Below are 57,671 nucleotides of genomic sequence, written 5' to 3' on the forward strand. Positions count from 1 at the left end.
CTACTGACTTCTCATTCCCCAACTGCCTGATAATTACGAAAAATAATAATTCCTCATTTCAAATGGGTCTGCCCGACAATGCTTTCGCCATTCTCGATGGCAGACCCAAAATGATAACGAAGATGCCTATACGTCTGCTCTCTATCCAAGCCTTGGGTCTTAAATGCGGCAGTGTGCTATGGGATATCGGTTTCTGCACGGGCAGTATTTCCATCGAGGCAAAGCGCATGTACCCTTCCATAGATGTGGTGGCATTCGAGATACGCGAGGAAGGACGGAAATTGATGGAGGAGAACACCCGCAGGTTCCGCACTCCGGGCATAACGGCGGTAATCGGTGACTTTATGCAGCAAGACGTTACAACTTTACCTCAACCTACAAGTGTCTTTATAGGTGGTCATGGAGGAAAGATAGTGCAGATGGTGGCAAGGGTGGCACAGTTGCTCCCCAAAGGAGGAACTGTGGTGATGAACAGTGTGAGTGAAAAGAGTAGAACGCTATTCATAGGAGCCTGCCAAATGTTCGGGCTGTCGCTCGTGTCGTGCAACAGCATTCAACTTAATGATTATAATAAAATAGATATACTAAAATGCGTAAAGCAATAGTGACAATATCAGACGATGGACAAGCGTTGGCGACAATAGTGTCAAGAGAACTCCATGCCGACATCATTCCGCTTGGACAGGTAGCCGCCCAATGGTACGACTATGACGCTTTCGTGTTCATATCGGCTATGGGCATTTGTGTCAGGACAATAGCACCGTTATTAAAAGACAAACATTCCGACCCAGCTGTGGTGTGCATGGACACGGCAGGGAAGAATGTCATAGCTGTGGTGTCGGGACATGTAGGTGGAGCGAACCAACTCGCCGCTGATGTCGCAAGAGCAGTGGGGGCAATGCCTGTTATTACCACGAGGAGCGATATTGATGGCCTGTGGCAACTTGACTTATTAGGGAAGAGATTTGGATGGGAATTGGAACGCGAGGATATCAATGCTGAAATAGCCATGTTTGTAAATCGCCGTCCCACCGCTTTGTTGCTACAGGTGAATGACGAGGGAACAAGATGGCTCGAAGCCAATCTGCCTGAGCATGTTACTGTGTTCTATCGGGAGGATTGCATTGACAGTAATCTCTTTGACCTGCTTGTCGTAGTGGGATATAAATCGGTTTTTGTCAAAGGTATAAAAGCCACTCTACATTATATTCCGAAATGCCTATATGTGGGAATCGGTTTGGCGCACGATGCCGACATGGAATGTATTGACGAAATACGACACTGCCTTAACGACAAAGGGATTAATATGAAGGCAATAAAAAGCATTGCCACTATCGACGTGAAGAAAGGCGAGAAAGTGGTGGGCGAACTGATGAGGTGCGGATATGAAGTGAAATTCTATTCATCGGGAGAACTTAGTGAGATTATTGTTCCCAACCCGAGTGTTACTGTGGAGAAGCATGTCGGGACGTCCAGTGTGAGCGAGGCGGCCGCCATGCTGAGTGCCGACAACAATCAACTGTTGTTGGAAAAGCACAAAGGCACACAGTGGACACTTGCCGTGGCATTGGATTCAGCCTTCGACCGCTCTAAAGGACATGTAGAGATAGTGGGAGCCGGTCCCGGAGATCCCGAACTCGTGTCCATTCGAGGCAGGAAGTATCTTGAAAGGGCAGACCTGATATTATATGCAGGCAGTCTTGTACCCCGTCAGTTGACAGAATGTGCCAAACAGGGCGCAACAGTGCGCAACAGTGCATCGATGGCGTTGGAAGAGCAATGCAACTTGATGAAGACGTTCACCGACCGTGGCCTGCTCGTCGTGAGATTGCATACTGGCGACCCTTGTATCTATGGTGCCATACAGGAGCAGATAGACTTTTTCGAATCTCATGACATCAGTTATCATATCACTCCAGGTATCTCGTCATTCCTTGCCGCAGCCGCCGAGTTAAGGTCGCAGTTTACTATCCCCGGACGTTGCCAAACCATCATTCTCACCCGTGGCGAGGGACGCACCCCAATGCCTGAGCGTGAGAAATTGCACATGCTTGCCCGCAGCCGCAGTACGATGTGTATTTTCCTCAGTGCCTCTATCGTTGACGATGTGCAAGATCAGTTGTTGCAGGAATATCCAGAAGACACCCCAGTGGCAGTATGCTATCATCTCACATGGAAAGACCAGAAGATATGGCGCGGGAAACTGTCGTCTCTCGCAAACATTGTCAGAGAGAATCATCTCACACTTACCACAATGATTGTTGTTGGAGAAGCGGTGAGAGGGAACTCGGAAATGAGAAATGGGGAATCAAGTATGAGGAATGTATCAAAATTGTATGACAGGCATTTCACTCATCTTTTCAGAAAAGGCGAAGAATGATACTAATATTCGGAGGAACTACAGAGGGCAGGAAGGCGATTAAGGAAATTGAAGAAGCCGGGAAGCCATTCTACTACTCGACCAAAACCGGGGAGCAGCAGGTGGAGCTGTGTCATGGCATATCTGTCTGCGGAGCCATGACACGAGAGAAGATGATAGACTTCTGCAACGATAATGACATAAGGTTGTTGGTGGATGCCGCCCATCCTTTTGCTTCACATCTTCATCATACGGTGGCTGATGTGGCTGAATGTCTTAATTTACCGGCAATTCGCTTTGAGAGAATTTTTCCTCCGAGAGACTTGGATATCACATGGTGTGACTCATACGAAGAAGTGGTGGATAAAGTAAAGCCCGGTGAAACTGTGATTGCCACAACAGGAGTACAAAGCATATCTCACCTCAAAACATTAGAGGAAAAAGGGTGCGATGTGTATTATCATATATTAAAGCGACAGTCAAGCATAAGCAAGGCTCATGCAGAAGGCATTACCGACGACCGTATTGTTTTCTATGGTGAGGATTCCATTCATACAATAGGAAAGGGAACACTGATTCTGAAAGAAAGTGGTCTTTCCGGCGGCTATCAGGAAAAAGTTGATGAGGCAAGGAAGAATGGCATGAGAATAATTGCCATAAGGCGTCCTGTGACTCCCAAAGGGTTTCATATCGTTGATGGCGAACATGGTCTGCGCAGAATTATCGAGCGTTTACTGCCCGAATATTATCCACTCAAAAGTGGACTGACAACAGGAACGTGTGCCACTGCAGCGACAATCGCTGCCTACTCATCCCTTAGCGGACAGCAACCGCCCTCAGTACCTGTCGTGCTTCCTAATGGTGAGACTATCATGGTGGATGTATATTATGGCGATGGTTATTCCTATGTAATAAAAGAAAGCGGAGATGACCCGGATGTGACCAATGGGGCTGAGATAAGGGCGTGGGTGGAGCCAAATGAAGGTTCGCTTGTCATTGTCGGTGGCGATGGAGTAGGGCGGTTTACTCTTCCCGGTTTCGACTATCCCCCAGGCGAGGCGGCTATCAATCGTGTGCCTCGCGAGATGATTCATCGTAATCTTGGTAATGTCCACGTCAAGGTGACAATATCCGTTGTTGACGGAGAACGACTGGCACAAAGGACATTCAATCCCCGTCTTGGAATAAAGGGTGGAATATCCATAGTGGGTGTGTCGGGCATAATAAAGCCATTCTCTGAGGATGCTTTTGTAGAGAGCATAAGAAAATGCATGACGGTGGCTGCCGCTTCGGGATGTGGGGAGGTTGTAATCAACAGTGGTGCAAAGAGTGAGCGTATGGTTCGCTCGCGTTTTTCCACCCTTCCGCCGCAGTGCTTTGTGGAATATGGCAACTACATTGGAGCCACCATCACCATTGCAAGGGAACTGTCTATTCCTCATGTCCACCTTGTCATGATGATAGGTAAGGCAGTGAAACTTGCCGCTGGACATCTCGATACACATAGTCGCCGCAGCACGATGGACCGTGACTTTATCGTCTCGATGCTCGAAGAGTCGGGATGTGACAAAACGGTTTTGGCAAAGGCCCGTAACATCACTTTGGCACGGGAACTATGGGACATCATTCCTCAAGACAATATCGGGAGATTTGTGGAAGTATTGACAGATTATTGCCATAAGGCATGCAACCATATAATGACAAAAGAACAACTTGAAATAATTATTTTGAAAGATGAATAAAATATTGAATTTCATTGTGATGATGGCAGTAATACTAATTGCCGCATCATGTACGGGCAAGGGAAGCAGGAAAGAGTTGAACAAGAGTGCTGCTGACTCCATCGTTGAGGTGAAACCACAATATGCCAAAGGCTTTACGGTGAGGATGCTTGACAACGGAATCCGTCTTGTCGATGTCAAAGACCCGCAGAAATCAAAGGGTATGACATATCGCTTTGCATTAGTGAACACAGAAATTGATGCGGCAGATATTCCCGATGGATATACAAGGATTGATGTGCCAGTCAAGCGCACTATCCTCATGACCATGCTTCAGCTCTCCAACTTCACCATCCTGAATGCTCATGATGTGGTAAAAGGAATCACAGGCACGAAAAATCTGTTTGACAAAGACATTTTGCAGCGAGTGAAAAAGGGAGAAATAGTGAAGATTGGCATGGAAGGCAACTTTGACCCGGAACTGGTAATGGCGGCTGCACCCGATATAATCTTCATATCACCGTTCAAGCGTGGAGGATATGATGCCATCAAGGAGACGGGAGTTACTCTCGTGCCGCATCTTGGTTATAAGGAACTTGACCCTCTTGGACAGGCTGAGTGGATAAAGTTTGTAGCAATGTTCATAGGCAAGGAAAAGGAGGCTAACAAGATATTCAGCGATATTGCCGACAGATATAATTCACTGAAAACTAAGGTTGAGGCTGTTGGCGGTGAGCGTCCTTCCATATTCAGTGGTGAGATGCATGGTGGCAACTGGCATGCTGTGGGAGGAAAGAACTATCTTGCGCAGGTATTCCGTGACGCCGGTGCCGACTATGTCATCGACGATGATAACACAGGAGGTCTACCCATCGACTTTGAGACAATGTATGCCAAGGCTGCCAAAGCAGACTATTGGCGCATACTCAACAGTTATCCAGGTGAGTTCTCCTACGAGGCATTGCAGAAGTCAGAGTCTCGCAATGTCTTGTTCAAGGCTTTCAGGGACAGGAAGGTGATATACTGCAATATGAAAACCACACCGTATTATGAAATATCTCCCGTGATGCCCGACAAGGTGTTGGCGGATTTTATTGCTATCTTCCATCCGGAGGTCATGCCAAAGGGATATACCCCCACATTCTATAAAATATTGTAAGGAGAAAAGAGAAGATAAGAAAGATATATGTTAAAGCCAGGGTTAAGTTTTCTGACGATGCTCTCGCTCGTCGTCTTGTCCGCCGTGCTCTTTGTGGCAAATCTGTTCATAGGTACTGTGTCCATTCCTCTTGATGCCATTGTGGGGATAGTGCTCGATTTGCCCATTGAAGGATATACAGAAGACGAGATGACAATATGGAGCAATATAATATGGAACTCGCGCATGCCGCAGACCATAACCGCTTTGTTGGCAGGAGCAGGTCTGTCGGTGAGTGGATTGCAGATGCAGACGGTATTCCGCAATCCTCTTGCCGGACCATCAGTCTTGGGTGTCAGCAACGGGGCATCGCTCGGTGTGGCATTTGTCGTATTGCTCTCGTCATCGCTTGGAGGTGTGGCACTCAGCCGTTTGGGATATGTGGGAGATGTGGCGATTACGGTTGCTGCCATTGTTGGTGCTCTATCCATCTTGGCATTGATAGTCTTTGTGGCTCAGTATGTACGTGGCAATGTCACTCTTCTTCTCATAGGTGTGATGACGGGATATCTTGCTACGGCGATAATAGGAGTGCTAAAATTCTTCAGTGCCGAAGAAGATGTCAAGGCATACGTTGTATGGGGATTAGGATGTTTCACCCGTACCTCTGGTACCCAACTCGTAGTCTTCTCCTTATTGATGTCCATCATCCTTCCAATGGGAATGTTGCTGATAAAAACTATGAATATATTGATGTTAGGAGATAATTATGCCCGAAATCTCGGATTGAACATCAGGCGTTCGCGCATAATGGTGATTCTCTCGTCAGGATTGCTTGCCGCAGTTGTAACGGCATATTGCGGTCCTATAATGTTTGTGGGGCTTGCTGTTCCACATCTTGCCCGTGCTGTTTTCCGCACCTCCGACCATCGTTGGCTTATGCCGGCAACATTAATAAGCGGTATATCGCTCACCCTTCTCTGTTGCATTTTATCACGTCTTCCTGGTTTCGAGGGGGCCTTGCCCGTTAACAGTGTCACAGCGTTGGTAGGTGCACCAATAATTGCCGCTGTACTCCTGAAACGAAAATAAATAGGGAGAAGCCGTTTCATACGTCCAAGCTCGCTGTTTTCAAACGTAACTCTAAAAAAATCATAATTCGTAAGCGTCTGACAAAACTAAATCATCTTTTGAATCAGCATCTGCGTATTCGCATAGAAAGGAATATCCGTCTTGCCGAGGATGGATGGTGGCAAAGTGGCCATTTCCGAGAGATTGTCCATAGGCACCAATACGTTCTTCGCACCGTTCTCTGACAACATTGAGACTCTGTCGTTGAAGTTCATGGCGCGTTCTATTGCGCCGCCTATGCTGATATTCCCAATTACACCAAGGGCAGTTTTCAGGTTTCTTCCGAATACCGACGACACAATAGCTGCGAATGTAGCCCCACCAATGCCTTTATGCACTCCAATGCCAAGCATTGTGGTTATCTGTACCGTAATATCTATATTCGCAAGTGAATGATGCTGCGACAATATAGTCTTTTCGTTTGCACGTATATAGTTATAGGTATTCCTTATGTCTTCCTTTGCTTCTGTCGATGAGCTGCCGGAGATGGTTAGTTTTCCATTGCCAGGAATGGATATAACCTCTATTTTCACTAACGACACCTTATCCCCATTGCTTGTCGCTGTATAACATGTGCCTGGTGCAAGAGGTGCATCTTCTATCAGGTTTGTGCCACGCTCTTCCGGTACTGCCACAAAGAATTCCTCCTGTGTCTCCTTGTCAATGTATGAAAAGTTAGTGTCCCAAAACTCCATACCGCCTATTCTCTTGAGTTGCTCTTTCACCCTTCTGCGCATCTCAATTGCCCATACAAGATAGTTGCGCACGTCTTCCTTGGTAAACGCTCCGTCCGGGTGCATCAGTTTGATAAGTCCCGACACCGTCTTGCGCACCGGTTTCGTGTCTCGCTGTTTCATCTGTGCGCCAAGCGTAAAGTATTTGTCTATGGCATCAGTATAGGTTGTTTTGCGTTGTGTATGCAGGAACTCACTGAAGAAGTCTGTACTGAAACCAAAGTGGTTGGTGAAGTTGGAAGGGGCAAACTTCATAACCTCCCATCCAGGCAGGAAAAATCCGATACGATCCAGAAAAGCGGTATCGTTGCAAATCTTGTCTGAGAAAGGTGAGAACAGATGGGATGTCTGTAGCACCGTTTCAACAGGCTGATTGATATTGCCATTCAGGATGATGGAAGCGTTGGCTGCCTTTTCGCCCGACCTGCCGCCTCTTGAGAAAGAGCCACTCTCCATATAGTCCTTCATCAGTGGCACCACCTCACGGTCTTTGAACAGTTCGTCGGTTGACTCGTCGAAGCATATCGCGTCCCATTTCCCGACGGCTCCAATCTGTCCGTTGGCATTGTTGACAAACAGCGACGCTGCCGTTCCCTGTCCGCCACTGACGAGCATAGAGTAAGGAGAAAGCTCCTTGAAAACAAATGATTTTCCTGACGATCGTGGACCCAGTTCCGCCATGTTGAAGTTGGCTTCCACCAAAGGAATGAACCTTGAGAGCAGCAACATTTTCATTCGTTCTGTCATTCCTTCCGATTCAGGTTCGTATCCGCCACTGCGTAACAACACGTTTAGCCATTCCTCATTTGAGAACATGGCGCGTGCTCTTGCCACTTTGTCTTCCTCAAAGTTTGACAACTGTATCGGTCGTACCTTGCTTACCACAAAAGGATATATCTTCTTGCCGATTACTATGGTATTGTCATAGTCAATGTCTATGATAGCCCAGATGCCGCCCAGCATCATCTTCTCGTGCTGGCTGATAATCTCTTCCGAGATATTGGCATCATGGATGGCAAGATTTGACATTTCCGCCCAGTACTTGTCTTTCGACGGGTCAAGTCTCACGGAAATCTTGTCGATAATCTTATATGTGCCTCTTTCACGAATCTTCGCCTGCACAAGTGTAGCCTCGTCGGGATTGACATAGTGATCATGCAACACGCGCTTCACGCTTTCAATACCCTCCTGTATTTTCTCTTCGTCATCCGTGCTGCAAGAGTTGGCAAGCAGATATTCCAGCACAAACACAGGAACATTTGCTCCTCCCTTCACACTGCGCACTACATCCTTGCGCACTACATATCCTTTGAACAGGTCAAGAAGTTTTAAGTCAAGTTCTATCATGTCTTCAATACTTTTTTTGTTTAGAACAGGTCATCAATATCCCTTGATGACGATTTTCTTATCTCACAACTGTCAATCTGTGCAGCTGTTTCCTTGTCAGTGATAACCACTTTGTCTATTCCGTCGCTCCATTCATATTCCTGGCTAAACGTATCACCAGGTTTCATGGTATGTAGCGCATTACCATCTGCCAATTTGTTGCCTGCAAAAAGCATCACCTTTATTTTCCTTTTCTGTGTAAACAGGCTCTCGTCACATCTATCAGCTTTCAACTTTACGGTGAAGTAATTCCCAGTGATATTCCTTAGTTCACTCTTGTTGGAGATTGCAATGCCAAACGTAAAGTCATCGTTCTTTTTGGTGAGTTCATATACCGGGATGATACACTCCTGTGGGGTAAAGCCTCCATGGGCATAACCGTATGCTCCACGTGTGACAAATGGTTTGTCGGTGCGGGCATAATACTGATAATTACTGTCAAAGTATCTGCCTTCATTTTCAATGAGCTTTGTTGAAGGTAATGGATTGTCTGTCAGCACAAACCGCTCTTCTATCCTCAATATCTGACCATTAGGTCGTGGTTCCTTGTCTGCCTCGTCAAGAATGCCTGTTATTACAAAGCCATGGTCGGTTGTAAGCACCACCTTTTCATAGCCAAGACGGAAGAGCGTCTTTGTCTTTTCTCGCAGTTCTGTCTCATAATTGTCAATGTCCTTAAGGCCGCCCATCTGCTTCTTTTCACCCACTTCGTCAATATCTCCATAGGTGAGTACCAACTTCTTGGCCGTTGTGCCTTCGCCAAACATGCCCAGAGGTAGAATCTCCACGTCTGGACATACCTTCTTTAGGTTGGCAAACCTTGCCTGTGTATTTGTTGTAGGTTCCTCACATCCAAACAACGCACTCATTCCGTTCTCTGTGACAGAGGGGAGAACCGCCAAAGCCACATTCCTGCTTATCATCATATCCTTGTCAGTCAAGCCCTTTGCTACGCACTCGGCGATTTCCAAGCGCAGCCCGTCACATACGATAACTGCCGTGCGTTTGTCGCCTTCGAGAGCATTGGCAACAATGCCCGCCTGTGTCGGTGTGTATTTCCCGTTCAAGGAATACCATTTTGTCAGCAGTTCCTTGTTCAGTTGGGTATAGTGTTCTTGCAGTGGGCGTAGGGTAGGCTCGTCGTTCAGCCAAGCTACGTATATCTTCCTCATGGCAGTGTCAAGCATCGAGAAGTTCTGTCTGTAGAACTCTGCCATTTTGGTGTAATCGTCAATGTCGTTCATGTCCTTCATCTCAAAGGTGCAGAGTGTCAGCACACTACTGAGCCATTGCGGTTTGAACACCTTTGCTTTCCGGCTTGCAGAACGTTTTTGTATATACTTGACAATGTCTGTTGTGTCTTGCCCTGACTTTATGGCATTGCTCAACTGTTTCATCAACTTGCGGTCAAGAAAGTCAAACGGATGGTCGGGATGCACCTCCAGTGTATCGATGTCAACATTCAAAGTATAGCTTTCAACACATTTTCTTAGCACGTCAACTTTTTCCGCGCTGTCGGCCCATTGGTAATACACATCGAGCAGCAAGCCTTCTATCGTGTTGTCAACTATACGTTGGAACATGACATTTACCACCTCGTGCGCCAAAACGTCTGCAGGTTGTTCGGTTGGAGTCTTACCTATTATATTATATACCTCGTCACGGAACACATTCCATAGTGTGTCGTCCATCTCCTTTCTTTTGTCATTGGGAGCATACAAGAAAGGCAACAAGCTTTCTTTCATGTTCAGCGGCTCGGTAATGCCCTCTGCCACCGAAATCCACCATTTCAGGTCTTTCCCCTCGCTCAGTTTTCCCGCCAACAACAGTTTCTCGCGTGCTATAGTAGTGTTCTTGCCAGTGGCGTCAAAAAGTTTCTGCCTGATGTACGCCTCCATGTCATCCAATGCCAACAGTCCTGCCGTCTGCACATATTCCTGAAGGAAAGTGAGTTTCTCCGCCTTTTTCTTGGCGTAGAATACCACCTTCTGATTCCTGTACTTCGACTCAGCAAGATATTTTGCCTCTATCTCGCCCCATTCGTCCTTGACGGCTATCAGCATATACTCTTGCGGCAAGTAGTTGAGCAAGTAGTAGCCTTCGCCTCGTGCATCAGTCACCACTATGTAGCGATGCTCTCCGAGCACCCTTTGTATGTCATCAATGAACCACTTCTGTATCATGTTCTGTCCTCTTTATATATAAAAGAATTGCGATTTTCTTTTCATGTTATGTCACTCATGACAAAAAATCACGATTTTCTTTAAACGTCCATTCTTTCATAACAAAAAATCACGATTTTCTTTACACGTTCATTCTTTCATAACAAGAAATCACGAATTTCTTTTCATGTTGTCTTTCTTATAGTAAGGAATTGCCAATTTCTTTATGCGTGATAATCGTTTCTCCAGTTTGCTGACCATACTCTCCTCTTGTCATAAAAAGATTGACCAATTCTGTATTGATGAAATAATTTTCTTTACCCATCTTAACTTTTTCAAGTAATCCCATATTTGTAAGGTCTTCCAGATATTTTGATGCTGTAGGTCTTGAAACAGATAAGTCATTCATCAAGAATTCGATTTTTGTATAGGGGTGAAAGAACAGGTTATTGAGGAGGTCGTGCTTATATTTCTTTCCAAATGCAGGTCTTATTATTGTTTTGAATGAAATCATAAGATTAGATATTCCCTTTACCATATCAATGGTAAAAATCGCTGTTTCCTCTATGCCTTTGAGAATAAACAGAATCCATTCTTCCCATTCCTTAAAATTGTCATTTTGCTTATCACGTATAGCTTGTAGAAGTCTGTAATAATCTGCTTTGTGATGAGTGATGAATCGACTCAGATAGAGAATGGGCATATCCAATACATCTGTTTGTATCAGATATAAGATATTCATAATTCTTCCAGTTCTTCCATTCCCGTCTCCAAATGGATGGATGCTTTCGAATTGATGATGGATTATTGCCATTTTCACTAAAGGGTCATAGTCGCACAATTTTTCATCATTGACAAATTGTTCCAGATTGTTCATAGTCCTATTTATCGTGTCAATATCCTGGGGTGGAGTATAAACAATACGTCCGTCAACACTGCTTTTTAAAGACGTTCCAGGAACGGTTCTGAACCCCTCGTTGTTTTTAACAAGAACACGCTGTATGTCTTTTATTGTATTTATTGTAAGCAGATTGTTCTCTTTTATTAAGTTGAACCCATGAGATATTGCCTCCCTATATCTCAGCACCTCTTTTGCTGCTGCGCTGACAAGGATTGACTGATTGTCCAACCCTGCTTGATAGAGATCATCTTGTGTTGTCACGATATTCTCTATAGCTGAACTATCCTTGGCTTCTTGCAAAGTTAGGCAACTAATAAGTATTCTTTCATTAGGAATGGTTTTTGCCACACCTTTCAATTCTGCCAACTTCTTGTTAGAACGGTTGACTTGTTTTAAAACCTCCTTGGTCTCCAAATCATATCCAAGAGGTAAGTGGGGTATTTTATATTGTTCCATGATTCAAATAATGATTATATTTTTACCAATCTGCATTCAGATATTTCTTCAGCTGTCCGGCGTTGAGCACCTCGTAGCTGAGCATCTTGCGCTTCTGTAGTGGGGCGATGTTCTTGCCCACACCGTCGTCGAGCTTGGGATCGTAGCCGGAGGCGAGCAGGTCGTCCACCTTCTGGCAGAACTCCTTCAGTTCGGCAAGCTGGGCTTTCAGCTCTTGTGCCTCCATGCGGCCCTCGGTGGTGGAGGTGTCAAGAGAGTTAAGGCGGTCGCTGATGGAGGTCTCGCGGTTGGCGGCATAGATGGAGCGCACACGGTAGAGCGTGTCGCGGTTCCATTTGTAGATGCTCACGTACAGCTCCATGGCGTGGTGGCTGCCCGTAGAGAGATGCCAGATGAATGGGGTCTTGGGCAGATACATGAAGAGGTTCAGATGGTCGCTGAGTTGCTGGAAGAAGCGTTCCTGCAGGTACTTCTCCAAGGGGCAGCCCAACAGTTGGCACACTTGGTTGAACTGTGCCGGCGAATAGCCCCGTTCCATCATCTCACGCTCAATGCGGATGGCAAGGCGTTCCTCGCCGAGCTTGTCGCCGAGGGGTATTACTCCGTCATCGTCTTTTGCCAACACGGTTCGGATGACGTCCGTAAGCAGTTCGAATGCCAAGGTCTGTGTGCGTTGCGGGGGCAGTATGTTGGCATTCTTGAATTGCCACCACACCTCCACGGGGTTCATCTTGTGCTTGATGCAGAACTCCTCCCACTCGTTGTTGTTCTGATAGAGTGTCTCGAAGTCGGTGATGCGAGGCTGCTCGTCGTTCTCTTCCAAGTTGTCGAGATGTGCCAATACCTCGTCGCTGACGGGGAACTCCTCGTTTCCCGTCAGCCATTCCCTATAGGCAGCTTTGGCACTACTGCTCACGGGCAAGTCGCCCACGGGCACTCCTTCCTTCTCCAACACCATCTGCTTGTCGTGCTCGCTCAACTCATACACCTCAAACACGGTTTTGTTGATGACAGACTCGTTTAAGAGGATTTGAGTCAAGAGAGCGTTCTCGTAGGTGTAGTAGTTGGAGATGCAGGTGGGAGCATCTGCTTCAATAGATATGGGAGAAGCCTTATATAGTGGCTCTATTATAGAGTATTGGCAAAGATGCTTCTTGATGTTGACACAATTATTAACTAAATGTTCAATGTAAATCTCGGTTGAAGCGGATGGAATAGCAAAAGGTATTCGTTTTATATCTCCTTGTGTAACATTAACAGTTGGGTTTAAACATTCAAGTAGATAGGATGAAAGTTTAGAGTTTAGAAAACCAAGATAATAATTGATATTGTTAAACTTATCACTGGGATATATTCCTGGCCCTGCACCGCTAATAACTTGATTTGAAGGAAGATATCTAAAAGAACATCCCCGACTTCCACTGCTACAATACGTTACGCCTTCTTGTAGATAGAAAGATTCACTTGGAAGACGGTTTCCGTGACATTTTAGATATTCATACATGTCAGGATTATTATACGCTAAAACGATCCAATTATTGCCATACCATTTATTGAATGGACCACCCTTAGGATAGAAGACATAATCCTTTTTGTCCCCAATAATATACGAAATATTATCTTTTCCTACTTCCCAAAAAAAACGAAGTGTTCTTTCATTATTACCCGTTGCACCGCCTTGTCTAATAAAAATGATATCATCTAAAGCATCACTTCCAAACTTCTTCCTAAACTCATCGCTAATCCAATAGATAAAAGGATATGACTTGATGCCCTTCAGCTTGGACTGAGGGAGGGTATAGACACGGTTGTTGGGACGGTTATTCAGATAATCGTCGTATGCTTCAGCGAGCGAGCCTTTTTTGTATTTCTCTTGCTGGTTGGCAGTAATGTTGAAATAGATGCCATCTGTTTTTTCCTGCCTGTTCATATCAAGTGTATAGAACGTAGCGTCAAGCAGAATGCCAGGACCAAATAGATTGACTCTGTCAAGCCCATAATCAACCATCACATTGATATGTGTCTCTTCAATCATAAACTTGCGGACATCCTCAAAGGTCTTGATAAACATAAACGTATGAGGATGTATCATTCCCACCTTTCCCTCCATTCCCGCCAACTCGCAGCACCGTTTGATAAAGCAGGCATAGAGGTTGGAGTTGAATTTATAAGGCTTTTTGTAGTTAGCCTCCACGAAAGCCTTCAGTTCCTTGCCGAAGTCGGCACTGTCGGTATAAGGTGGATTGGCAACCACCACGTCGTATTTTTGGCTGATGATGTCGAGGAAGGTCTTTGCCTCCGACGACTTTAAGAGAGAGAAGGAGTTTGCTTTGCCCCATTCGTCCACGAGGTTGTGAATGACGGTCTTCAGCTCGTTGCGTCCACTGAACAGCGAATTCATCTCTTCGGCAGAGAACAGCATGTGGTTGTCGTCATCAGGGGCAAGTTCGTCCAACTGCTCTTCCACCCTTACCAGCGATCCAAACTTATGCGCCGATGAGAGGTCGCTCCATATCTTGTTTGCCGCAGCATCATAACGTTGCAGCCACGAGGTGTCATAGCCGAACGATACTTTCACCTCGTCGTATGTCGGCAGCGAGAAATGCGTGCTCACCACATGGGTATAGCTTGGCCAGTGGCTGCGATGTCCGCCCAGCACGCGAGCCTTGATGAAGAGGGCAATCTGCGTTATCTGTGCCGCACGCTCGTCGAGGTCCATACCGTAGAGGTTGTATTCCACTATCATCTTCGGAATGTCGCGTCGGCTGTAGTCGCGCCCGTAGTTGTCCATCTGGTCTTGGTAGAGGTCGTAGAGCAGCGAGAAGGCATAGATGAGGAAGTTGCCCGAACCACAGGCAGGGTCGAGTACCCGCATCTCACGTACATCCTTGGGGTGGCGCACCTGATGGTCAGGAGCATTGGCAATCTGGTATTTCTCTTTGATGCTGCTGTCGGGGTACATTTCAAGATACGCCTTGCCGAGCGTGTTGTCCACAAGAAACTTCACCACCCAAGCCGGAGTATAAACCTGGCTCTGCAGCGACACCTTGTCATACTCTGTCTTGTCGCCGCTCTGCTTCAGTGCCGCCTTCTCCACGGCGTTGAAGTTTTCGTAGAGCCAACCAAGTATGTCGTCGCCCTTCCATACGTCCTCGCCACAGTCAGCGTCCTCTTCCACCGCATTGAACTTCTCGATAATCTCATTCAGTTCGTCGGCAGTGGGCAGCAGGGCGTAGGGATAGTCGCTGCGGTAGAGCGGAATGTGTTCGCCGAGGCGGTCGAACTGGTCGTTGAGGAAATGCTTCAGTCCCTCGCGCTCCGCCCCACGTTCCTCGGGGTGCTCCTCAAGCCATGCGTTGTGCTCAAACGATCGTCCCGCATTCTCCTTGCGCCGGGTGATAATCTCCGGAAACAGTTCCTTCGCCTCCATCACCTTGATGGCGGCAATGCGGTTGAAGAGCGTGAATACACACTCGTTGATGGTGGCCTGACGAGCCACAGCATAGTTTCCGCCAGTCTCCTTGAGGTGGCTCTGCATAATCTCCTCCAGCTTCACCCGCTTCTCCTTCTGTTCCTCTTGTAGCGCCGAGGCATCCACAGGCGCGTCAGCCCTCAGTCCCATCCGTGAAAAGCGGTTGTCAAATGCCTGTTGTATCAGGCGACGTATGTCAAGAACGTGGTTTATCAGTTTCATATATTATTTGTTTATATCTTATTAATGTAATGAAGGTTTTCTTTGTTTTGCATATTCGGAATAATAGTAAAACCAATCGTAAGCGAGCAGTAATTTTCAATAAGTATCAGCATTGGCCTTTTCACCAAACCCACTATACCTTCTTACATCCTCTTTCAGAGTACTAAAATTAGAGGTGTTGTATGCGGCCTTAAACCATTCAATACGCTCTTTCATTGGCATTGATAAAGCATTGGATATGTCCTTGTTGATTTTACTTAGATGATACCACACAGAGCGAATTTCTTTTAATGTGTCAGAATTTAATTCGTCTGTTATCATCTTTAGAGAACCGTCGTCACACGATATAGTCATTATGCCATTAGGATCATATTTCACATCAGTGTTAGCTTGTTCCATTATCATAATTGGCATAATCTTATCGTCTTTCCGTTTATTATTGCAGCAACAACCATCAGATCCAAAAACACCTTTGCCATCACATGACAAAACGAGATTTGACAAACCTGTAGTGTGAGGCATACGGTATTCATTGTCAATTTCATCGACAGAAGTAAATGTTTTTTGCGCGAACAGGTCTGCCATAATAATATGGTCTCTAATAGCAGAAGCAAAAGATGAATAATATACATACTGACTCTGTCCTTCCACTCCAGACAAAGACTTGGGTATAATATGTTCCACGCTGGTTTGATTGCCAAGTTTTCTCATACAATAGCAGCAACGGCTTGCTCCATAATCAGACTGCTCTTCAAAAAGTAATGGCAACCATTGTCTTTTAAATCTCTTAAATGACTTATAGGAACGCTTCCCGTCGGCGGGTGAAGGGTCTGGAGAAGTTATATTTCTGCTATAAATAGACTTCAAATATAATATGTTCTTTTCCAGTGCTTCTTTATGATGCCCGAATTTATCAATGTACCTCATACGCCTTCGCCTTTTCTTGTAGTTCCATTACATATTTATGCTCAATTCCTAAAGACTGAATCAAATTGTTGATAATTGAATCAGCTTCTTTAGTTAGCCCCAAAGAAAGATAGGTCAGATATTCATCACCCTTCTTTTTCATTTCTTTGCTACGCGATGGGCTACCCATAAAATCACGAAGTGCGGCGTTGTAGTCTAACCCGAATATTACGGGGAGTATCTTTGCTTCCGATTGGTCTTCTTGCATGAATATAATCTGGTTGGCACTGATGAGTTCTCTCGTTTCTACATCGCTTATTTTTTTCGTCGTGTCAAGGTTGGCAATAACAGCAGCAGAGTGGGTAGTAAGTATAAACTGTACCAAAGGGAATACGTTTTGTAGGCATCCCACAACCTCTTGTTCAAGAGAAGGATGAAGATGCAAGTCGATTTCGTCGATCATGACGATTCCCTGTGACTCTTTGTTGCCATTGAGGATATATTCGCGATATGCCAAGTCGAGCACGATGGAATATAGGCGGCAATAACCTGCCGGGAGGTTTTTGAGGAGACACTCCTTGCCATTGTCGAATATAAGGTTAAGGGCATATCCGTCTTTTAAGGCGACTGGAGAAAAGTTGCTGATGACATATCCTTCATCTTGCAAGTTTGGAAGTTTTTCAGAAAAAGTCTTCAGGCGGTTGGTGACAAATAGTACCTCCTCTTCCAAATCAGAATATCTTTCGTTCAATTGACGCAACGCCTCTTTTACCTCATGATATTGAGGCTCGTTGTCACGGAGTTTGTCTCCAGTCGCTACAAGCTCCATTTGCTTCACCTTATATTGTATATATACTGAAAGTTTGTTGCATAGGCGCAGTTCCCATATTGAAGTACACGCAGATGACAAGTCCCATTGGTAATAACCGAAGTTGCGTGGCATAGTAGGTTTGGAAACTGTCTCTATGGCGTATTTCGTTTCCTTTATGTTCTTGTGAGGAAACGAATCGGAAATATATGCCAACAATGGCAAATCTGCATTTCGGGCATTCCATTGATGAGTGAAAGTGCGAAATGCTTCTTTGTATTTTGAAGAATACAGGGCTGCATTGGCTGTTGAACGCTTGTAGATTTCCCATTCAAGGCTTGTGCCGTTATAAGAAGCCTTAGCCTTGATACCTGCATCTGGGGCGATAGTTCGTGTTTCCTCATCCATTCGGAAGTCATGCTCATCAAATGAATTGATGGAAAGAGACGGATTTCCTGCTGACAAGAAGTCATCTCCCAGTTCCTTGTTGCTGGCAAAGATGAAACTGAGTGCAATTTTCAGAGCGTCTATCAACGTTGACTTACCTGCACCATTGCGCCCGATAACTATCGTAGTGCCTGGTGTGAATTCAAGATGATAGTGCTTGAAACACCTAAAGTTGGATATTGTAAGAGTCTGTATCTTCATATCTTCTATTGTTTTTTACTCGTCAAACTTCAAAATGTCTTTCTCGTCATAGCTGTTGACCATCGCCAACTGCTGTTTCAGCCATTGCTTGTACTGCGCCACTGACAGCTGTCCGGTGGGCAGCTGACTGCGTAGCTTGCGTACAGTGGGTTGTGGCTGAGGTTGTGGCTGCGGCTGCGGTCCGGGACTTGGACTTGGCGTGGGAGGCTGCGGCGGCGTTGAAGCCGTAGTCTTTACTTCGGTGTCAAACACGTCAGCTTCGGTCTGTAACTGCGGCAGCATCTTGATGGCGTTGTCGATGTCGCGAAGCTGCAGATGGCAGCGGCAGCAGCGGATGTCGTAGTGCTTCAACTCTATCTTTGTCACTGCGTAGCGGCGACACGTCTTCTGCTTGTCATCGAGCTTGGTAATGAGGGAAGCATTCCACTCCTTGGGATATTCTTCCGCCTTCTTGCGCACCTGCTCCAACTTGCCGTCGAGTTCACAATACCCTTGGGTCATGCTTTCGGCATATTGCTGCATGTATTGGTAGTAGAGGTCGCGCACCTGCTGGACCACTTGCTGCATCTGCTGATAGTTATGCACAGGGTCGCTCTCCAACATCTTTGAGTAACGCTCGTTCAACGTGTCAAAAGCCTGCATCGGAATACCTACAAACTCCATCTCGTCCTTTACGTCAAGGAGATAGCTTTTCTGTCCTTCTATTGTCTTCAGGTTTTCATTGATGAAACGAATGTCCTTCTCAATCTTGTCTATAGCATTGACGAACTCCTCATTGTCATTGTCGTTGAGGAAGGTGCGTGCCGTGGTGAAATAGTTGGTGTCGGTCACTGTCTTGGCATATTGTAACAGCAGATCCTTGGCGGCTATGCTGCGGCGGAAGAGCCGTTCGCGCTCGTCGTCGTTGCAGATGTTATTGTTCACCTTCTGTATCTCAGTCACAGCAAGAAGACGTATGGCATCCACCAGCTCAAAGTCGTTCATGTTGTAGCTGAGGTTGCTACCCGTGAGTTGCTTGAAGTTGCAGTCCTTCAGGGTGTCAACGATGTCGCGCTTTTCGTTATAGCCGAGGCTCTTGGTTACAGCCTTAAACGAGGCCCGCTGGAAGTTGCGAGCTGTCATGAAAGGCTCTTTCGCTCCGTCCTGCTGCCAGGAATGATACTCCTGGTTGTTGTATTTGATGATTATCTTGCTGGCACGGAAGAGTGCTGCAAGTGTGGAGAATATTGTTCCGAACGTGTAGCCTGTGGGAGCCGCACCAAGGTCGCGCTCCAGATCGGCACCGCTGTTATAGGTTGCCGTGTGTGCCATTATCTCAGTTATGACAGGCAACTGGTCGCCAATGAACTGTCCCGAGGTGTCGAAGAACTGGAAATCGGGCTGTGAGCCAATGGTGTTCTGCAGTTGGTTGGCACCCACTTTCAGCAGTTGCAGGGCAATGGAGTCTTTGAGAGTTCCGCCAAGACGCTTGGTATAGATATTGTCGTACATCTTCAGCTCAGTGTCCTTGATTATCTGAGGGGCACTCTGTTGTTGCATGATGCTCACATTGTATAGATACACCAACCGGCCTTCGTCGTATGACTTTACTATGGCTTGCTCCAGCTGTCTTGTCTTGTCCTCGAGCGTACCGACTATTTCCGCCACAACCTTCTTTTCTTCGTCCGTGAGGTTGGGCACGTCCTTGATGTATAGGATGCGCAGGATGGTTTCCGCTGCCTGCTGTATTTCAGACGCATAGTCGGGCGAGGGAATGACGCAGATTGTATTCTTGTCCGACTGGGTCTCTTCCTTCACCTTGTCAACATATTCTCCAAGCGAAGGCTTGACATTAAGGATGTCGTGGAACACGACTTTCATATTCGGATTGCCTCCGGTATTTAAAGGCTCGCCGCCGTCGGTCTGTAGTGTGAAGGTAACATTGCCGGAGTCGGCTGTGATAGTCTGGGCCTGACGCACGAGTTGCATCTTCTTCACCTCCTTGGTAATCTCGCCCTTGATGCGGTAGTTGGCAATGCCGTCGTAGTTTGCCATCATCTCAAAGATGCGTTGCTGGGTCTCGCTGGTGATGCGGTATTCGTCGCCGGAGAGAATCAGTATCTCGTCGTCGGCGAGTCTCTTGCAAGCCTTTTTCACTTCCTCCAATACTGTAAAGTAGTCGTTGGGGCAGTTGACGTATGCACGGCTTATGTTCTCCACCGTGGTCTTGGCACCCGACTCGGTAAGGAAGTGGATGGTCTGCAGCATGTCGTGGCCTACGACAAACTTCAGTTTTATGTCCGTCAGATGTTCGTCAGCCTGATTGTATCTTGCGCGCAGTGACTCCGGCACGGATTCTTCTGCATTGCGACACAGTTGCGAGGCGTTTACATGGACGAAGATGTCCCTGTCTGCCATGGTCTCCTTCTTCAACACGTCGAAAGCGGATATGAGCATACCACGGGTGCCTACCTGGGTCTTTACTAACTTGTGGGTGCCGAACAGGAAGTATTGCAGCATCTTGAACTGATGCTCATAGAACGGGTAATAGTCGGCGTATGTCTTCGCGTCGGTGGTCTTTTTCAATCCGGTGCCTACTAAGTTGGTGATGTCGCTAATCTGTCCGCTGTTCTTTTTGTAGTAGTCTTGAAGTATAGCGTTTCCATCAGCAGTCTTTGCGAGAAGGCGTTTGCGGATGATGGTGTCAACTTCCTCTGCCGCTATTGGAATGCGGTTGCGGAAACGGTCGATAATCTTTGTGAGCAGACTCTTGTTGACGTTTGTGCCATTGATGACATCGTCGAGCTGCAGCTGGGCAATGGCAATGGTCCATATCTTTCTTCCGAGAGCGGCAATGGACTCTGCCATTCCCTCAAGGTCGAGGATGTTTATCTTCTGTTGGGCAATGGCTTCGCTCACCTCGTCAATCATGAAGACAATTCTCAGGTCTGGGTTCTTCTCAAGATAGCGGGTCAGGTCTTCCTGAAGTTTATTGGCGTCATAGTCCTGTATGCGCTGTTTGGCGGCATCACGCATCTCGTCATAGGCGTTTTCTGAACAAAAGCCGTCGAGCATGGTGTCTTCAAGTGTGTCATACACAAGGTCCATGTTCTTTCGCCGTGCTGTCCATGGCTCGCCGAACTTCTCCTTTACTTTGTCGCAGAAGGCTTCGTAACGCCCGCTCATGATGAGGTTAAACTCCACGATGCCAACCCAGTCGTCGTTCAGGTTGAGCGATTTCAGGAATGCTCCCATCATCATATAACAGATGCCATGGTTGCCGGTTGTCTTGGCGGCATCGAAAAGCACGACGTGGTTCTTGGAGCGTCCCAGTTCGTTGATACTGTTTTGCAGCAGGCTGGCATTAGGCAGACCGATGAGCTTATTTGCAAAGCGGTCGCGGATGGAAGTGCCGCTCAATACCGGGTTTTTCAGCAGAAAACCGATCATCTTTGAGAAATACGACTTGCCGGAACCATAGAATCCGCTCAGCCAAAGTCCCGGCTGGGAAGTGTTTGAGACGTAGAAATCGCAGAAGTCAGCAAGGTGCTTGGCGAGGCTCTCTGTGAGGATAAAGCCATCGAGTTCGTCAATCACACTTTTGTCGTCTTGCTGGTTGAGGTCGATGACGCTCTTTATGTCTTCCTCCAAATGTATGGAGAGTATGTCTTTTATCTTTGTCATAATCAGTTGGGTATGGTTATTTTACGACAACGCAGCGATACTTTGAGGCTGGTTGCTTGTCGAGGAAATATATTGTTTCGTTTCTCATCGTGGCCGGATAGAAGAATACCAACGGCTTGCGGAACTGCATCACGTTGTGGTCTTCCATGATATTCTGGTTTGAGAATCCCATGTTGTATATCACACCGGTATGTACCAATATGGGCGACACCCCTTTTTCTGCCACCTCAACCAAGCGTGTCATAAGATGAGAGTAAAAGGTTCCTGTAGTATAGTTTTGGCTGACAAACACCTCAGACCCCATGTTTTTATATTGCCGCCTGAATTTGTCAAGTCCCTTGGAGTCAACAAACTCAGTGAACACCTCACGAAGGTCGATGAACTCATAGCCATCGGTATATCTCCGGCGTGCCTCCCCGATGTATTTCTCCTCGTCTTCTGGAGGATAAACAAAGAGGATGCTCCTGCCGCCGTTGGCTTCTTGCGAAAGGCGGGCGAGATCGCGGTTCAGTTCTGCCGACAGGTCGGCGAAAAGTCTGTTATGGTCTTGTATGAATGATGATGCCATATCACGATTGTTTTTTGATGTCTATTTTGATGTCGTTGCCTATTTGGGTGATGTCCCAATAAGGAATATTTTCTATTTTCTTCAGGCGGCTAATAATGGTCTGCCGCTCGCTGAAGGAAAAAACCATATACGGGTTGTCCAATGTGGGACTGTCGGGGCATACGGTGATGGCAAACCTGACAAAATACACAAAAAGCCTTTGGGTAATCACCGGATGCTGTATGGTTTTCCTTGTCGTACCCTCGGCAAGTCCCAGTTTCTTCATAATGGTGAGGTATTTGCTTGCAGAGATTTTCAGAGTGTCGTCGCTCCATTGCAATTCCCCGGGATTCGTCTCTTTCACATAGCGAAGGAAGGCAAGGACTTCATCTGCCATTATGGTGATTCGCCCTGAATAGACAGCTTTCATAAATACCTCACGGGTGATAAGTGAAAAAAGGCAGTTGGAATAGGTCAATTGCCAAAAAAGGATAATAAGGCGCTCTGAAAAAGAGAACTCCTTATCGGCTATCGCCTCGAAGAACATCTGTTGGTGAGTGTCGTTGCGAAACTTCAATATGCAAGCTTCAATGGCAGAGACAAACCGTTTGAGAGATTTTTCTGTCCGAAATTGGAATGCACCGGCACTTCCGTCGGTGACTCCGTAAGTGTCACTGACATAGTCTAACATCACGTTGTAGTCAGGTATGCTACCCATAATGTTTACCCCCGAATCGTATTTCGTCTTGTTTTTATCCATTTTGCGAAGTGAAGAACATTTTTACGTGCAAATTTATATATAAAAATCTGAAACGGCAACAGTTTTTTGTTATTTTTTCCCCCAATGCCCATTTTTCCTGGTTTCAAAGCCGGCTTCGCGTATTTGTGCTTTCAAAAATGGGGCGTCGTCATCGTTATCGAAGTCAGGGGAGGAAGAGAGCCTCAGTTTTGGATTGAGTATGGAGATACACGTGTTTATTATTTCTATTTTGTGCTTGTCGGTGGTGCCACGGTAGTCGAAGGACTTGCCAAACTGGTTTTTGGCAATCAGTGCCATGGTGCACTCCTTGCGTAGCTTAATGAAAGGCTGTTTTGATAGTTCTTCAAGGAAAGAGCTCAGCACGGAGGCTGAGGCTGTCCACTTTATGTTGCAGTGCCACACCTTGTTGCTGAAAAAGTCGAAGAATTTGTCGGGACTGGTGTCTTCCTCTATCCACTTTTCAGTGATTAGTATATTCAATACAGTATTAAGTCTCAAAGGTCTGTCGCTGCCGCTATAACTGTAATTTACAGTGTATGCATTGGTGTCGTCGTTGGTTTTCTTTGTTTTTGGCGTTTTCTTTATCTCAGCTGGAGTGTTGCTGTCGCCAATGAGTTCTTTATCGGATGTGATTTTTGAGAGCAACGAGAGCCGCTGGCGTCCGAGAATGGAGGTGCAGAAGGTGGCAAGGTCGAGAGCCCTGTCGTCCGACAGGGATTTGCTGCATACGTTCTGCATTGAGAAGTAGCAGCGGGCGAGGGCCACGATTATGTAGTCCATGATGATGAATGTCTCTTTCTTGTCCTGTTGCTCAAACAGGTCGGCATTGTCATTGAGAATGTCATCGGGCATTATGCCGGTCATGCGTTGTTCCGTAATGGCAGCCTTGGCAAAGGCTTCAACAGCCTCTCTCGTGTCCTTCATCTTGAGCAGTGCGATGTTTTCGCTTTTAGTGGTTTCCACCGTCTTTGAGGCCTCGGAAATGAATTGGTCTATGTCGAGGTCTATCAGCGACTGGTAGTAGCGCAGCCGTGGGGAGAAAAAGAGGCTATTGTTAAACGGAGTCTCCTTTTTCGTGTCCACGGTTTTCTCCTTCCAGTATTCGTCTGGTTTCATTAGGTTGTCCCTGTGCCATGGGCGCAAGTAACCGTAGATGATGTTGTGTATAGTGTTCAGCCTGTTCATATTCATGACTTTTTCTTCGGTTGTTCACTTAAAGAAACCACAGGCAGTTGGCGTTGGTGTAAACCGTGGGATTGTCGAAGTGTGGCATAATCTCGGCTATCATTGCCGGATAAGACACAGTGACTGGCTGTCCTTGTTGTTTCACCGACTTCCAGTAGATGCGGCTAAACTGGTATACCTGTCCTATGAGCGTCTTTATGGTTTGCGAGTCTGGCTCGCCAGCCCTTGTATTGCAGTTGACGGTGAGCTTAACGGGGAAAGGGAAACCGTCGGTAGGGGAGAAGTTGTTGTCGTCGTATCGGGTGTTGTTGTATAACAGGTAGCGTGCCCTGCCTTCACGCGTTTTCCCGAGGTTGATGTAAGTACCGCTATATGGCATGAGGCTTGGTTTCTCCTCCTGCTTGTAGTTGCGGTAAGTACTGTTTGGGTCGAAAGCCACCACGTCTTCCGCTTCCGTCTTGTTAATGGTGATGATATAGACGGGTATGTCGAGGTTGAGGCTGTGGAGCATGTCTTCTATTGGCTGGAACTCATTTCGCCGGCTCACTTGTTTGAAATAGTGTATGACGAGTTGCTCGGGCTTGTTGTTTATGGAGGCATATTCGAGCACCGCCTCTTCGATGGCTCCCATCAGTTCCCGCAGCTGCGACTTTGCGAAATATCTGTAGCTGTTGAACGCTCCGGTGTTGTCAAACGAGAAAGCCGCTCCGATATACTGCATGTTGTCGTCGCTTCGGAAAGCCCCGATGCCAATCACCAGGTCGTTTTTCTTTGTCTCGTCGAGAAGCCAAGGCATTCCCTCGAGTTTTGCGCACATTGCCACTGACATGTTCTGCATAGTGTATATGAAGTTCAGCTTGCCTTTTTGTATGTCACCGTCCATGCCTCTTGTCATCTTCTTTGCCTCTATGCACTGTGTTGGTATTCCAAGGTTCAGGAATGCCTCCTTCACCTTGTAGTAAACCATTTTCTGGCTTTTCTCGCTTGAGTATTTTGGTATTGGCGTGACGTAAATTCCTATGTATTGTGAGTTTTTGTCGAGGTTGCGGTAATGTTCGTCCTGCAGTCTCGCCTTTATCTCTGGCAAAGGGTTGGCTTCGTTCCAGAACTTGATGTGTAGGGCCGAGTCGGCATAGTCCACCTGTGTGCCGATGTAGTGCGACATGGTTTTCTGCACCAAGTTACCCACTTCTTTGTTCGAATTGTTTTTGACATATTTCGGGTAGCTTCCGTTTTTGAATCCGCCAATCAGTTCTGCCACCTTTCTTTCCAAAGATATCGGGTATATGGCAATGAGCTTCACTGCCACATGCGGACTTATTCTTGCCGGCCCATTGTTGATGCCGCGTTGTTGGCGCAGTTCTTTAGTGTTGTGTCCGAACACCAGCATCCTTTTGCTTTCTTCCACTTGCCCCACTTGTAGCGGGTTGACCTCACGGAAGTTGTCCGCCAGGTCGATGAACACCTTCCTTAGTTCGTTGTCGAGCAGATATCTTTTTTGGAAGTCCGTGATTTTTTGTTTGTATTTCACGTATCGGCTCTCGTCCGTTTTCTTGTTTGCCTCGTGGTCGAGTGCCAGTATTTGTTTCAGCTTTTTTGTAACCACGGCTCTTGTGGTTGTGGGGTCGTAGCCTATGTTGTGTCTCTGCAGATGCTCGAGGCTGTCGATGTTACGTCTCACGTGTGTCTTGCCATGTTCATCGGTATATTCCCGTCTTGTCATCACGAGTCGCAGCATATCGGCTGTCACACGGTCGTTAGACTGTCCTAACGGGTCGCTGCCGTCGTCGTCGAGAAGCATGCTTAGCGGGGCGTTGAAGAGCAGTGCGGGACGGTCGTAGGTCACCATGATGTATGGGCACTGGTTGAACGAGTCGTGTCGCACCTTCAGCGAGAATCGGTCCATAACCCAAATTCTCACATCCTTTCCTTTGTATTTCACTGTGCGCACCTCGCCTTCTGCCTGTTTCCATACCTGTAGGTCGTCGGTGATGCGCGGCTTTGTTATGATGAGTTCGTCGTGCTTGCTGAGAACCCTTTTCAGTTCATGACGGTAATAGCGTCTCATGAACGTGGCGTTTTCTGGTTTTGAAAGGTCGATGTCCACTGGCTCAAATCCGTCAAAACGAAAGTTGTAGCCCACGAATACCGGTTGCTTCCCGAGATTGAAGCCACCCTGTTGTCCGAAGATGTCTATCACTTCCTTCGGCGTCTGCTGCAGGGTGTCGAGTTTGTCGCTACAGTGTTTTTCATCGTCTTTGGCAGAAAAATACATTTTGATATGCTTTTCCGGATATTTGAAGTCCAAATGATTTAATATTAGCTTTTTGTCCATTTTTTTTTATTTATGTGTGTTATGATTTTATTGGTTACATATATGGCCTGTCGTCTCTCTTATGCCGTTCCGTTGTCCCAAAATACCAAATTCGGTGGAAAAATAGGCTATTTTGGCGTTTTGAGTAGACCCACACCGACTTTGGTATAGACTTACACCGACTTTGGTATAGAGTCACAGCGGAGGCAGAGTGGAGGCAGAGCCTACTTGAGGTAGGGTTTTGGGAGTGTTTTGGCACAGTTTTTGTGTCGAGACATGGGTATATTTCCTTCCTTGCCTGATATGGATCCAGCAGTAAAATCCGTCTTCCTCCACTGTTTCCTCTATCTTGTCCTGTAATGGTGAATTAATGATTTTGTCTTCAATTTTTACTTTATCATTTTCCACTCTCACAAATCTAAGCACGTCTCCTTCCTTCCAGTCTTCCTGAATGATGTCACACACGGCATGACAGTCTTCAAACCTGCATCCGAGCGTAGGCAGTGTACCTTGCGCCACTATACCGAGTTCAAGAATGTTGGCGCTCATAAAGCAGTCGCAGTCACGCTGGTTTGTTTTCTTGAACTCAAAGCATCCTCTAACCGCCTCTTTCACGATGCGATATAGTTGCTGTGCCGCTTTCATCTTATCCCGTTGTGCGAGTTGGACTTCGGTTTTCTTGTCTCGATATGAGGCAGGTCTTTGCCTCACGGTGAGCATTCCTTTTTGGTATTGGTAGACAAGTTCGCCTACCCTGCCGCTTAGTGTTCCGTTTGGTTTTATAATAGCCATTGTCTTATGTAGTTTTAATTAAACAGAGGGGTGCTTCACCCTTTCAATGGCAAAGGTAGTGAAAAATATTAATTTGACCAAATATTTTAGTAAAAAATTAACTTAATTCCTAAATAGTTGAACACATTCCAAATATAATTACTTTCTTTACTTTCCCGCCTTAATTGAAATCTACAGGCTAAGGATAGGCGGGTGAGACACCCGCCTATCCTGTAAAGTTTTGATTTTTTAAGACAATCATTCGGCGAACTGACGGAAGTATCCAAGGCAGGTGTCGCGCCATAGACGGGCGTTCTCTTCCTGAAGCTTCAGTCGCTGGTCTACCTCTTCAAAGCGTTGGCTGTCTACAAAGGGCTTCATCTGATGCCATGTGGCGATGTGGCTTTCCACTGCCGACACGCCACGGTTGTAGAGATAAGTCATCTCAGCCCATAGCGTGCGGCCGCTCTTCATGCGATAGTTCCAAGGCAGGTGATGGAACCAGAGAAGGTATTCCTCAGGGCAGGTGGCAGGATTATCGTACTGGCTGCGGAACGGTTCACGGTATTGGCTTACTGCGTCAGTGCCACGGCTGGAACGGTCGAAACCGATGCCTTGGCGGTCTGCCTTGTGGTAGTAAACGGGTTTCCACTCGTCAGGGAAGTGTGGCTGGTTGCCGTCGGGTTCAGGACCATAGTGATGGTCGCCTTTGAAGATGTGATGAAGGCCAAGGGGCATCATATAGTCCACGCATGCCTCACGGCTTTCTGTCATCACTGTTGTCATAGGCTCCACAAAGTCTTTCTCGTGTGAAAAAGTCTGACAAAGCCATTCCTTGGCTATTTCCTCCGACGACAGTAGCGGGTTCCATGCCAGTCGGCCGAAGGCATACCAGTTAGCCTGTGAGAAGTGATGGCCGCACCAGTTTGCGTCGTCGCCAATGTTTGCCACTCCTGCAATGCCCACAAGAGACTCAGGCTTTACAAACTGGAAAAACTCCTTCCACATTGGTGCAAGGTATACAAGATGTATGCTTTGTCCGAGGTACTCCTGTGTGATTTGCAGTTCAGCCATCAGCGGTGTCTTCTTCATTACGTCGAAAACAGGAGCGTAAGGCTCTCGGGGCTGGAAGTCGAGCGGTCCGTTCTTGCTTTGTAGAATGACGTTAGGACGGAATTTTCCGTCAACGGGCAGGAATTCCGTAACAGCCTGTTTTACACGGTCTTCACCCTTATGCTTGTTTCCGTAAACGAAACATCTCCACATGATAATGCCGCCGTATGGCTTCACTGCGTCAGCCAGCATATTGGCTCCGTCTGCATGAGTGCGGTCGTAGTCGCCCGGTCCCGGTTGTCCCTCGCTGTTAGCCTTCACGAGAAAACCACCGAAGTCAGGTATGATAGAGTAAATTTCCTTAGCTTTTGCTTTCCACCATTTTGCCACTTTAGGTTCGAGTGGGTCGGCAGTCTTCAGTCCTCCTATGACCATAGGCGAGGCGAAGTTGACCGAGAGGTAGGTTTTTATGCCATATTCTCTCAGTATGTCTGCAATCACCTTCACCTTGTTGATATATTCCCTTGAAAGCATTTTCGGCGAGGCGTTTACATTGTTTAGCACAGATCCGTTGATGCCTATCGATGCGTTAGCCCTTGCGTATGCCTCGATCTTTGTTCTGAGCGACTCAGAGCATTTCATCTTTTTAGCCGAAGCGCCTTCAATCTCGTCCCAAAGCCAGATGCTCTTTCCTGCATATCCACGCTCTATGGTGAGGTCGAGGTTGTCCCAGTGGTTAAGAATTCTCAGTCCGAATGCAGGTATGCAGTCGCCTGTCTTCAAGTCAGTTCCGCTTTCCTGTCTTCGTATCAGTTCATGAGCTCCGTAATACAGTCCCACGGGCTTTGCCGCCTTTATGGTGCCCTTGTCAATTGTGAATCCGTCTTTCAGGTGAGTGAGGCTGTTGTCTACAATGAGTTTCACTTCGTCTCCCTTCCAGTATCTGTTGATTTCGTCAGCGGCTTTTTCCACGACAGAGTTTTTGTACTTAGGGTCGAATGAGGCTTTGAAAGCCTTTGTCTTGTTGTAAGCGGCCCTTAGCCATAGTGCCGAGCCGTCTTCCGCATAGGCATAGCCAGCAAAGAGTGTGAGGCATAGAGCCATAATCAATGTTTTCTTCATGTTTGTAATTTTTTATAATAATTCATTCAATTTGTTTTTCTGATCCCGCATATTCACTTGGAGTCATTCCGTAGTGTTTCTTGAACACGGTGGAGAAGTGTGTCTGGTTGTTGAATCCCACAGAATAAGCAATTTGCGTGATGTTTATTTTTCCTTCCTTGATGAGCTTTGCCGCCTGTTCGAGCCTGATGTTTCGTATGAACTCGCTTGTAGAGATACCGGTCATCTCTTTCATTTTGCGATGAAGCTGTGCACGGCTCACTCCCACGTCCTCGCTCATTTTTTCCACATTGTAGTCAGGGTCGGAGATATGTTCATTCATAGACTTCATTATACGTTTCATGAGCATCTCGTCGTTGCCTTCCACTTTTGGCGTTGTCACGTTGTCAGCCTGTTCCTGCACGTTTGTATACTTTCCCTTTATACGCCTGTAGCTGTTTACGAGATTGTCTATTACTATCTGCAGCTCTTCGAGGCTGAACGGTTTGGCGAGGAAAGCGTCGGCACCCCGTTTCAGTCCTTCGAGCCTGTCAGCCACTTCCGCCTTCGATGTGAGCAGTATTACAGGCGTGTCGCTTATGTTCGGGTTGGTCTTTATGGCGCGCAACATTGATATACCGTCCATTTCCGGCATCATAACATCGGAAATGATGATGTCGTAGTGCGACGGGTTGCTGAGTAGTGCCTTTAGTGCCTCCTTGCCGTTCTGGAATAGCGAGAAGCGGTAGATGGCCGAGAGTTCGTTCTTTATGTAATGAGCTATCTCCTCGTCGTCGTCGACTACCATGACCCTAATGTTGTGTGAAGGCTGCCTGTGCTGAGGAGTCTTCAGGTCGGCAGCGTCCTCGGCTGTTTCTATTTCCTCTGGCTTGAGGTGGGCATTGCCGAGCGGAAGGGATACAGTGAATACCGCACCCTGTCTTCCGTCAGTCCTGTTGGCAGCGGTGATGGTGCCGCCGTGAAGGTTTACCAAGGCCCGGCAGAGGTTTAGCCCGATGCCCGTTCCGACAGTGCTTACGTTTCTTGCGTTCTTGCTTTGGTAGAATCTCTCGAACAGCCGTTCTGTCTTTTCTTCCTTCAGGCCTATGCCAGTGTCAGTCACGGAAATGATACAGCAGCAGTCGTTCTTTTCCACGTTTATTGTTATCTCTCCTTCATCGGGCGTGTATTTGAATGCGTTTGACAGTAGGTTGGCAATCACCTTGTCGAAATGTATTCTGTCTATCCACACCATAATACCTTTCTGCGAGGATGTGAGCGAAAGGTTAATGTTTCTGCGTTCAGCACGAAATTTGAACGATTTCATCGACCTGTTGATAAAGTCGGCAATGTCTGTCTCGCTGCAGTGCAGATGCATTTGGTTTTTGTCTATCTTGCGTTCGTCAAGTATTTGGTTTACTAGGAGCAACAGCCTTTGTGCGTTGTGGCTGATGGTGTCTATATAGTCGTGACCCTCGCCGTTGCCCACAATTTTTTTCAGTTGTGTAAGCGGTTCGATTATTAGCGTTAGTGGCGAGCGTATGTCGTGTGTGGCGTTGATGAGGAACTGCATCTTAGCCTCTTCAAGTTCTTCGCGCTTGTGTCGACGGTACACCATGAAAGCAGTGGCGAGTATGGCTATGGCTATTAATATATATATAAGGTATGCAGTGTTGGTGGCATACCATGGATTCTCCACCACGAGAGTGATTGTTTTGTTTTTGCCCGAGACAACCCCGTTGCACACAGCCCTCACTTCGAGTTGATATTTTCCAGGTATCATTCTGTTGAACACAATCGAGTTGCTTCCTTCCTCCACCTTTGTCCAAGAGTGGTTGTGGTTGAGGCGGTATTCGAATGTAATGTTTTCTGTGTTTCTGTAGTCGAGCAGTGAGAATTGCATTGTGAAGAGTTTTTCTTCATAGGGGATGGTGAAACGGTCCTGGAGGCAGTCGCATGACTTTCCGTTGATAAAGAATCCTGTCAGAAAGACTTCCCCCAGCTTGATGTTGCTGTGGTTCAGTTCAGCAGGGCTGAACACGGTCAGTCCTTCATTGGCTCCGAACACGATGTTTCCTTCCTGTGTCGTCAATGCCATGCCAGCCCTGTATTCCCTTGCTTTCAGTCCGAAGCCATGAATAAAGCTGTACATATCGTTTTTTTTCGCATCATAGAGCCAGATGCCGTTAGATGTTCCAAGCCAAATCTTGTCGTTGTTTTCAGCCACAATGCTTTTTATTGTTCTTCCCTCTAGTTCTGCCGACGGTTCAACGAGTTCGATGTTGCCAGTGTGTTTTGAGTATTTGTACAGGCCTGCATTAGTGCCGATGTAGATGTTACCCTTCGGGTCTTCCGCTAATGAGTTGCAGTATATGTTTGGCAGCAGGCATCCGTCCTTAAACCTTTTGAATTCCTGTTTCTTGGTGTCGTAACAGGATACGCCCTTTGCCGTGCCTATCCACAGTGTTCCGCTGCTGTCGAGTTTCATGCCCATTATCCAGTCGTTCCAAAGGAATCTGTCGCTGTTGGTCTGTTCGTTCATGGAGTATGTGCGCGACTTGCCAGTTGCCATGTCATACACCCAAAGACCTTTACCGAAAATGGACACGTAGAGGTTGCCCTGCATGTCGTCCGCCATGCAGTTGATGCCCCATCCGTGGAGGTTGGCAAGTTTTGTTGACAATCCTGTTGCAGGGTTATAGCTGTAGATAGAGTTTTCGGTGCAAAGCCAGTAGCGTCCTTGTCTGTCGCAATACACGAGGCTTGTCCCCATGGGCGAATTAGGGTGTTTCAGGAGTTCCCCTTGTTTGTTGAACACGTAAAGTCCGTTGTTTTGTATTGTACACCAGATGTTTCCGTCACTTCCCATTGTGAGCGACGACATTGCGCTTCCCGACTTGATGTCCTGTGTGGCAAGGCTCCAGAATGAGAATGGCGCCTTTTTGTTGCTTATCTTGTATAGTCCCTTGTTGTAGCATGTGGTCCAGATGTTCTCGTATTTGTCCACAACCAAGGCGTTTGCGTTTGCTGTTGACAAGATATTGTCGTTGAATGCCTTTGTGAGCAGTTTTGTTCCCCTTGCAATCTTCATCACCCCGTTGCCGGCGGTGCATATATACAGGTTTCCGTAGTTGTCAAACCTTGCGTTTCTTATCGACACGTTGTCGTTGAGTGCCGAGAGGTCATATCCCGGGTTTTCCATCTTTCCTGTTCTTATGTCGAAGCTCATGATGCCGTGTAGGCCTACGATAAGTGTAGTGTATTTGTCTTTTCTAAGGAAGCACACGGTGCCTCCGAAAGGCATGTGGAATTTTTGCTTCTTTATTGTTTTGTAGTCTTTGTCTAACAAGTATCGTGTTATTCCCTCCTTATGGCTTCCTCTCCATATCCATCCCTGTTGGTCGACGTGTATTCTGCTGAAATAGTCTTCTTCCGTCATTTTCGGCATACCGGTGACCGAAACCACCTTGTCGCTTCCGTTTCTTATGCAGAACAGTCCATAGCCGGCTGTACCTATGAGTAGTCCGCCCTCGTTTTCGGCAATGGCCGTTACCCTTGGTGTTAGAGAGCCAGGAAATTGGTGTCTTGTGAATTTCGAGTTGTGATAGTCAAATTTTGACAGTCCACTGCCGGTTCCCACCCACAGTTGTCCTTTACGGTCCACGTGTATGGTTGTGATAGTGTTGTCGGAAATGGTGGTGGAGTCATTGCTCTTGCTATAGAAATGTTCAAAGTGGTAGCCGTCGAACTTGTTCAGTCCGTCTTCAGTACCGACCCAGATGAAGCCGAGCTTGTCTTGTATCACGCAGTTGACCGAGCTGCTTGTAAGTTCGTCGGAAGTGAACAGTCTTCCGTCGTCGGCTTTGGTATTGTTGCATGTAGCCATGCAAAACATGAATATAATTATAAGGTGAAGTCGCATATCTAGATGTCTTGTTCTTCAGTTAGGTTGTATTGTTTTGCAAAGATACATCAAAGTTTGCGAAATTCCAAGAAAAAAGTGTTGTTTTTTTGTTTTGCCTATATTTTGTGTATCATCAGAACCTTGTTTTTGTTACATATCGTGTTAAAAAACATATTTTTTGAGTAATATGAAACAAATGGAAATATAACGGTAACATTTTTTGATAAAAGTATCGGAAAATAGTATTACCTTTGCATCGGAATTCAATCCAAACGACATTGAGATTGCCTATTGGTACTCAATCTAAGATACAATGTTTCATAGCAACACGTTTTTTAAGTTAAGGTTAGTTTGTTTCGGTTTGCCCCCCGTCGCTACTTCGGGAGAAGTTGCGCCGGGGGTAACTGAAAAATAACAGCCCCATCAAAATTTCGTGTTCCATAACTAAGTCCATTGTTCTGAATATAAATAAAGCGAAATATAAACTTGAAACAAAATAACTAAAATATGAAGATGACTGAAAACAACTTAGGAGAATCCAAGGGATTCTACAAATTGTCGTGGCTACAACGCATTGGCTTCGGCTCGGGCGATTTGGCCCAAAACCTTATTTTCCAGACAACATGTATGTACTTGTTGTTCTTTTACACCGACATTTATGGACTTGACGCTGTTGATGTGTCTGTGATGTTTACCGTGGGTAATGTGGCAAATGTCATTTGGGACCCTATGGTGGGAGCCTTGATTGACAAAAACAACCCACGTCTTGGTAAATATCGTGCCTACCTTGTGTTTGTAGGCATACCATTGTCCGGATTTGCCATTCTCTGCTTTTGGAACGGCTTTGCTCCCTCGCTTTTATATGCCTATGTGACATATATAGCCATGACACTCCTATATACCTTTATTAATGTGCCCTACGGAGCGTTGAACTCTTCGCTTACACGCGACACTGACGAGATAACCATCCTCACCTCTGTTCGTATGTTCATGGCAAACTGCGGCGGTCTTGCCGTAGGTTCAGGATTGCCTTTGCTTATAGCATATTTCACCAACGATAAGGCAGAAGGCCTTCCCAAAGACCCGGGAGCATGGTTCATTACGATGACCATCTACGCCCTCGTAGGTCTTGTGCTGCTTTTGTTCTGTTTCTCCCAGTGTAAGGAGAAAGTGGTGATGAGTGCGGAGGAAAGCGCTAACGTGAAGGTGAGCGACCTTTGGATGGAGTTTTTCCACAATCGTCCGTTGCGTGTTATTGCCTTCTTCTTCATTACAGCCTTTGCCATGATGTCGATAGGCAATGCCGCAGGTGCATATTTCATCAATAGCAACATGCACGGCACTCCGGAGCAGTTGTCGATATTCATGGGCCTTGGCTCCGCCCCCTCTTTCATCTTCATGCCTTTGGTGCCAATGATAAAGAAGGCTGTGGGCAAGAAAAACATGTTCTACATCTTCCTGTCCGTGGCCATCATCGGTATGGCAATATTATATATTGTGGCAAAGATGGATAACCCCAGCATGACATACGTATATATCGCACAGTTCATCAAGTCTACCGGCGTGATAGTGGCAACAGGCTACATGTGGGCACTCGTGCCGGAGGTGATATCCTATGGCGAATATGTCAGCGGCAAGCGTATTGCAGGTATTGTGAACGCCCTGACCGGCATCTTCTTCAAGGCAGGCATGACCTTGGGCAGTGTAGTAGCCCCAGCCATCCTCGCTTATGTGGCATACGACCCGAAGGTGGTCACACAGTCACCTCTTGCCGAGGAGGGCATACTATGGTTGGTGTGCATACTTCCCGCCGCCCTTCTCCTTCTCGCCATCTTCATCATCTCCAAGTATGAACTTACCGACGAGAAAATCGACCAGATTAACAAGGAAATAGAATCAAGGAATATTTAATCCTCATTTACACAAAACTATGAAAAAAGAAAAACGTTATCTCTTTCCTGCCGATTATATGGCGGATCCGTCAGTTCACGTCTTCGACGGAAAAATTTATATCTATCCAAGCCACGACTGGGAGGCGTCGAATGTAGAAAACGACAATGGCGACCAGTATATTATGAAGGACTATCATGTACTTTCGATAAATGGCGACCCAATGACTGGAACCGTGACCGATCATGGTTGTGTGCTTCGTCAGGAGGATATTCCATGGGCAGGACGACAGCTTTGGGACTGCGATGTGCAAGAGTACATCCAGGAGGTGCCGACAAATGCTGAAGAGCAGGCTGCTGGCATGGGCTATAGCAAGAAGGTGAAGAAATACGTGATGTACTTCCCGCTGAAGGACCGCAACGACGTGTTCCATTGGGGAACAGCCATAGCAGACAATCCTGCCGGCCCGTTCATTCCACAACCAGCTCCTGTGCCTGGCAGTTATAGCATAGACATGTGTGCCTTCCGCGACGATGCCGACGGAGAGGTGTATGTGTACTTCGGTGGACTCTGGGGCGGACAGCTCCAGCGCTATAAGGACAATATCCACCTTGAGACTCCACACCTGCCTGAAGGCAAGGAAGACGCTCTGCCAAGCCGTTGTGTCAGGCTGACAAAAGATGGTCTTGGCTATGCTGAGGCTCCACGCCCCATCCTCGTGGTTGACAACGACGGCAATCCTCTGAAGGCCGACGACCCTCATCGCTTCTTCGAGGCGTCGTGGATGCACAAATACAACGGGAAGTATTATTTCTCTTATTCCACAGGCGACTCCCACCTGCTTTGCTATGCAGTGGGCGACAATCCTTACGGACCGTTCACCTATCAGGGCGTGATACTTACTCCTGTAGTAGGATGGACCACACATCACGCCATTCTCGAATACAATGGCAAGTGGTATCTCTTCCACCATGATTCTGTGCCCTCTGGAGGCAAGTCGTGGCTCCGTTCGCTGAAGGTATGTGAAATAGAGTATGATGCCGATGGCAAGATAATGACCATCGATGGAATAGACTAAAAAAAAGCTGCGCACCGACGATGCGCAGCTTTTTTTTTATTATTTTATTATTATTCCTCCCATTGGCTGAATGGTGACTTTTGCCTTTCCGTCCTTTCCTACTTTTAAGGTCTTAAGCACTGATGAGGGTACTATCTCATCCTTCTTCCGTGGATTATCGGTATAGAGACTTACGGTCTTGCCTGTAAACATCGGCAGGTCGAGAGTCAGCGTCATGGGCTTGTCAGTGCCGTTCAGTCCTGCCACATACCAGTCGTTGCCAGTGCGGCGGGCTATCACGGCATAACGGGTGGGATAGCCGTCAATATAGCGTGTCTCGTCCCATGTGGTAGGCAGGGCACGAAGGAAATCAAGTTCAAACTCAGGCATCTCGTCGAGATTGTTTGGGCACATGGCAACGCAGTTTACGCTGGTCTGTATCACAATGGCTGAGGCGAGTTCAAAAATGTCGGAGGTGTAACGTGCATGTCCGCTTTTGTTGTCCTGGTTCATGTGGCGGTTCATCATCACTCCTCCCCAGTCAGCAGCTCCGAGAGCATTACGTGAGAATGGGTGCATGGTGAGTTGGAAACCTTCTTGCTTGGCGTGATATTCGCTGAAACGCACGTTTTCTGATGCGAGTAAGGCTTCTGACGCCACGTAATTAGGATACATGCGTTCCCAGCCTCGTGGTATGGTGCAACCATGGAATACTACCTGCAGGCCGTAGTTGTTGGCGTCTACCAGTATGTCCTCATAGAGTTTCATCATCTCTTGCTTGTCGCTTCCGAAGAAGTCCACCTTTATTCCTGCTATTCCATTGTCTTTCATCCATTTCATCTCACGCTGGCGTGCGTACGATGTGTTCATGCAGTCTCTGGGCCCTTGTGGCGCGTCGTTCCAGTGGCCGTTGGAGTTGTACCATAACAGAAGTTTCACTCCCTTTGACTGAGCGTAGCGCGACAGTTCTGCCATGCGCTCGCGTCCTATCTGAGTGTCCCACCAGTTGTCTACCAGCGTGTATTCGAATCCCATGGCTGCAGCGAGGTCAATGAACTTCACCTGGTCGTCATAGTTTATCGACGAGTCCTGCCACATCAGCCAGCTCCAGGTGTAACGTCCTGGCTTGTAGACGGTAGAGGCGGGGTAGAGCGGTTCTACGAGGTCGTAGGGGATGGTGGTCTCCACTATGGGTTTCAGTGTCTGGCCTACGGTGATGGTGCGCCATGGGGTGTCTCCTGGCAGTGAGATAGACGCGTATGGGCTTCCCATGCCGCTCAGTTCGGTGGCGTTAGGGAATGCGATGGTGTATCCTTCACCAGGTGTGTAGTCGCTGAGGTGTGATGCTGCATAGTTGCTTCCTACGCCGGTTTCCCCTACGAGCACCCATCCGTCTTCACCTATTTTATATAAACAAGGCAGTGTGTATCCTTCTCCAAAGGCAGAGCGGTCGGTCATCGGGGCGTCTGCTTTGTATTCTTCTTCGTATGACGGTTTTGTGCGTTCCCAGCCTACCATAGTCTTGCTTTGTGGACATAAGAACGTTGTGGTTTGTTCGGGGAAGTTAAAACTCGACGCCTCGCTATATATCACTGCACATTTTGGGTTGTTGTCCTTACCTCTCGGCAGTGAATACCGGTAAGCCACATCGTTGTCTGACACGTTGAATGTGATGCTCATTGGATAACCGTTGCCGTTGATGAGGCTGATGACGGTCTGGTTGGCAATGTAGTGCGATGCAGAAGCCTTTGTACGCGTCATAGTGTATTGTTTGTCTATGGCTTTGGTTTCTGCCTTTTCAATGGTCATCTTCTGTGTGAAGTCTCCGATGTTAGTCTTTAGTCCGAGGGCAGAGGCCGCCATCATGGTTTTCCCCTCGAGACTCACCGTATAGGTGGCATTTCCGTTGTTGTCGCTTACAATAACCTGCAGTTTTCCGTTAGGTGAGGTCATCTTTACGTCCTTTGCTGTCACGGCCGTCATGGAGCAAACGGCCGAAAGCATGAGAATAGTTTTTTTCATTTTTATAAGTTTTTGTTAGTATAGTGTTGCAAAGTTAATCATTTATTTGAATATGTACAAATATATTATGCTTTTTATTCCATTTTTTTGTTGTAAGGTGAGGGAAAGTGGCATTTCCAAAGCTAAGAAGGGAAGCTTGTGCAAACGATTGCACATAAATAAGTGTATTTTTCCCCCTTATTCTATTGCGACTTGTTGAATAATGTATTACCTTTGCACCAGAAAAAGAAAAACTGTTGGTTTTTGGTTACATAAATAGGTTAGTTAGTACTTTTTTATTTGGTAAATATTTGTATGTAGGATATTTAGTGAGTTAGTTTTTTTAAGGTTATAAAGAGGGGACTGTTGAGACAACAGGCCTCTTTTTTTTCATCTTTAGCGATGTTTTGTGTTAAATGTTACATTTTTTAATTTTAAAAATTGTCCTTGCGGCAAACCACAGGTGCATCAGTGCAGTTGTAATCTTTCCGTAGTGACACACCATCACTTGATAGCGTTCTCGAAGTGAGGCGCGGTGGTTGATGGTTGACTGACCTTCCTCCGTGTAGTTTGCCACCACAGCGTCAGCGTATGTCAGCGGCAGGTTTCGCCTTGCGGCTTCCTTCATCACACGTATACACCAGTCTACGTCGGCAGAGAAGCGGTAGCGGGTGTCGTATTCTATGCTGCGTGCTATGTCAAGTCGGGCATAAAAGGCTTGGTGGCAAACGAGCATGCCGTAGCGAAACGAGCGCCATGAGAGCTTCTTCGGAGGTACAAGGCGACGGGGATGAAGAAAACGGCCGTTGTTGTCTACAATGTCTGTGCGCCCATAAATTACTGCAGGCCAAACGGGCGACGCAGTACTTTCGAGTCCGCCCTTTTCTATTATTATATCAAGCGTGTTTGGTGCAGGGAAGAAGTCGCCAGCATTGAGAAAGCAGATATAGTCGCCGGTAGCCATCCGCAACCCCTTGTTCATTGCGTCGTAGATGCCCCTGTCAGGTTCGCTCACAATCCTTACTTTATGTCCGTTATCCTTTTGTAGCGACTGTCTCTCGTATGAATATGCCATCTCGAGTGTATTGTCTTTAGATGCACCGTCAACGATAATGTGCTCTATGTGAGGATGACGTTGCGAGATGACACTGTCGAGAGTGCGTTGAAGGCACGCCCCGGCATTATATGTAATTGTAACTATCGAAAACTTTATCATGTGACATTACGATCTAAAGACTGTATCTCTTGAATGCTATAGCTTGATTATATACCTCTATATATTTCATTGCCACAGAGTGTTGTGAATATCGTAGGTTCACCTTTTTTACCGCCTCAGACGAAAGCTCTTCGTGGCGCATAGGAGCCAATACCCATTCAATGCCTTCCGCAAGGTCGGCAGCATCGCGCACCGATGCTACATAGCCATTGCGCCGATGGTCAATCATTTCCGGTATGCCTCCCACTTTGAATGCTACACAAGGCACTCCGCAAGCCATGGCCTCCATAATAGTGTTGGGAAGGTTGTCTTCAAGTGATGGAAGAACGAAGACATCAGCGGAATTGTATACGGCGACAATCTTCCGTTCGTCGTTGATGTAGCCTATCGGGAATGTAGGCAGTGGCAGTTGTTCTGCCACGTCTTCTGCATGTCCGCCGAGAATGGCAATGGCAGTATCGTCTTTCATCTGAGGATTTTTTGCCACGAGCTTGTCCATTGCGTCAATAAAGTATTCAATACCCTTACGTTTGTCGGTTACCTTTTGCGATACGAAGAGTATGATACGCTTGTCGAGTGGCAGTCCGGCAGTCATGCGCGACTCCCGTTTGTCGTTAACGGTAAACACGCGTGTGTCTATTGGGTTGGGAATATTGGTAACGTTTTGTCCTACAAGCAGTGCACTTCGTTTTGCTTCACCCTCAAGCCATCGGCTGCATGCCACAAACTGTATATTGCGGTCGGTGAGTATACGCTTTTTTGCTTCCCACACTTTCGACGACAGGTCATTGTCGAATCCCCCTCCCGGTAGCAGTTGGCAGTGGTGGCAGTGCGACTTGAAATAGTTGCAGCCACGCGAATAATGACAGATGGACGAAGCCGGCCATATATCGTGCATAGTCCATACCACAGCCTTGTTGGAATCGAGTATTTTTCTGATGTTCTTTAACGAGAGCATTCCTTGGTTGATCCAATGAAGGTGTATGATGTCAGCCTCTTGGAATTCACGCATACGTGTAATGTCAATACCGGCATTTGCTATGTCGATATCAAAGAGGTGGTGCTTCGACAGATGTGTGTGGAGGAACACCACGAATCGCTCCCATAGGAAAGGCAGCTGGCGCCAGATGCTTTGTTTTAAACCCACTACGGTGATATTGTCGGTAATCTTGTCTCTGACAAGCAGTTTTGCCTTCACGCCATTGTTGTTTAACGCTTCCATCAGGCGATTGGCGGCAACAGCCGCTCCTCCTGTCTTTTCACTTGTATTGACTAATAGTACTCTCATTATTTACGGCTTTAGAGTCCTTCATTTTGTGCAAAAGTACTACAAAAAAGCTAAAATCCAAAACAATATTGAAACTTTTTGCCTTTTTATTTATATTTTTGATGATTAATTATTAATTTTGCAACCAAAAGATCAAATTGAAGAATGACAACAGACGAGAAATACATGTGGCGATGTATTCAGTTGGCCAAATGCGGACAACAAAATGCTCGTCCGAATCCTATGGTTGGAGCGGTGATAGTGGTAGCTGATAGGATAATTGGTGAGGGCTATCATATTCGCTGTGGTGAAGCTCATGCCGAGGTCAACGCATTTGCTTCGGTTAAGGCTGACGACGAGAGATTGTTGCATGAGGCCACCATATACGTTAGTCTCGAGCCATGTGCACACTATGGCAAGACGCCTCCCTGCGCAGAACTTATCGTGAGGAAGGGGGTGAAACGGTGCGTGGTTGGATGTGTAGACCCTTTTGCCAAGGTTGAGGGTAGGGGAATAGCTATGCTGCGTGAAGCCGGGATAGATGTCACCGTTGGTGTACTCGAAAGGGAATGCCGTTGGCTCAATCGCAGGTTTTTTACTTTCAATGTGTGGCGTCGACCATATATTATACTAAAATGGGCTCAGTCTTCTGACGGATTCATCGACAAGGACTTCCATGCTTTTCCTATCTCCACCGCTTTTACCAGGACGCTTGTTCATAAGATGCGTGCGGAGAATGATGCCATCCTCGTGGGACGGACTACTGACAGGCGGGAGTCGCCAAGACTTGATGTAAGACATTGGGCAGGACGTAATCCACTCCGCCTTGTGCTCGACAGCAGTCACCCGTGCTTCCCTGAACTCGATTTTTCCCGGCCTGTGCTGCCACAACTCATGGATAGCCTATATAACCGCAATGTGCAGTCGCTACTGGTTGAAGGCGGAAAGGCCACTCTCGATTCTTTCCTCAAGGAAGGCTTGTGGGACGAGATAAGGGTCGAAACATCTCCAGTGGTTATTGGTGAGGGTACTCCCGCTCCACATCTTCCTCACGGCATTATCCCCTTGTCACAACAAGTGGTGGATGGAAATCACCTGTCCATTTATACTAAACCAAAGTGTTGATCATATAAATAGAAAATCGTAAATGAGCATTTCAGAAATAATATACATTCAGTTGAAAAAGATGACGATGGTTTCTGTCATCCTGTTTCTTTTGCCCGTTTACACGAAAGCGCAGCACAACCAATACAAGATAAAAGACAATCTCTATCAGTATTACAAACGTGTCACAAAAGCAATAAAAACACCCAAGTGCCTCCCGCTTGCCGACACACTCTACAGAAAGTCGCTGGCTCAGGGCGACAAAAAGGCAGCTTGTCTAGCGCTTACCGTTGTTGCCAATCACTATCGCGCCCTGAACGATTCCCGCAATCAGTTAAAGGCATGCATCCGCCTAGACAAAGAGGCGCGTGAGTTCGGATATCTTCAGTATTGTTATTTCGCCAAGTCATCCATTACCACCCACTATATCAACTCCAACAAATTCTTGCTGGCAATGCAGTCCATAGAGGAAATGGACTATCAGGCACATCTCGACAACTATCCTTATGGTATAGCCTTGGCCATAAGGGCACGGGCTAATCTATATCAGATTCAGAAAGATTTTGATGCTGCGGCAAAATATATGAAAGAGGCTGCCGAATATATGAAGAAGAACGTGCCGGAACAGGATGCAGCTCCCACTTATGCCCGTTTGGCGCGTATTTACTTACACGACGATAAACCTCAGGAGGCAAAAAAATATGCAGAGACGGCATTGTCCATAGTCAAAAATTCTGAGAATTTGGGCGATATCATATATTGCCTGCTTGAGTCTTATTTCCTGTTGAGCTATAATAATCCTGTATACAAAGACAAATTCCTCAATATATATAAGGAATATGAGAACGTCATTGCAGCTGAGAAAAAAACGGAAAGGATATTCAGACTGAATGTTGAGAAATTGCTCATGGAAGGAAATACGGCAATGGCAGACAGCCTTGTCGCAACAGATTCTTCTTACATGAGTTTTCCCATACAACAGCGACTCTTTGCCTCAAGGGGCGATTATCAAAAGGTGTTGCTCATGAACAGAAAATATGAAGACATGTCAGACCAGATATATCTTAAAGAGTCGCCGGCGTACATGCTTGCCGAATTCAATTCCTCATTTGCCCACACGCAGCTTGAGAAGGACAAGGCAAGACTTGAATATGAAATGGCAAAGCAGAGACTTATGAAGGCAAACACAGATGCTGACCTGGAGGCAAAACTCACTGAAAATGCAAAAATGCAACTCGTCAACGACTCGCTCGTAATGGCGAAAATGAAAACTGACAGCGTGAAAATGGCATCCGAGAAATCGGCAAAGGCTTCTGAACTTGCTTTGATACGTACAAAAACTGAGTTGAAAAACAATCTTATTGCAGGTGCCGCGGTGTTCCTTGTACTGGTCTTTTGTTATGCCGTCATGTTCTTCTTCAGGGCAAGACGAAACATTAAGAATCTTAAGGCAAAGCAAAGGGAACTGCAGAAACAACTCGACCATGCCGAAGAGTTGGAGAGAATGAAGACGGCTTTCGTCAAAAACCTTAGCTACGACATACGTACGCCGCTGAACTCTGTTGTAGGCTTCACAGACATTATGCTTAATGCCGGCGACGAGCTCTCCGATGAGGAAAAAGAGGTGTTTAAGGAAAAAATTGAACTAAACTCTTCTGCCCTCACTGCTCTTGTAAACGATATCCTCCAACTCTCGTTTGTCGAAAGTGAACGGCAGATTGTTGACAAAAAGGAGTACAAAATCAACGAAATCATTGCTGAGGCTATCGAGACGGCAAAGAAGGATTGTAAGCCTGGCATCAGAATCTTTGATTATCTCGACGAGTCTGACGAAAAAACGGTTGTAACCGACAAGCATCTTGCTGTCATTGCTGTCTCAAGGGCTATTATCTTTGCCACATACCATACCAGGGCGAAGGATATAAGTATTGAATTGATTCCTAACGACGGACATACGACATCGTTGGTCATCAGCTATGCTATCGAAGACGACATGAAATGTACGGAACAGATGTTTTCCGGTACTTATTTCTTCGAAGAGGAAATGGAGGGATGCAAAATGTCGTTGCCAGTGAGCAGGGCGGCTGCGGAGCGACTCGGAGGCTCTGTCAGGTTTGAAGAGTCGGCAAAGGGATTGGCACAGATCTTGGTGACTCATCCCTTACGAATGTTGGTGTCGCTTTTCATTCTTGCCTCGTCGCTCTTTATGCCACAATCTGCCATGGGCCAGTTTGCAAAGGACATTCTCGACAGTGCCACTTATCAACAATATTTGGAGGCACAGAATAAACGTGAGCTAAAGGAGGGACTTTACCTCTCAAGAAAACTATACGACAAGGGCGTAAGAACAGGTAATAAACACTTGCAGTGTGTGGCTCTTAGCGTTGAACTGCAACATCATGTGATGAACAGTAATGATAGTCAGGCATTTGCTGTCATCGCAAAACTACAGGATCTGGCACTCGAAGTCCACGACACCTTATATTATTATATGGCATTTAGCAATGAGATAGCTATCCATCTTAACAACAAACGTACGCTAACGGCCTTGAAACGATGTCTGCAACAACGTGAGATAACGGAACAGAATCATGACATCTATGGCATATATACCTCCTATCGCTCGCTCGGAGACATTTATCGTGTGAGGAAGAACTACAAAAAAGCTCACCAGTGCTATGTCACCGCCCTTGAACTGTATGACCAGTTCAATATCAAGCACGATCCTACCATGACGCTTATCAGAATGGCAGAGATGATGCGTCTCGATGCCAATTATGATGCCACCATCAAATATGTGGAGAAAGTAAGGACACTTGCCCGCATCGAACGATATAGGTATCTTGCCAATGTCGAAGAGGCTTTCTATGCCTTCGAGACAAACGATATCGCGCGTTTCAGGAAAATGGTGGAAATAACTCGAAAACAAAAGGAAAAGCATGGGTTCAGGTATCCTGACAAGGAAATATTGCTGGCTCTCCAGGAAATGGCACTTGACAGAAAAGACAACCATGTGTTTGCATTGGCAAAGAAACAGTTGTCGGAAAGGGAATACTACCACTTCCTTACTGTAGTGTTTTCTAACGAACAGAAGTGGGCTGACGCATTGGCAAGCTATGAGAAGGAAATGAGGGTGAAACACCGCCAGTTGGCTGACATATACGAGAGTGACAGAAAGGAGATGAACGAGATTATCGGCAATAACAATCTTTTAACAGAAAACATGCGGCTGAAACTCTTTGCTGCCAATCTCGAGATTGAAAGGAAGAAGACACAGGCCGAACTTAACAAATCTGAACAATACAAACGACAACTGCTCGTGGCTAACAACAAACTCGCAATGTCGAAATTGTCGGCTCAGGCAAGCCTTGATAGTGTGGAAATGCAACGAAACAGACTGTCGTTTAAAAAGGAAAAGGTGGAAGAGGCGAGGTTGACCGCTATGGTGGTTGTCGTATTGTCGTTCCTGTTCTTTTTCCTCTTGTGCCTGCTGCTATATAGAAGATATAACAAGTTGCAAGCAAAATACCTGGAAGAAAAGAACAGGGAAATAGAAAAGGCAAAGAAGCATGCGGAAGAGTCTGACAGGTTGAAAACGATGTTCATACAGAATATGAGTCATGAGATACGTACTCCACTCAACGCCATCGTGGGCTTCTCGCAACTTATGCTTACGCCTGGATTTGAACTCGACGAGAATGAGAAAAAGGAGTTTTCAAAGACCATACGCCACAATTCGGATCTTCTCACCACTCTCGTGGGCGATATCATCTCCCTTTCAGAACTGGAAAGCGGACGTTATGTGATGAATATTCAGTCGCACGCGGTCAACGATCTCTGCCGTATGGCTTTAGAAACAGTCAAGCATAGGAAGAATCCGGATGTGGATCTTCGTTTTAAGACTGTCTTCGACAACTCGTACTCATTCAACACCGATGGCCAACGTGTTGAACAAGTGCTTATCAACTATCTGACAAATGCAATAAAATATACCAAGCAAGGAAGTATCACACTTAGTGTGAGACCTATAGAAAACAATACGTGGATAGAATTCTCTGTCACCGACACGGGTCAGGGTGTTCCCATAGAAAAGCAAAAAGAAATATTTGAGCGTTTCTCAAAGCTCGACAGCTTCCATCAAGGCACCGGCCTCGGTCTGAATATTTGCAGTATCATTGCCGAGAAACTTGGCGGCATAGTAATGGTTGACCCTGATTATACCGATGGAGCAAGATTTTTGCTGAAACTGAAAATTAAAAAAAATGAAGAGTGAAGAATGAAGAATGAAGAATGGCTGCGCATGATATCTGCGTTTATCTTATTCTTCATTCTTCATTCTTCATTCTTCATTTCAAAAACATTCTTCACTCTTCATTTAAAAATTAACTCTTCCTTCCGAAATCCGCCGGTACTTCTCCCCATTTCTTAGTCTCCCATTTTACTATGGGATTCTTGTATCTGTGTGTTTGTAGCCATCGCTCTGCACGTGCAATAACCTGGTAGAGATATTCTGTCTGTGGATTGCGTTCAAGCTTGGTCTTACAATTACACTTGTTGACCCATAATATGGCATTGTAACTGTCGGAATATATCGTTTTTGTACTGTTGCCCATCTTGTCGAGAAGGGCTAAGGCATGTACGATGGCAAGAAACTCTCCAATATTGTTTGTACCATGAACTGGGCCAAAATGGAATACCTGTGCACCTGTTGCCAAGTCGATGCACTGGTATTCCATCGGGCCGGGGTTGCCCGAACACGCAGCGTCTACAGCCCATGCATCCGCTGTCACTTCCATATTCAGCGGAAGCACCGTGTCGTGTCTATAATCAGGAGGATTTATCATATTGAAGATTGAAAATTGAAGCTTTCAATTTATCACATTCTTTCTGGAACTTCAATACCCAGCAGGGCCATACCGTTCTTGATAATCTTTGCTACATTCTTGGCAAGAACAAGACGTATAGCTTTCTTCTGCGGGTCTTCTTCCTTGAGAATAGAGTAGTCGTGGTAGAACTGGTTGAACTCCTTCGTCAGTTCGTAACAGTAGTTGGCTATGCCGCTGGGACTGTAGTCTTTGCCGGCCTGTTCCACAGCAGCTCCAAACTCGTTCATCTTCTGGATAAGGTCTATCTCCTTTTGTGACAGCAGGCTCTCGCTTGTTGTAATGTCGCTGAGTTCCATCTGTTCATTCTGCTCTGCAGCCTTGCGCAAGATGGAGCGAATACGGGCGTAGGTATATTGAATGAACGGACCGGTGTTGCCATTGAAGTCTATCGACTCTTCCGGATTGAACAGCATGTTCTTGCGTGCGTCTACCTTCAGTATGAAGTATTTCAATGCACCCATACCTACTATGCGTGCTATCTCCGAGCGCTCTTCGTCAGTCATGTCGCTGAATTTGCCAAGCTCCTCGCTTGTCTTCTTTGCGTCGGCAATCATTGTCTCAACGAGGTCGTCTGCATCCACAACAGTACCTTCACGGCTCTTCATCTTTCCGTTAGGCAGCTCTACCATGCCGTAGGAGAAGTGTACGAGTTCCTTTCCCCATTTAAAGCCGAGACGGTCGAGAAGTATTGAAAGAACCTGGAAATGATAGTTCTGTTCGTTGCCCACAACATATATCATCTTGTCGATGGGGAAGTCCTTGAAACGCATCTCCGCAGTACCGATGTCCTGTGTCATGTATACCGATGTGCCGTCGGAGCGCAGGAGTAGCTTTTGGTCAAGTCCCTCGTTGGTAAGGTCTGCCCATACCGAGTTGTCGTCATGGCGTTCGAAGAGTCCTTTGGCAAGTCCTTCCTCCACCTTTGCCTTACCTTTAAGATATGTCTCCGACTCGTAGTATATCTTGTCGAAGCCTACGCCCAGCGCCTTGTATGTCTCGTCGAAACCGGCATACACCCAGTCGTTCATCTTTTTCCACAGGGCTCGAACCTCAGGGTCGTTCTGTTCCCATTTCACGAGCATCTCGTGTGCTTCCTTTATCAGTGGCGACTCCTCCTTTGCTTTCTTCTCAGCCTCTTCCTCGCCAATACCTTCTGCCATATATAGTGCCTTCAGCTCTTTCACCTCCTCGCGGTAGTGCTTGTCGAATGCCACATAGTAGTCGCCTATGAGGTGGTCACCCTTCTTTCCGCTTGTCTCAGGAGTCTCTCCGTTGCCGTATTTAAGCCATGCGAGCATAGACTTGCAGATGTGTATGCCACGGTCGTTTACTATGTTAGTCTTCACCACTTTGTTGCCGTTAGCCTCCATAATCTGTGCCAACGACCATCCGAGCAGGTTGTTGCGCACGTGGCCGAGATGGAGAGGCTTGTTGGTGTTAGGCGATGAGTATTCTATCATCACCAATGGCGACTGTTCGGTAATGGCTTTCTCGCCAAATTTCTCTTCTCTGTTTATAGAGGCGAGCAGTTCAATCCAAGCTTCCTGGGCAATTACAAGGTTTAGGAACCCTTTCACCACGTTGAATTCAGAAATGGCCTTGCAGTTATCTTTAAGATACAGTCCTATCTCCTGTGCAGTATCTTCTGGCTTTTTCTTTGAAATCTTCAGAAATGGGAACACGACAAGTGTCAGGTTTCCCTCAAATTCACGCTTCGTTTTCTGTAGCTGTACCATCTTTTCGCTTATTTCCTGACCGTAAAGGGTCTTGACGGCGTCGATGACAGCAACGCTAATAATGCTTTCTATCTTCATCTCTTTTTACTATAGTAAATCGTTAAATTTCGAAATCGTTGGCAAAGGTACTGCTTTTTACTGAGACTGCAAAGAAAACATCCCATTTTCTTTGCAGTCATCCCTAATCATTCATCATTCATCATTCATCATTCTTCATTCTTCATTCATCATTCTTCATTCTTCTCCCTCAGAGTTTCTCTCACAATTTTTCCCCAAGGCTTTATAAGGTCTTTGGTCCAGTTGCCAGTTGCCTTTGCTCTTGGCAGAAGCATGGAGCAGGTTTCGTTTTTGTCGCTCACCGACCAGCATACCCAGCTAATCTTCTTTGCCTCCATAAACTCAACCCACTCGTTCCATGAGCTCTTGTCGAGCTTTCCGTCGCCCGAAGCGTCCATAGAGGCACATTCTGAGATGAACACCGGAATGCCTTTCTGCATTGCAGCATCCACACGGTCGCGCAGGTACTGCTTGTGGGTTCCGGCATAGAAGTGAACCGTATACATTATATTATTATAGCCCTCAAGAGGACTCTCTGCCACGATGTGAATGTCTTGGTCCCAGTGTGGACATCCCACGAGAATGATATTGTCGGGGTCGTATTTGCGTATCTCGTCAATCACCGCTTTTGAATATTCTTTCAGACTTTCCCACGAATCCTCCACAGGCTCGTTGTAAATCTCGTATATCACGTTTGCATTGGCACCGTATTTCTTCGCCATCTTTCCGAAGAATTTCACAGCCTCCTTGGTCTTTAGTTCGTGTGAGTGCCAGTCGATGATGACATACACCCCTTCCTTAATCGCCGCTTTTACCACGGGTTCGATGCAGTCGAGTGCAAAACTGGGATTCTCGAGATAGTTGTCTTCTATCATTATACCCATTGCCGCACGTATCACTTTCGCGTTCCAGTCCTTAGCAAGCCATTTTACTGCCTTGGCGTTGTAGAATCTTGGCCATAGGTTGTGCCAACCGAGACTTGCACCACGTAGGGTTACTGCATTCCCGTTCTGGTCGCACAGTTGCGTGCCCACTACTTTCAGTTGTCCCCACTGCTGTACGGGAGTAGGTTCTTTCTTGGCAAACGATGCTATCGTCATCATTGCCATTACAATAGCGATAATTGTTCTTTTCATCTATATATTTTTGTTTGAGGTAAATATGCAATTCGGCTGCAAATATACAAATATTACGTTAAACCACAAAGTGTTTTAAGAAATAATTTTGTAACAAATATGACATTGCTTTTTAATTTTATTGCAGCGTGGGTGTAATTTCACTCCAGTACCTTTGCACCCGAAATAATATTATAAAACATAAATTGATATGAATACAGTAAATATTGAAATCAGACGTGCAGAGCGAAACTTCTGGGCTGTGCTCGCCACTATTGCACTCTCGCTACTCTTTGCCGCTACATGTAACGCACAAACTCCAGCCGAATGGAAATCGCTGAAGGGTGATGTAAGTGTCTTTATCGCCAACGACCTCGGACGCAATGGTTATTATGACCAAAAGCCTATTGCGGAACTGATGGGTGAAATGGCAGATGAAATAGGACCGGAAGCTATAGTGGCTACGGGAGACGTACACCACTTTGACGGCGTGGCCTCGGTCAACGATCCTCTGTGGATGACTAATTACGAACTTATCTACTCTCATCCAGAACTGATGATCAGCTGGTATCCCGTGCTCGGTAACCATGAGTATCGTGGCAACACACAGGCAGTGATCGACTACTCAAAGGTGAGCCGACGCTGGCAGATGCCTGATAGATACTATTCGAAAGTGTTCGCTGATGATGATGCTGGCACAACTCTTCGCGTGGTCTTCATCGACACCACTCCGCTCATCGATAGCTACAGGAGTTCCTCACGCTATCCCGATGCTGGAAAACAAGATGTTGACGCCCAACTGCAATGGCTCGACGCAACACTGAAGTCGGCTAAGGAAGATTGGGTGATAGTGGTCGGACACCACCCCATATATGCTGAGACAAGTAAAAGTATTCAAGAACAAACAGACATGCAACAAAAACTTCTGCCAATTCTACATAAATACAAGAATGTGTCAATGTATGTCTGCGGCCACATCCACAACTTCCAGCACATAAAGAAAAATGGCGATTCCATCGACTATGTGGTCAATTCTGCTGGCTCACTCTCGCGAAAAGTGAAGTCTATTGACGGCACTGTATTCTGTTCACCGTCCACAGGCTTCTCCGTGGTCAGTGCCACAAAACAACACCTCTCGCTCTATATGATAGACAACAAGGGTGTGGCTATACATCAAGTATGTAAATAACTCAACTTTCGCATTTGCTCAACTTTCGGAAGTTATTTTAAACCACAGAGTTTAAGAGATAAAGAGTATTTATACTAATGAAAGAGGTTGAATGCCAAGGCATTTAGAGCTTATAGAGAGCTGCGCATCATGTTTGCCGCATGGAAACTCTGTGTCCTCTGTCGCTTGCGACCTACTCTATAAAACCATAAATCTCTTTTTCTCTTTATCTCTTTGGTTTAAATAATACCCTTATACATAGAGAATTATCACATGAGAAACTTAAATAAATAATAAATTAACTTGTCAACCTGTTTTATGAATAAGACGATAAGTAGTCAACATAAATAGTTACACTACGTACACTTCATTAAGAATAAGTCCGGCGATGGTGAGGCCGAAGATGGCAGTGATGTGCATCATAGAACCATTTGTCTGTGCCTTGCTCGAACACCATTCATGGTCGAGAAGCTTTGCATCGCCGGGACCATTCTTAGCCTTGGGACACATACACTGCGTAGTGTCAAAGGTGGCGTTTTGGCCGCGGTTCTGAAGCAGTTCTTCGCTAAAGACACACTTGAACTTGCGGGCAGGCTTACGCTTCAGCTTGTTGAAGCGCTGACGCAGGGCGCGGGCAAGAGGACATCCCTTAACCTTCCAGAACTCAGCCACTTGCACCTTCGTGGGGTCCATCTTCAATGCAGCTCCCATTGACGAGAAGAAATGCGCCTTGCTGCGGCAGGCTAGTTCTATCAGGAGCATCTTGTCTTTGAGCGAGTCGATGGCGTCAACGATATAATCATAGCTGTCGAGGTCAAAATCCGCGGCAGTTTCTTCGCAAAATATCTGTTGCCTTGCATCTATGTCGGCAGAAGGATTTATCTCAAGAAGCCTGGTCTTGAGAGCCTCCACCTTCACTTGACCCACGGTCTTTGTGGTGGCCATAGCCTGACGGTTTATATTTGTAATGCACACACGGTCGCTGTCAACGATGGTTACATGCCCTACGCCAGAGCGTACAAGGCTCTCTGCACACCACGAGCCAACTCCTCCTACGCCGAAGATGATTATGCGGAGCGAGGCAAGCTTGTCCATTGTGTCGTCGCCCATTAGCAGTTGGCTGCGTTCCAGTATTCCCTTTTCTATTCCCATTTATCTTGTTGTTGCTAAATTAAATCGGCTGCAAAGGTACAAAAAAGGTATGAATAATTTCAAAAGTTGAGTAAATAATGTTGTTTTTTAACTCAACTTTCGGAAGTTATTTTAAACCACAGAGTTTAAGAGATATAGAGTATTTATACTAATGAAAGAGGTTGAATGCCAAGGCATTTAGAGCTTATAGAGGGCTGCGCAAAACCTCTTTTCCTCTGTCGCTTGCGACCTACTCTATCAACAAAAAACTCTTTTCCTCTTTATCTCTTTGGTTTAAATAAAACCCTTATACATTGGGATTTATCACTTCAGATACTTGAGTTTTTTAATAGTAAGCATGACAGTATTGTGAACTCTCTTTTAAATATTTACGAAGAAAAGTTTGGAGGAATGGATTATTCTTTGTACTTTTGCAATCGAATCTTTTATAACTAAACACAATGAAGATATTTGCAATAGGTATGAACTACCTTCAACATACAGCCGAACTCGACGGTGAGGCTTATAAACCAGAGGCACCCGTGATATTCACAAAGGCCGACTCGGCACTACTTAAAGACCACAAACCTTTCTTCATTCCTGACTGGTCGAAACAAGTGGACTACGAAACTGAGATAGTGATACGTATCTGCAGACTCGGAAAGGGAATACCTGAGAGATTTGCCCACAGGTATTATGACGCCGTGACAGTCGGCATTGACTTCACAGCCCGCGACATACAGAAGGAGATGAGGGCAAAGGGTATGCCGTGGGACCTCTTTAAGGGTTTCGACGGTTCGGCTGCCATCGGCGAATGGATACCTAAGGAACAGTTCCTCAACGTTCAGGCTATACGTTTCCATCTCGACATCAACGGAAAAACCGTCCAGGAGGGAATCACTTCCGACATGGTGTTTAAGATTGACGAAATAGTAAGCTATATTAGCCGATTCTTCACATTAAAAACCGGCGATATCATCTATACCGGCACACCCGCTGGTATTGGCCCAGTGCATATCGACGACCATCTTGAGGGATATATAGAAGACCGAAAGGTACTGGAGTTTAACTGTAAATAGCCTCCTATGAGACCATTTCATACCATAATGGCTGTCATAATATCAGCCTTCGCCTTTTGTCACGAAATAAAGGCACAAGACTTCTTTAATCTCACTCCTGACCAGGTGAGGATTGACGACACTCTACCTGTGTTTCAACATAACGTGGAACTGGGCGAGAACTACAATAACCTTTCATGGCTCGTGGGCATAGAATATCCCGAATATCTCGATATGACAGACAACGACCTTCGGCGATATTTCAACCTTACCCGCGACACCATGCCAGAGACTCCCGAGATAAATACTCACCTCTCCGTGACACGAAAGAAGGGAAAACTCACTGTCTCGTTCGTGCCCATAGTGTTCAAGGACGGACGGTTTAAAAAACTAGTGAGCTTCAAACTAAACATTCAACTCATAAAATCAAACCTTGCCAAGACAAGGGCGGGTGAGGAGGAAGAGGAGGAAAAGAGATATGCAGACAACTCCGTGCTTGCCAACGGCTCATGGGCTAAGATAAGAGTGGCACAGACAGGTATACACGAACTCACAGAGGCTACCATAAGGAAAGCGGGATTCACCGACCTCTCAAAGGTTAGGATCTACGGCTACGGCGGAGCATTGCAACCGGAAAGACTCACACTAAGCTACATGCAGTCCACCGACGACCTTCAGGAGGTCCCTTCCGTATATGTAGGTGGAAGACGACTGTTTTACGCTAAAGGACCTGTGACGATGGGCTCAGGCACACGCACACGTAACCCTTATTCCAACTACGGCTACTACTTCATAACACAAGGAGACACCGAACCGCTCACGGTGGACGAACAGACGTTCAAGGCTTCGTTCTACCCCTCAGAGGAATTCCGCAACACTCTCTATGAAGTGGACGACTACGCATGGTATGCAGGCGGACGCAACCTCTACGACTCGCAAGCCTTCGGTACTGGGGTGAGCCACGACTATAAACTCTCGTCACATCCTACATGCACCTCCGGAAAAGTGACGGTGGCTGTTACCGCAGACCGCCAGTTGTCGGTTGCTGTAAGCGTAAACGGAAATGACGTGGGGTCTTTTACTACCTCAAACATAGGACAATACGACAAGGCGAAAGTGACCACAAAATCTTTCATTGCCACATTGCAGGCAGAAAATACCGTGACCATAAAACAAAACGGGGAGGGCGAGATGAAACTCGACTACATTATCGTCACCAACGACTCGATAAGCCCCGCACCAGACCTTGCCGCCACACAGTTCCCGACTGCGGAATATGTTTACCGGATAACAAACCAAAACCTGCACGCACACATGGCGGTGGACATGACCATCGTCATTCCCACAAGCCAGAAATGGCTACAGGAGGCAGAACGGTTGAAGACTTTACACGAGACACGCGACGGCATGACAGTGAGAATAGTGCCACTCGACGAAATAGAAAACGAGTTCTCAAGCGGCACACCTGACGCCACTGCCATAAGACGATATATGAAAATGATGTACGACAGGGCACAGGGCGAGGACGACATGCCAAAATACCTGCTGCTCTTTGGCGACGCTGCATGGGACAATCGAATGAACTCACAAGACTGGAAACGCTTTGACCAGATGGATTTCATCACTTGCTTCGAGAGTGAAAACTCGCTCAGTTCTACCGAAAGCTTCGTGACCGACGACTTCTTCGTGATGCTTGACGACGGCGAACGACTTGTGACAAGCGGTCAGTATTCCGGCACACCCGATGTGGCAGTGGGACGACTGCCGGCACGAACGCTTGACCAGGCAAAGACACTCGTAGACAAGATTGAAAGCTATCTGTCTGACGATGTGACGGGGGACTGGAGAAATACCGTGGTGTTTATGGGCGACGACGGAAACGCCAACATACATATGGCAGATGCCGACGAAGCGGCTGAGGAGGTGAGAAAACTCGCTCCGTCGATAGACTTGAAAAAGGTGATGTGGGACGCATACCAAATGGAGAGCGGAGCCACGGGCAACACCTATCCCGACGTGACTAGGCAAATAAAGCAATATATGCAGAGCGGTGCGCTCATTATGGACTATTGCGGACACGGCCGTGCCGACTGCATATCCCATGAGATGGTGCTTTCTCTCAACGACTTCTGCTCCATAAGGACAAAGAAGATGCCGCTGTGGATTACTGCCTCGTGCGACATCATGCCTTTTGACGGACAGGAAGACAACATAGGAGAGACTTCGATGCTTTATGCCGATGGCGGAGCAATAGCTTTCTTCGGTACCTCACGCACCGTGTATGCCGACCGTAACAAGACCATGAACATGGCATTGCTAAAATATTTGTTCACCAAGGATGCTAACGGCAACTATCCCACTGTCGGTGAAGCGTCCAGGAAGGCAAAGGAGGAACTGGCAACTATGGTGCAGGGAGTGGTAGAGGGAAAATTTGAAGACCTGACAATTAACAAACTGCAATATTCTCTCCTCGGCGACCCTGCCGTACGACTGCACATACCTGACATGACAGTTTCCATCGACAGCATTAACGGCATGCCTGTACAGAAGGACGGACTCGTTGTCATGGCTGCCGGAGAAAAGGTGAAGGTGACAGGACACGTAGAGGGCTCCGAAGGCCTTGCAAACGACTTCAACGGCGTGGTGACGGCTAACATCAAGGGTACGCAAGAGAAGATTGTATGCCGACTGAACAACGACCCCGATGCCGATGCTCCCTTTGAATACTACGACCGGACAAGCATCATCTATCGTGGCAGCGACAGCATTAGGGCTGGACGGTTCTGCGTGGAGTTTATAGTGCCGCGCGACATAAAGTATAGCGACTCGCCGGGACAGATACTTCTATACGCCAACGACAATCTCGGCAGACAGGCTAACGGCAATTCTTACAACATCGCCTTCAACGGCACAAAGGAAGAAATGGCCGATTCCATAGGTCCTTCCATATTCTGCTATCTCAACTCAAAGTCGTTTACCAATGGCGAAAGAGTGCATCCCACACCGTTCTTCATGGCAGAGATAAACGACGAGAGCGGAATCAACGCCACTGGAACGGGCATAGGACACGACATGCAGGTGGTGGTGGACAACCAGATGGCAAAGACATACGTAGTGAACGACTACTTCACCTTCGACTTCGGTAGCTTCACCAGTGGAACCGTAGGCTACCAACTGCCAGAACTTGATGAAGGCAAGCACACACTGACGTTCAGGGCATGGGACATATACAACAACTCCTCTTCAGCCACCATCGACTTCTACGTAGACCCGAAGGCGGCACCAAAGGTGTTTGACGTGGAATGTACAGCCAACCCGGCTTCCACATCCACCACATTCCGGGTATTACACGACAGGGTAGGGAGTGACATGGACGTGACAGTGGAGATATACGACATCTCAGGACGGAAACTCGCTGCCGTTAGACAGCAGGACACCCCCGTCACCAATATCATGACCATCGACTGGGACCTCACCACGCCTGGCGGCAGCCGCATAGGTAACGGAGTGTATCTCTATCGTGTGAAAATGAACACTTCTAACGGAGAAATAGCTACAAAAGCGAAAAAACTAATCATATTAAGCAATAAATAGTATATGATTCACGTTTAAATAAAAAATAATAGTACATTCAGATAAAATGAAAAGACTGACAATAGTAATTCTCTCACTGCTTGCCGCCTTCTCAAATGTCGTGGCACAGGATGAGAAGCTTTCGGAATTCAATCAGGTGGAACATGCGGTGATATCACAAACCATCGCTCCCGACGCAAGGGCGGCGGGTATGGGTGACGTGGGTGCCGCTACCGACCCTGATGTGAATTCGCAATTCTGGAACCCCGCAAAATATCCATTCTGCATCAGCCGTGCGGGTATCTCGCTTAACTATACACCATGGTTGCGACAACTCGTGAGCGACATTGACTTGGCTTATCTCTCCGGATACTACCGAATAGGCGACTACAGTGCCGTATCGGGATCTATAAGGTATTTCTCGCTCGGTGAGGTGATTACGGCTAATGAGTCTATGACGGTTAACCCGTACGAAATGTCGGTAGACGTGGCTTATTCGCTCATGCTCAGCGAGAACTTCTCTCTTGCGGCTGCACTGCGCTGGATATATAGCGACCTGCGCTATGACTATTCTGAGGACTCCGCTCCCGCATCGGCCTTTGCTGCCGACATCGCCATGTACTACAACAACTATTTCAATATGGGTAATCGTGAGTGTCAGCTTGGTCTCGGTCTTAATATAAGTAATGTGGGAAGTAAGATAACATACTATGGCGACGACCGCAGCCAGTTCCTGCCTGCCAATCTCCGTCTCGGTGCCTCGCTGCTAATTCCAGTGGACGAGTGGAACCGGTTCTCTATCAGTGCCGACGCCAACAAGTTGCTCGTTCCCACCGTGCCAAAGCAGGAGGAAGGCGAGAGCTCGGCTGACTATCAGGAGCGTGTGATACGCGAATATAGCGACGTGAGTGCCATCTCAGGCATCTTCAAGAGCTTCGGCGACGCTCCCGGAGGCTTCAAGGAGGAACTGCAAGAGATACAGTGGAGCGTGGGAGCGGAATATGTTTACCACGACCAGTTCTCACTGCGTGCCGGCTATCATCATGAGAGTCAAAACAAGGGCAACAGAA

34 protein-coding genes (2 of these 34 only partly in view) are annotated in these 57,671 nt (G+C 46.7%); 13 read left to right on the plus strand and 21 right to left on the minus strand.

Features of this window, described 5'->3' with window-relative positions; all coding sequences use genetic code 11:
- The 5 genes in view from cbiE to CIK98_RS02085 are tightly spaced (at most 27 nt apart) and all read left to right on the plus strand, a layout consistent with a single transcriptional unit that may run on beyond the window.
- Nucleotides 1-605 carry the 3' portion of a precorrin-6y C5,15-methyltransferase (decarboxylating) subunit CbiE gene (cbiE, locus tag CIK98_RS02065; RefSeq protein WP_094382621.1) on the plus strand. The gene continues 586 nt to the left of window position 1, outside the view, so only the last 605 of its 1,191 coding nucleotides appear in the window; the start codon falls outside the window, past its left edge; its stop codon occupies nucleotides 603-605.
- Entirely contained in the window at nucleotides 590-2,380 is a 1,791-nt protein-coding gene (gene cobM / locus CIK98_RS02070) for a precorrin-4 C(11)-methyltransferase (RefSeq protein ID WP_094382622.1), read from the plus strand. Before cbiE ends, cobM begins: the two co-directional genes overlap by 16 nt.
- Complete coding sequence (gene cbiD, locus CIK98_RS02075; RefSeq protein WP_094382623.1) at nucleotides 2,377-4,101, plus strand: cobalt-precorrin-5B (C(1))-methyltransferase CbiD; 1,725 nt, start codon at nucleotides 2,377-2,379, stop codon at nucleotides 4,099-4,101. Before cobM ends, cbiD begins: the two co-directional genes overlap by 4 nt.
- Nucleotides 4,094-5,239, plus strand: coding sequence for an ABC transporter substrate-binding protein (locus CIK98_RS02080; protein WP_094382624.1), 1,146 nt, complete (start codon nucleotides 4,094-4,096; stop codon nucleotides 5,237-5,239). Before cbiD ends, CIK98_RS02080 begins: the two co-directional genes overlap by 8 nt.
- 27 nt (nucleotides 5,240-5,266) lie before the next feature.
- The gene (locus tag CIK98_RS02085) at nucleotides 5,267-6,310 is read left to right on the plus strand and encodes an iron ABC transporter permease (RefSeq protein ID WP_094382625.1); all 1,044 of its coding nucleotides are present in this window, start codon (nucleotides 5,267-5,269) and stop codon (nucleotides 6,308-6,310) included.
- 86 nt (nucleotides 6,311-6,396) lie between these two features.
- Here the strand turns inward: CIK98_RS02085 and brxL are convergent, their stop codons facing one another.
- The 14 genes from brxL to CIK98_RS02155 all read right to left on the minus strand — a co-directional run bounded on the left by brxL (nucleotide 6,397) and on the right by CIK98_RS02155 (nucleotide 33,324).
- Entirely contained in the window at nucleotides 6,397-8,430 is a 2,034-nt protein-coding gene (brxL, locus tag CIK98_RS02090) for a protease Lon-related BREX system protein BrxL (RefSeq protein ID WP_216358946.1), read from the minus strand.
- Between the two features lie 20 nt (nucleotides 8,431-8,450).
- Entirely contained in the window at nucleotides 8,451-10,652 is a 2,202-nt protein-coding gene (locus tag CIK98_RS02095) for a PglZ domain-containing protein (protein WP_094382627.1), read from the minus strand.
- A 178-nt stretch (nucleotides 10,653-10,830) separates the two neighbouring features.
- Nucleotides 10,831-11,988, minus strand: a complete 1,158-nt coding sequence (locus CIK98_RS02100; RefSeq protein ID WP_094382628.1) for a Fic family protein — start codon at nucleotides 11,986-11,988, stop codon at nucleotides 10,831-10,833.
- 22 nt (nucleotides 11,989-12,010) lie between these two features.
- The gene (gene pglX / locus CIK98_RS02105; protein ID WP_094382629.1) at nucleotides 12,011-15,682 is read right to left on the minus strand and encodes a BREX-1 system adenine-specific DNA-methyltransferase PglX; all 3,672 of its coding nucleotides are present in this window, start codon (nucleotides 15,680-15,682) and stop codon (nucleotides 12,011-12,013) included.
- A 96-nt stretch (nucleotides 15,683-15,778) separates the two neighbouring features.
- On the minus strand, nucleotides 15,779-16,609 hold the full coding sequence (locus CIK98_RS02110) for a hypothetical protein (RefSeq protein ID WP_094382630.1): 831 nt from the start codon (nucleotides 16,607-16,609) through the stop codon (nucleotides 15,779-15,781).
- Entirely contained in the window at nucleotides 16,596-18,044 is a 1,449-nt protein-coding gene (locus CIK98_RS02115; protein WP_094382631.1) for an AAA family ATPase, read from the minus strand. Before CIK98_RS02115 ends, CIK98_RS02110 begins: the two co-directional genes overlap by 14 nt.
- A 15-nt stretch (nucleotides 18,045-18,059) precedes the next feature.
- Nucleotides 18,060-21,707 (minus strand): BREX system P-loop protein BrxC, encoded by a 3,648-nt coding sequence (gene brxC / locus CIK98_RS02120; RefSeq protein WP_094382632.1) that lies wholly within the window; start codon nucleotides 21,705-21,707, stop codon nucleotides 18,060-18,062.
- 16 nt (nucleotides 21,708-21,723) lie between these two features.
- Nucleotides 21,724-22,275 (minus strand): hypothetical protein, encoded by a 552-nt coding sequence (locus tag CIK98_RS02125; protein ID WP_094382633.1) that lies wholly within the window; start codon nucleotides 22,273-22,275, stop codon nucleotides 21,724-21,726.
- Between the two features lies 1 nt (nucleotide 22,276).
- Complete coding sequence (locus tag CIK98_RS02130; protein WP_094382634.1) at nucleotides 22,277-23,014, minus strand: BrxA family protein; 738 nt, start codon at nucleotides 23,012-23,014, stop codon at nucleotides 22,277-22,279.
- Nucleotides 23,015-23,083: 69 nt separating this feature from the next.
- The gene (locus CIK98_RS02135) at nucleotides 23,084-24,199 is read right to left on the minus strand and encodes a hypothetical protein (protein ID WP_141210366.1); all 1,116 of its coding nucleotides are present in this window, start codon (nucleotides 24,197-24,199) and stop codon (nucleotides 23,084-23,086) included.
- Between the two features lie 28 nt (nucleotides 24,200-24,227).
- Nucleotides 24,228-26,534 carry a hypothetical protein gene (locus CIK98_RS02140; RefSeq protein ID WP_094382636.1) on the minus strand — a complete coding sequence of 769 codons (2,307 nt, stop codon included), beginning with the start codon at nucleotides 26,532-26,534 and terminating at the stop codon, nucleotides 24,228-24,230.
- A 174-nt stretch (nucleotides 26,535-26,708) separates the two neighbouring features.
- Nucleotides 26,709-27,305, minus strand: coding sequence for a hypothetical protein (locus tag CIK98_RS02145; RefSeq protein WP_094382637.1), 597 nt, complete (start codon nucleotides 27,303-27,305; stop codon nucleotides 26,709-26,711).
- 237 nt (nucleotides 27,306-27,542) lie between these two features.
- Nucleotides 27,543-29,459: an alpha-glucuronidase gene (locus CIK98_RS02150; RefSeq protein ID WP_094382638.1), complete on the minus strand. Its 1,917-nt coding sequence runs from the start codon at nucleotides 29,457-29,459 to the stop codon at nucleotides 27,543-27,545.
- 22 nt (nucleotides 29,460-29,481) lie between these two features.
- Nucleotides 29,482-33,324 (minus strand): hybrid sensor histidine kinase/response regulator transcription factor, encoded by a 3,843-nt coding sequence (locus CIK98_RS02155; protein WP_172409780.1) that lies wholly within the window; start codon nucleotides 33,322-33,324, stop codon nucleotides 29,482-29,484.
- 525 nt (nucleotides 33,325-33,849) lie between these two features.
- On the opposite strand from CIK98_RS02155, the gene CIK98_RS02160 reads away from it, so the two are divergent.
- Nucleotides 33,850-35,253 carry an MFS transporter gene (locus CIK98_RS02160; protein WP_094382640.1) on the plus strand — a complete coding sequence of 468 codons (1,404 nt, stop codon included), beginning with the start codon at nucleotides 33,850-33,852 and terminating at the stop codon, nucleotides 35,251-35,253.
- 19 nt (nucleotides 35,254-35,272) lie between these two features.
- Nucleotides 35,273-36,310: a family 43 glycosylhydrolase gene (locus CIK98_RS02165; RefSeq protein ID WP_094382641.1), complete on the plus strand. Its 1,038-nt coding sequence runs from the start codon at nucleotides 35,273-35,275 to the stop codon at nucleotides 36,308-36,310.
- Nucleotides 36,311-36,349: 39 nt separating this feature from the next.
- Here the strand turns inward: CIK98_RS02165 and CIK98_RS02170 are convergent, their stop codons facing one another.
- The 3 genes from CIK98_RS02170 to CIK98_RS02180 all read right to left on the minus strand — a co-directional run bounded on the left by CIK98_RS02170 (nucleotide 36,350) and on the right by CIK98_RS02180 (nucleotide 40,794).
- On the minus strand, nucleotides 36,350-38,311 hold the full coding sequence (locus CIK98_RS02170; RefSeq protein ID WP_094382642.1) for a glycoside hydrolase family 97 protein: 1,962 nt from the start codon (nucleotides 38,309-38,311) through the stop codon (nucleotides 36,350-36,352).
- A gap of 391 nt (nucleotides 38,312-38,702) precedes the next feature.
- Nucleotides 38,703-39,506: a glycosyltransferase family 2 protein gene (locus CIK98_RS02175; protein ID WP_094382643.1), complete on the minus strand. Its 804-nt coding sequence runs from the start codon at nucleotides 39,504-39,506 to the stop codon at nucleotides 38,703-38,705.
- Between the two features lie 13 nt (nucleotides 39,507-39,519).
- Nucleotides 39,520-40,794 (minus strand): glycosyltransferase family 4 protein, encoded by a 1,275-nt coding sequence (locus CIK98_RS02180; RefSeq protein WP_094382644.1) that lies wholly within the window; start codon nucleotides 40,792-40,794, stop codon nucleotides 39,520-39,522.
- 144 nt (nucleotides 40,795-40,938) lie between these two features.
- On the opposite strand from CIK98_RS02180, the gene ribD reads away from it, so the two are divergent.
- Together ribD and CIK98_RS02190 are read left to right on the plus strand one after the other, a co-directional pair.
- Complete coding sequence (ribD, locus tag CIK98_RS02185) at nucleotides 40,939-41,898, plus strand: bifunctional diaminohydroxyphosphoribosylaminopyrimidine deaminase/5-amino-6-(5-phosphoribosylamino)uracil reductase RibD (RefSeq protein ID WP_094382645.1); 960 nt, start codon at nucleotides 40,939-40,941, stop codon at nucleotides 41,896-41,898.
- Nucleotides 41,899-41,920: 22 nt separating this feature from the next.
- The gene (locus tag CIK98_RS02190) at nucleotides 41,921-46,150 is read left to right on the plus strand and encodes a histidine kinase dimerization/phospho-acceptor domain-containing protein (protein WP_094382646.1); all 4,230 of its coding nucleotides are present in this window, start codon (nucleotides 41,921-41,923) and stop codon (nucleotides 46,148-46,150) included.
- A 109-nt stretch (nucleotides 46,151-46,259) separates the two neighbouring features.
- Here CIK98_RS02190 and CIK98_RS02195 read toward each other — a convergent pair whose 3' ends face one another.
- The 3 genes from CIK98_RS02195 to CIK98_RS02205 all read right to left on the minus strand — a co-directional run bounded on the left by CIK98_RS02195 (nucleotide 46,260) and on the right by CIK98_RS02205 (nucleotide 49,692).
- Entirely contained in the window at nucleotides 46,260-46,721 is a 462-nt protein-coding gene (locus tag CIK98_RS02195; RefSeq protein ID WP_094382647.1) for an RNase H family protein, read from the minus strand.
- Between the two features lie 32 nt (nucleotides 46,722-46,753).
- Entirely contained in the window at nucleotides 46,754-48,577 is a 1,824-nt protein-coding gene (gene argS, locus CIK98_RS02200) for an arginine--tRNA ligase (RefSeq protein ID WP_094382648.1), read from the minus strand.
- 149 nt (nucleotides 48,578-48,726) lie between these two features.
- Nucleotides 48,727-49,692, minus strand: coding sequence for a glycoside hydrolase family 5 protein (locus tag CIK98_RS02205; protein WP_094382649.1), 966 nt, complete (start codon nucleotides 49,690-49,692; stop codon nucleotides 48,727-48,729).
- A 190-nt stretch (nucleotides 49,693-49,882) separates the two neighbouring features.
- Between CIK98_RS02205 and CIK98_RS02210 the strand changes: the two genes are divergently transcribed.
- Complete coding sequence (locus tag CIK98_RS02210) at nucleotides 49,883-50,860, plus strand: metallophosphoesterase (RefSeq protein ID WP_094382650.1); 978 nt, start codon at nucleotides 49,883-49,885, stop codon at nucleotides 50,858-50,860.
- A gap of 330 nt (nucleotides 50,861-51,190) precedes the next feature.
- Here CIK98_RS02210 and CIK98_RS02215 read toward each other — a convergent pair whose 3' ends face one another.
- Entirely contained in the window at nucleotides 51,191-51,991 is an 801-nt protein-coding gene (locus CIK98_RS02215) for a ThiF family adenylyltransferase (RefSeq protein WP_094382651.1), read from the minus strand.
- A gap of 440 nt (nucleotides 51,992-52,431) precedes the next feature.
- Between CIK98_RS02215 and CIK98_RS02220 the strand changes: the two genes are divergently transcribed.
- The 3 genes in view from CIK98_RS02220 to porV are tightly spaced (at most 46 nt apart) and all read left to right on the plus strand, a layout consistent with a single transcriptional unit that may run on beyond the window.
- Nucleotides 52,432-53,049 (plus strand): fumarylacetoacetate hydrolase family protein, encoded by a 618-nt coding sequence (locus CIK98_RS02220; RefSeq protein WP_094382652.1) that lies wholly within the window; start codon nucleotides 52,432-52,434, stop codon nucleotides 53,047-53,049.
- A 6-nt stretch (nucleotides 53,050-53,055) separates the two neighbouring features.
- Nucleotides 53,056-56,622: a type IX secretion system sortase PorU gene (gene porU, locus CIK98_RS02225; RefSeq protein WP_094382653.1), complete on the plus strand. Its 3,567-nt coding sequence runs from the start codon at nucleotides 53,056-53,058 to the stop codon at nucleotides 56,620-56,622.
- 46 nt (nucleotides 56,623-56,668) lie between these two features.
- Nucleotides 56,669-57,671 carry the 5' portion of a type IX secretion system outer membrane channel protein PorV gene (gene porV, locus CIK98_RS02230; RefSeq protein WP_094382654.1) on the plus strand. Its footprint extends 155 nt past the window's final position, so 1,003 of the gene's 1,158 nt are visible here — the first part of the coding sequence; its start codon is at nucleotides 56,669-56,671; its stop codon lies off the right edge, out of view.

Source organism: Prevotella sp. P2-180 (genome assembly GCF_002251435.1).
In the GTDB taxonomy this organism is placed as follows: domain Bacteria; phylum Bacteroidota; class Bacteroidia; order Bacteroidales; family Bacteroidaceae; genus Prevotella.

Bases quoted from the DNA above. Each gene is read 5' to 3' on its own strand.
- brxC (WP_094382632.1), bottom strand. From the start codon at position 21,707: ATGACAAAGATAAAAGACATACTCTCCATACATTTGGAGGAAGACATA.
- brxL (WP_216358946.1), bottom strand. From the start codon at position 8,430: ATGATAGAACTTGACTTAAAACTTCTTGACCTGTTCAAAGGATATGTA.
- CIK98_RS02150 (WP_094382638.1), bottom strand. From the start codon at position 29,459: ATGAAGAAAACATTGATTATGGCTCTATGCCTCACACTCTTTGCTGGC.
- CIK98_RS02155 (WP_172409780.1), bottom strand. From the start codon at position 33,324: ATGGCTACATGCAACAATACCAAAGCCGACGACGGAAGACTGTTCACT.
- CIK98_RS02100 (WP_094382628.1), bottom strand. From the start codon at position 11,988: ATGGAACAATATAAAATACCCCACTTACCTCTTGGATATGATTTGGAG.
- CIK98_RS02160 (WP_094382640.1), top strand. From the start codon at position 33,850: ATGAAGATGACTGAAAACAACTTAGGAGAATCCAAGGGATTCTACAAA.
- CIK98_RS02080 (WP_094382624.1), top strand. From the start codon at position 4,094: ATGAATAAAATATTGAATTTCATTGTGATGATGGCAGTAATACTAATT.
- CIK98_RS02210 (WP_094382650.1), top strand. From the start codon at position 49,883: ATGAATACAGTAAATATTGAAATCAGACGTGCAGAGCGAAACTTCTGG.
- CIK98_RS02095 (WP_094382627.1), bottom strand. From the start codon at position 10,652: ATGATACAGAAGTGGTTCATTGATGACATACAAAGGGTGCTCGGAGAG.
- CIK98_RS02175 (WP_094382643.1), bottom strand. From the start codon at position 39,506: ATGATAAAGTTTTCGATAGTTACAATTACATATAATGCCGGGGCGTGC.
- CIK98_RS02125 (WP_094382633.1), bottom strand. From the start codon at position 22,275: ATGGCATCATCATTCATACAAGACCATAACAGACTTTTCGCCGACCTG.
- CIK98_RS02130 (WP_094382634.1), bottom strand. From the start codon at position 23,014: ATGGATAAAAACAAGACGAAATACGATTCGGGGGTAAACATTATGGGT.
- cbiD (WP_094382623.1), top strand. From the start codon at position 2,377: ATGATACTAATATTCGGAGGAACTACAGAGGGCAGGAAGGCGATTAAG.
- CIK98_RS02165 (WP_094382641.1), top strand. From the start codon at position 35,273: ATGAAAAAAGAAAAACGTTATCTCTTTCCTGCCGATTATATGGCGGAT.
- CIK98_RS02170 (WP_094382642.1), bottom strand. From the start codon at position 38,311: ATGAAAAAAACTATTCTCATGCTTTCGGCCGTTTGCTCCATGACGGCC.
- porU (WP_094382653.1), top strand. From the start codon at position 53,056: ATGAGACCATTTCATACCATAATGGCTGTCATAATATCAGCCTTCGCC.
- CIK98_RS02220 (WP_094382652.1), top strand. From the start codon at position 52,432: ATGAAGATATTTGCAATAGGTATGAACTACCTTCAACATACAGCCGAA.
- CIK98_RS02180 (WP_094382644.1), bottom strand. From the start codon at position 40,794: ATGAGAGTACTATTAGTCAATACAAGTGAAAAGACAGGAGGAGCGGCT.
- CIK98_RS02115 (WP_094382631.1), bottom strand. From the start codon at position 18,044: ATGAAGATACAGACTCTTACAATATCCAACTTTAGGTGTTTCAAGCAC.
- CIK98_RS02145 (WP_094382637.1), bottom strand. From the start codon at position 27,305: ATGGCTATTATAAAACCAAACGGAACACTAAGCGGCAGGGTAGGCGAA.
- ribD (WP_094382645.1), top strand. From the start codon at position 40,939: ATGACAACAGACGAGAAATACATGTGGCGATGTATTCAGTTGGCCAAA.
- CIK98_RS02135 (WP_141210366.1), bottom strand. From the start codon at position 24,199: ATGAACAGGCTGAACACTATACACAACATCATCTACGGTTACTTGCGC.
- CIK98_RS02215 (WP_094382651.1), bottom strand. From the start codon at position 51,991: ATGGGAATAGAAAAGGGAATACTGGAACGCAGCCAACTGCTAATGGGC.
- CIK98_RS02110 (WP_094382630.1), bottom strand. From the start codon at position 16,609: ATGAGGTACATTGATAAATTCGGGCATCATAAAGAAGCACTGGAAAAG.
- cobM (WP_094382622.1), top strand. From the start codon at position 590: ATGCGTAAAGCAATAGTGACAATATCAGACGATGGACAAGCGTTGGCG.
- CIK98_RS02205 (WP_094382649.1), bottom strand. From the start codon at position 49,692: ATGAAAAGAACAATTATCGCTATTGTAATGGCAATGATGACGATAGCA.
- argS (WP_094382648.1), bottom strand. From the start codon at position 48,577: ATGAAGATAGAAAGCATTATTAGCGTTGCTGTCATCGACGCCGTCAAG.
- CIK98_RS02190 (WP_094382646.1), top strand. From the start codon at position 41,921: ATGAGCATTTCAGAAATAATATACATTCAGTTGAAAAAGATGACGATG.
- CIK98_RS02140 (WP_094382636.1), bottom strand. From the start codon at position 26,534: ATGGACAAAAAGCTAATATTAAATCATTTGGACTTCAAATATCCGGAA.
- CIK98_RS02085 (WP_094382625.1), top strand. From the start codon at position 5,267: ATGTTAAAGCCAGGGTTAAGTTTTCTGACGATGCTCTCGCTCGTCGTC.
- pglX (WP_094382629.1), bottom strand. From the start codon at position 15,682: ATGAAACTGATAAACCACGTTCTTGACATACGTCGCCTGATACAACAG.
- CIK98_RS02195 (WP_094382647.1), bottom strand. From the start codon at position 46,721: ATGATAAATCCTCCTGATTATAGACACGACACGGTGCTTCCGCTGAAT.